The organism is Lysinibacillus sp. Bpr_S20 (genome assembly GCF_023337835.1).
GTDB lineage: Bacteria > Bacillota > Bacilli > Bacillales_A > Planococcaceae > Lysinibacillus.
Map to the genome: position 1 here is coordinate 173,015 of NZ_JALNLQ010000004.1, position 57,671 is coordinate 230,685.

Consider the following 57,671-nt stretch of genomic DNA (forward strand, 5'->3'; position numbering starts at 1 on the left):
ATGTCAGGTGCTGTTTCAGGTTTACAACGTGTACGTGGGATGACTTTAAACGATGCACATCTCTTTGTTCGTCCAGACCAAATTAAAGTGGAATTCCAAAAAGTAGTTCAGCTAATTTTAGAAGTGTACAAAGACTTCGATTTAAATGATTACTCATTCCGTTTATCTTACCGTGACCCAGCTGATACTGAGAAATACTTCGACGACGATGCAATGTGGGAAAAAGCACAAAGTATGTTAAAAGAAGCAATGGATGAACTTGGCTTAGATTACTTCGAGGCAGAAGGTGAAGCTGCATTCTACGGTCCTAAACTTGACGTACAAGTAAAAACTGCAATTGGTAAAGAAGAAACTCTATCAACAGTACAGCTTGACTTCTTATTACCAGAGCGCTTTGACTTAACTTATGTAGGAGAAGATGGTAAACCACATCGTCCAGTTGTTATTCACCGTGGTGTCGTATCAACAATGGAACGCTTCGTTGCCTTCTTAATCGAAGAGTACAAAGGTGCATTCCCAACATGGTTAGCACCAGTACAAGTTGAAGTTATTCCAGTTTCAAACGAAGCACACTTCGATTATGCAAAACAAATTGAAGAGCAATTGACAGCAGCGGGCTTACGTGTTGAAATGGATGACCGTGAAGAAAAACTAGGCTACAAAATCCGTGAAGCACAAATGAAAAAAATCCCGTATATGCTTGTTATCGGAGACAAAGAAGTAGAGGCTGGTGGCGTAAACGTACGTCGCTACGGCTCAAAAGATTCAGAAACAATCAGCTTCCAAGACTTCTTAGCTAACATCAAAGCAGAAATTACAAAATAATTTTAACTTCTAATGTTGGGAAGGTACTTGTTAATACGAATACCATTTATATAAATTGATTGAAGTGAAGGCTGGACGCCCCAGGAAGCTCTGCTCTGCGGCCCAGCCGAAACGGAAATCAACGACGTTATAATGGTTAAATTAAAACTTTTTAGGTTACTTTATTAATAATAAGCTAAAAAAACATTTGACAGCTTATAAAAGTACATGCTAATATAGTTAAGGTTAATGAATACAAAGTTTGTGGTTGAAGTAGAGGCTGCCCGCTTCTCACCTGATACAACGCTCTTAGGCTGTGAACAGGTATGACACGTTGAATTGTTTTGCGCAGACTTGCGCATGCACATATAGCGGGCGGACATCTTCAAAAGTGTCCGTCCTTTTTTTATGGACATGACAAGAGGATGTACCGTTCAACCGGGCAAGGCTTTGCCCAAACCATGTATTCGCGACAACTACTTGGAGGTGGATTACTATTAGCAAAGACATGTATGTAAACGAAGGCATTCGCGCACGTGAACTTCGATTAATCGATCACAATGGTGACCAGCTTGGTGTAAAGACACGTAACGAAGCGCTAGAAATCGCCGCTCGTGTAAACTTGGATCTTGTCCTTGTGGCCCCTCAAGCCAAGCCGCCAGTCGCTCGTATCATGGACTATGGTAAATTTAAGTTTGAACAGCAAAAGAAAGACCGCGAAATTCGTAAAAATCAAAAGGTCATCGTAATGAAAGAGGTTCGTTTGAGCCCAACAATCGATGAGCATGATTTCCAAACGAAGCTACGTAATGCGATTAAATTCCTTGAAAAAGGCGATAAAGTTAAATGTAGCTTACGTTTCAAAGGTCGTGCGATTACACACAAAGACATTGGTCAACGTGTTTTAGATCGTTTTGCTGAAGCTTGTGCTGAAGTATCGACGGTTGAACAAAAACCGAAGATGGAAGGCCGAAGCATGTTCTTAGTTCTTCAACCAAAGAACGAGAAATAATATTAGACGAACAGTTTAGGAGGAATTCGACATGCCAAAAATGAAAACTCACCGTGGAGCTGCGAAACGTTTCAAAAAAACGGGTTCAGGTAAATTAAAATATGACCGTGCTTATGGAAGCCACTTATTCGCAAACAAATCTACGAAACAAAAACGTCACCTACGTAAAGCAAACATCGTATCATCTGGTGACTTCAAACGCATCAAATCATTACTTGTTTACATGAAATAATTTGACTACACAAAATACTAACATTCATTTTTAAATGAAAAGCAGGAGGTAATTCATATGCCACGCGTAAAAGGCGGAACAGTGACGCGCAAACGTCGTAAAAAAGTTTTAAAATTAGCTAAAGGTTACTTTGGTTCTAAACATACATTATATAAAGTTGCTAACCAAGCAGTGATGAAGTCAGGTCAATATGCATACCGTGACCGTCGTCAGAAAAAACGTGATTTCCGTAAATTATGGATCACTCGTATCAACGCAGCTGCTCGCATGAACGGTCTTTCATACAGCCGTTTAATGCACGGTTTAAAAGTTGCTGGTATCGAAGTTAACCGTAAAATGTTAGCTGACCTAGCTGTAACTGATGCAGCAGCATTCACTCAATTAGCTGAATCTGCTAAAAAAGCTGTTGCTAAATAATAAAGCAAAATAATGCTTTCAAAGGACTGATGGATTTATCCGTCAGTCTTTTTTGTGTTAGAGTAGTAGTAAATAAAACATATTAAGGAGTACGCAATGGGACAAGCAATATTAGCTTATATGGCGATAGTTTCTATAGTCTTGCTCATTATGATGGGCATGGATAAATCAAAAGCAAAAAAGCATGAATGGCGTATTGCAGAACGTACGTTATTTACACTAGCAATTGCTGGAGGTGCAGCGGGTGGCGTGCTAGGAATGTATTTATTCCGTCATAAAACACGCCATAATAGCTTTGCATTTGGCTTCCCACTGCTAGCAGCTATTCAAATTTTTATCTTAGTACAATTATGGCGATAAAATTAGAAAACATTCCGATAAAATTAAAAAATGTTCCGATATATAAAAACACATCCTCATTCTGAGGATGTGTTGCGCATAAGCTTTTCAATGGGCTGCTTCCAATTTATTTTTGCGCTCGGATAGTTCAACAGGATTTCTTGCTGTAGGTATTCAAAGTCTCTTTTCGTAAAACCTTGTAGTGTGGCGGCGTCACGGGCACCAACAAAAATCGTCACAACTTCGAAGGCATCTTCAGTCGTGCCAAGGTATTTTTCACCTTCGAAAAGAGCACCCTTATAAGAGATAAAGAAATTTTTTCGGACATTTTTGACGTCATCATAAAAATAATATTGGCCTTTTTCATAGGCTTCATCAAGTTTTCGCTTAGGATCGGTTATATAACGAATCGCTTTATAAAATACATAGATAATAAGCGCAATAACAGCAAGACGAATAAGTAACGGCAACATTTTTAATTTCCCCCTTGAAGAAAGGTTATTCCTTCCTATACGATTGTAAGGGACAATTAGTTTCACTTTTAACAAATATTTTTAAGAAATTTAGGAGAAAAAAATGAATTTACAACAATTGTTTAAAATGCAAAAAGAGCTTGATGATTTCATCGAGAAAACACAAAATATAGAACATGATGTATTTAAGGAAAAAGGTTTAGCTTTAATGGTAGAGTTAGCAGAACTAGCAAATGAGACACGTTGCTTCAAGTTTTGGAGCACAAAGGGAGCTTCAGATCGTGATGTGATTTTAGAGGAATATGTGGATTCGATTCATTTTATTTTATCACTTGGCCTATTAAAAGGTTATACAGCGATAGAAAAATGGCCCGTGATTGAAGAAAAGAGAAATTTAACAGAGACATTTTTAATGACACAAGACTATATTTTAAGTTTTATTAGTCAACCAACAGAGGATAGATATTTAGCAATCTGGCAATGCTATGGATTACTTGCGTTCAATTTAGGCTTTTCATTTGAGGATGTTGTTGCAGCATATATAGAGAAAAATGAAGAAAATTATAATCGTCAGCGTTCAGGGTATTAAAGTGAGAAATACACCAATTTTCTGACGATTTAGCTAGGAATATTTCGGTAAACGAAGTATAATAGAGGAGATACAAGAGTCAGGAGGCAAAAAAATGACACAGCTAGATCCAACATTACAAATGTTTAAAGATTTAACAGATGCGAATGGTATTGCAGGTAATGAACGTGCACCACGCGAGGTCATGAAAAAATACATTGGACCATACGCAGACTTAGTTGAAACAGATAATTTAGGTAGCGTCATTGCTAAAAAAGTTGGCGATGAAAACGGTCCAAAAATCATGGTTGCAGGCCACTTAGATGAAGTAGGCTTCATGGTTACTCAAATCGATGACAAAGGGTTCATCAAATTCCAAACTGTAGGTGGCTGGTGGAGCCAAGTTATGCTTGCGCAGCGTGTCACAATTACAACACGTAAAGGCGATGAAATTATTGGGGTTATTGGTTCAAAGCCACCTCATATTTTACCAGCAGATGTGCGCAACAAAGTGGTAGACATTAAAGATATGTTTATCGACGTTGGTGCGGCTTCAAAAGATGAAGTACTTGAATGGGGCGTACGTCCTGGCGATATGGTAACACCATATTTCGAATTTAATGTGATGAAAAATGAAAAATACTTATTAGCAAAAGCATGGGATAACCGTATTGGTTGTGCAATTGCCATTGATGTGATGAAAGCATTGCAACATGAAAAGCATCCTAACATCCTTTATTCTGTAGGGAATGTTCAAGAGGAAGTAGGGCTTCGTGGTGCGAAAACGGCTACGCATAAAATCCAACCTGATATTGGCTTTGCTGTCGATGTAGGTGTAGCAGGAGACACACCAGGGGTAACTGCAAAAGAATCAACTAGTAAAATGGGTGCTGGTCCACAAATTGTTGTGTACGATGCATCAATGGTGTCACACCGTGGTTTACGTGAATTCGTATTAGATGTGGCTGATGAGCACAATATTCCATATCAATTCGAGGCAATGGCTGGTGGTGGTACAGACGCTGGCTCTATCCACGTAACGGCAAACGGTATACCAGCACTATCAATCGGTATCGCAACACGCTACATCCACTCACATGCAGGTATTTTACATCGTGATGATTATGATAACGCTGTAAAATTAATGGTGGAAGTTATAAAAAAATTAGACCGTGATGCAGTCAATAAAATTATTTTTGACTAAGCATATTATAATTGAAACAGCCCTCAAACTAATGCTTGAGGGCTGTTTATTTCTTTGTCGATAAATTTAAAAAGTTAGGCGATAAATTCAAAATTTACATCGATAATTTAATAATACTATAAAGTATCTATCTAACCTGTAAAAGCTGCAATATATCCTTCCCAATTTGCCCAGGGTTTGCCGCCAATATTGGAGAGCGATAATTTGATAAAACAACGACACCTGTTTGTTGTGTTTTATCGAATCCTAGATAACTAGAGAAAGCTTTTGTCGAACCGTTATGCCAGATGATATTGTCCTCAAGAAGCCATCCTAGACCAATCCCTATATTGTCTGAAAAGGTTTCAGTAGCTTGATGTGTTAATGTATAACCTGGATTTTCATCACGTAAATGTACTTTCATAAATTTTAACAGATCATTGACAGTTGAACGGACTGCGCCTGCTGCCATAAAGTCATTCATTTGGAGCGGTGGCTTTTTATGTCCAAGAATCGTGTATCCTTGCAAGACGGCCTGTGCTTGATCAGAAGGGATAGAGATAAATGTATTTGGCATATCTAAAGGATCTGTTAATCTTTGTTTGATAGCTGTTTCATAATCAGTGTGAAGTGTTTCGGCTAAAATATATCCTAAAAGCCCCATCCCTACATTAGAATATCTGAATTTAACCTTTGGCTCGTCTGTGTGCGTTTTAAAGTAATGTATAGTCTCATTCAGTGAATATTGACAAAAAGGATCACGAGGTGTTTGTGCATCAAAAAGATTGTAAATGTTCTTTAGCACACCTATTCCCGGTAGTCCAGATGTATGGTTTGCTAAACGTTTGAGTGTGACAGGGTGATTATCAGAAATGGCTGTAAAGTATTTACCGATCGAATCCTCTACATGGACTTGTCCTTCCTGAATCATCTCGCCTAATATGGACGTAGTAAAAACTTTAGAAATCGATCCAATTTCATATATATAAGATTTTTCTTCCTGCCTAAAATTCGAGCCACCAAAAGTAAAAGTAGCTTGTTGATCTTGATGCATGATACCGATGGATAAAGCAACATTAGGACGAGTTTTTATATAGGGATAAGCAATTTTAAATATGTCCTTTTTTAAAGCGTGTAAATCCACAATAATTCCTCCATTAAGAACGCTTATTTTTTTTCTGCTCTTCTAAAACAATAGAATGTAATTTCGAAAGTATGTCCTTTAATTGGGACAAGTCCTCTCTATTGAGCCTTGTATAATATTTATAAATAATAGCAAGTTCAATTTCCTCTTGCTTTTGAAAATAAAGATATCCTCGTTCATCTAACTCTATAATAACTTCTCTACGATCCTTTTTACTCATTGTTCTTTTTATATAACTTTCTTGCTCCAGTCTATTGACTAATTGACTAACTGCACTCGCAGATGTCCCCATTAACTTGGCTAATTCATAAGTTTGAAGGGGACCTTTCGAATGAAGAAGATTTAAAAATACTGTTTGTTTCGCAGTTAACGTCTCGTCGAACACCGATGAAAATTCTTCGGTTAACATTAAATTGGTTTCATATTCAACTTGATTAATCTCCTTAATAAGATGTACCAATTCCTTATCCATATATTTTACCACCTAAATAATTAATATATATTAATTATAAATATGTATTAATAATAATGCAATTTTCTTAACTATGCGATTGTCGTTAAAATATGCATAAATATTCGAATGTTCGAATATTAGACACATCGGATGGAAAAATTCTGATTTTTAAAAATAAACATAAAAATTCAGTTGATTTTATATTTATACATTTGGTATACTAATCCCAACAGCAACGAAACAAGGAGTGAAGGTTATGAAATTGCTCGAAGAAGTACAGTTAAAGTTAGTAACTAGCTTAAAAGATAAGGACTTATTAACCTTGTTAGACTATACAAGTGAAGAGGTTCAGCAGTTAGTTGAGTTAGCGGCACAGCTCAAAATGATTACGAAAGAAGGAAAGTGTCCGAAGTTATTAGAAGGTAAGACACTCGGCATGATTTTTGAAAAACATTCAACTCGTACTCGTATTTCATTTGAGGTCGGTATGAACCAATTGGGCGGAAAAGGTATGTTTATGCATGCACGTGATTTACAGATTGGTCGCGGTGAATCTGTTTATGATACAGCACATGTGTTATCGGGCTATTTAGATGGCATTATGATTCGAGCGAATTCTCATGCAATGGTGAAGGAGCTTGCAGAGCATGCATCTATACCAGTTATAAATGGACTAACGGATATCTATCACCCATGCCAAGCTTTAGCGGATTTAGAAACAATCTTTGAAAATAAAGGTGAACTAAAAGGACTAAAAATTGCTTATGTTGGAGATGGCAACAACGTAGCGCACTCATTAGTAGTCGCTTCTGCTCATGTAGGAATGAATGTGGCAGTGGCAACTCCAGTTGGCTATGAATGTGATACAGAAGTGATCGAAAAAGCACAGGCTATCGCAGCAGCAAATGGCAGCACAATTATCATCACAAATGATCCTATAGAAGCGGTGTTAAACGCGGACGTAGTATACGCTGATGTATGGACGTCTATGGGGCAAGAAGAGGAAACTGCAAAACGTTTACAAGATTTTGCCGGTTATCAAATTAATGATGAGCTTGTTGCATATGCAAAACCAAATTATATGTTCCTGCACTGTTTACCAGCTCATCGTGAAGAAGAAGTCGCGTCATCTGTTATAGATGGCCCAAATTCCTATATCTTTGAGCAAGCAGAAAACAGACTTCATGCACAAAAAGCAGTGCTAGCTTCAATTCTAGCTTAAGCATACGAAAATAGACACCAAGCTTTATGCTTCTTTAGTTTGTGAGAAACGATAGAGAGAGTTCATATTGGCAACAGGGGGTGTCAATATGAATACCATAACAGTGGTTGCAGACAGAGGGATGTAAACCACGCGTGATGTCTGTTATCAGGATGGATAACCGCATCGCTACATAATCAAGTAACCTGGGGGACGCTAGGTTACTTTTTTCTTGTTGCACTGCCTTTTGTGGGTATTATTTTTATTCACATACATTCCATTTCAACGGATTATGGCGTAGGGCTACCCCTTAATCTGTACTTAGAATCTAAAGAATTTTATAAGGGAGATAAACTTGTAAAAAGTTTCCGCTATGATTTATAAAAATAAACCCGTTGATATCGGACATCAACGGGTTTTCTATGTTTGAAGGTTTACATGGTGAAAATTTTCCCTGGATTCATAATATTAAGTGGATCAAGTGCTGCCTTTATGCTCTTCATTACTAATAGAGATGTTCCATGCTCTGTAGACTGATATTTCATTTTTCCAATACCTACTCCATGTTCACCAGTACAAGTGCCACCACGCAGTAAAGCAAATTGCACAATATGTTCATTGAAGCGATTAGCTTTTGCTTGCTCCTCGGCATCGTTTGGATCTAACATTAACAAGGCATGGAAGTTACCGTCTCCGACATGACCTACAATTCCGCCAGCAAGACCAACATCCTCAAGCTGTTCACGAGCATATAAAACGGATTCAGCAAGCATAGATATCGGGACACAAACATCAGTAGACATCAGTTTTTTGCCCGGATAGGCATGGATATATGCATAGGCTAATGAATGGCGTGCTTCCCAGAGCTTATTACGTGCCGCAGTGTCTTGTTCAAATTCAACAGAAAGACAGCTAAAGTCCTCAAAAATTGTTCTAGCAAATTCTATATCGGCATGCATACCTGCTTCATTTCCGTGAAATTCTAAAAATAGTGTTGGCTTTTCATCATAGGATGCTTCATTATAAATATTTGCTTGTTTGATAGAGGCTTCATCGACCAGTTCAACACGGCCAATTGAAATGCCCGCTTGCAGCAAAGCGGTTACTGCACTGACAGCATCGCCAACTGTCGCAAAAACTGCACGTCCCGCCGTTACAAATTCGGGTATACCATAGACCTGTAAAGTTAATTCTGTAAAGCAACCTAGTGTACCCTCAGAGCCAATGAAAAGTCCATTCAAGTGATAACCAGAAGAAGACTTTGCTGCTAAATTACCGGTGTGAATGACCGAACCGTCTGCGAGTACAACCTCTAAATCTCGTACTTGATCGCGCATAACACCATAGCGCACTGCAGTTGTCCCGCTGGCATTAGTCGCTGCCATTCCACCAAGTGTAGCATCAGCACCAGGGTCAACTGTGAATTGAAGTCCATGTTTTTTTAACTCTTTATTCAATTGGGCACGTGTAACACCTGGTTGTACTTTCACAAGCAGGTCTTCTGGTCGAATTTCTAAAATAGTATTCATTTCAGAGAAATCGATAGAAATGCCATTTGCAATGGGAATTGCATTTCCTTCCAAGCTTGAGCCAACACCAAAAGGTACGACTGGTACGCGTTCCGCATGCGCAATTTTCAAGATGGCACTGACATCGGCCGTGGAACGAGGAAAGGCAACGATATCTGGTAAGCTCATTGTATGATGAGATTCGTCTCTTCCATGTAGCTGTCGCACCGTTTCGTTTGTTGACACCTGTTCTTCAGATAAAACTCTTTTTAGTTGATTTACTATTAATTCTACAGCAACAGTCATTCCAATTCCTCCTAATTTTCTGATAAATTAAACTTTATCATGCATTAATTGGAAATGGAATGAATTGACTATAAAAAATTAGTGCGCAAAGGCTTGTTCAAGCTTTTGTACAAATGCATCCTGCTCAGTAGGACTAGATTGCTGCCACCATTTTTCGAAAAACACACCAAGCCCTGGTAGTAAATGCTCTTCACCACGACTAATTGCATCCTCGACAATATCCTTAAATTCAGCCGCTGATTGACCATGTACGTTTGTCGTAATCGCATCTCTTATTTGAAAATTCATCTATTTCGCCTCCTTAGTAGTAATTTGTCCAACCTTTTAAGAAATATGTATAGAATGACAGTCAAAACATATGATTTTTAAAATGTCATACTGTTGTAATGTATAAATATAAAAAAAGGCTTATAAAAAATTTCTCATCATATAGACAAAAGGTCTGTTCGACAGCCTCAAAGTATCAATACTAAGATAGAGGCACCTAGGAATAACGGACTGTGCACAGTCGATAGGACAATAGCATGGATAGTAAACTAAAGTTATCACCTGAACAACCATTTGACGAAGTTTTAGAATTAGTCCAGCCGATGATCACATCAATTATAGTAAAGTGCCACATTTATAAGGATTTTGAGTATTATCGTCATATCGCATCCATAGCTGTGTGGGAGGCTTGGTGTAAAGCTGATCAAACAAAAGGGCAGTTTTCTGCTTATATTTATACAACCGTTAAAGGGAAAATTTTAAAAGAGCTCTCAAAGGAAAAGAGCTTTGAAAATAATAATACGCCTATGGATAATGACGCGATCAATTATATTCGAGAACATGAAATGAGTGAAAGAACTCCAGTTCTTACAGCATGTATTATGTCTTATTTAAAAGTTGAAGAAAGAAAAATATTATTACTTTTTTATGTAGAAGGTTATAGTTACTTGGAAATTGCAAAAGAACTAGGTTTATCTGTGGACGCAGTTAAAAAAAGACGCACAAGAATAATGAATAAGCTTCGCCACTTGTTAAATTCGAACGACGAATAGTGCTAACAAGATCAAAGGTATGCTAATATCAAAACCGAATATTGGCATACCTTATCAATTATGACTCGGCATAATTGCGTCCGGGATCGGTTTTTGTGCTTAGGGCTGCGGATGTTTTTTGCGCGAAAGCGAAGCGTCAGCAGCGGATATTTTTTCGCGAAAGCGAAGCGCCAGCAGTACGACGCAGGTCTGTTAGCCGTTATATCGCATGGATGCGATGATCTTAGTCCACCATCCTCTAATAACTCATTTCCGGTTCAGTGACGTCAGCCTTCCTTTTGCGGATGTGGTGGACACCCACTAAAAGAAGTTATAATTGCTTACAAAATCCAATAAAAATGCTATGATTTGTAAGAAGTCAAAGAAAAATACAATTTTTAATTTTATATCTCCTTTAGATAGATAATATTACCTATCTAATTTCGATATATTTTGGTACGGAGGGTTTCTGTTGGAGAATAGGATGAATCAATTAGAGATAGAAAAGAAAGAGATTTTGTATATAGTATTGCCGCTTTTACTAGTGTTGCCACTATTAGGATTAAGCAATTTAATATTTGGTACTTTTAAGGAAGAAAGCTATATTTGTTTGAATTTAATAATACAAGTACTAATTATTGTATTTACAATGGCAATTGCTATTCAATCTTGGCTCGTTTTTTCACACTTATTATCGAATCAAACATTATACATAGGTAATTTATTTTTTATCGTCGCTTTATTCGAAATCGTGAATTTGGTTATCACTCAATATCCAACGGCTGAAACGCAAAATTTGGAAATGTGGTTGCATTTAATCATGCGTTTCTGCTTATCAATCGGTTTTCTCTTTATTATTTTAAAGCCTACAAAGCGCTTAACAATGAATGATCGGATCTATACATATGGCAGTTCCTTATTATTTGTAGTATTGACCCTTGTTCTATTGTATATCTCTTCAAAATATTTTTTCTTTGAAAAACAATTGTTGTTTAAAGCTAGCGCTATTGTTCATTTGCTGTCTGCTGTCTTACAAGGTGTAACGATAGTGGTTTTAAATAAGTATAAAAAAAAGTTGCCCAAACGGGTTATGTGGCTTAATAGTGCAGCCATTTATTTGATTATTAGTGATATTTTATTTGCGGTCATCAAAGACGAGCAATCTATTTGGAGCTTTTCAGCATTAATTTATCAATTTTTAGCCTTCTACTTTTTACTAAAAGCAATTTACTATACAACTGTTGAAAAACCATATCAGCAACTTTTAAAAATAAAGAGTGATCTTGAGCAATCGCAGCAAGAACTTCAGTTTCAAGCTTATCACGATGATATTACAAAGCTTCCAAATGAACACTTATTATTAAAAACTTTAAAAGAGGAATTACATGACAATAGTCGTCAAAAAGCAATCATTGCAATTGAAATTGATCGCCTTACTGCGATTCGTTCATCTATCGGTATTAGCTATTCTAATACAATGATGAAGCTCGTAGCTGATAGAATTCAAGCTATATTACCACCTCATTATTTTGCGACAAAGCTACATGAGGGGCAGTTCATTATTTATATTAATCATGTGAAGACAAGAGAAGAGTTGCTACAGTTTTGTTTGAATTTGAAGTGTGCTATGAAAAAGCCATTACAAGTACAACTTTTTTCTCTCAACGGGAATCTGAATATTGGTGTTGCCCTGCATGAAGAAGATTGCTCAGGTGAAGAGCTTTTAATGCATGCTCAGTTAGCGATGAGGGAAGCGAGTCAAATCCCTCAAAGAGTTCTTTTTTATAAGCCATATATGTCAAATGGCATTGCTGATCGTATATTGATTGAGCAAGAGCTCCATAAAGCGTTAGCCAATGAAGAATTTTATTTGGATTTTCAGCCTCAAGTAAATTTAAAAACGGGTAAAATTGAATCGGTAGAAGCGCTAGTGCGTTGGCGTCATCCAACCCGTGGATTTGTCTCACCTGAGTTGTTTATCCCGATTGCTGAAGAATCAGGTCTTATTATTCCTTTAGGGAAATGGATCTTAGAGACGGCGTGCTCACAAGCAAAGACATGGAAGGAGCAAGGTTTACCTCCAATGAAGGTTGCCGTCAATTTATCAATTGGACAACTATTCCAGCAAGATTTAGTCCAGATGGTCAAAGAGATCCTACAACGTACAAATTTAGAACCAAAATATTTACAATTAGAAATTACGGAAAGTATGACGATGAACATTGATCAAATCACACAGCTACTTCATGAATTAAAGGAAATTGGTATCCAAATTGCTGTTGATGACTTTGGGACAGGGTATTCGTCGATTTCATATTTGAAAGATTTTCCGATTGATTGTTTAAAAATTGACCGGGCGTTCGTCCGAAATATACAGCATAATTCAAATGATGAAGCGCTAGTTTCTATGATTTTATCCATGGCGAAGCATTTAAGATTAAAGGTTGTTGCCGAAGGAATTGAAGAAGTGGAGCAGCTAGCTTTCCTTATTGAGGGTGATTGCGATTATATTCAGGGTTATTTATTTAGCAAACCGATTTCTGCTGAAGAGATTTCCAATACCTTTAACGAGTTAAACAATAGAGCAAGAGATATTTTAAAAGAGATTAAATATGAAGAGGATTTTATTATTTAATAAGGCAAAAGAGACGGATAGAAGAGCCGAAGCGACGGATAGAAAAGCCGAAGCGACGGAAAGAAGGGTCAAAATCGTGGATAGAGCAGCTGAAATCGCGGATAGAACCGAAATCGTGGATAGAGCAGGCAAAATCGTGGATAGAACAGTCGAAATCGTGGATAAAGCAGTCGAAATCATGGATAGAGCAGCCAAAATCATGAATAGAACCATCAAAGTGACTCGTTTTGCAGAAGCGATTTAATATGTCCGCCATAATAGTTAAAATCTGCTTACTTCATCACTGAAATAAGCAGATTTTTGTTTGATGATAAAATTGGGATAATTCCCGTTTTAATGTACGAGGTACTCTTCTTTTAATTCTCCTATGTCCACCTCGGATCGTTCTTCTAAAGAACGACGTAAATGGACAGTTGCTGTTTTACCATCTTCATGAAGTTTGTCAATCCAAATAGATACGCCATTATAACTTACTTCATATTCTTTTGGTGAGGCGACAATTTCTTGTGCACGTGTATAATCCACTTGAAGGCCCCCTTATTTTTTTGTTTTGCCTTCTTTAGTGACTGAATTAATCATGTTCATAAACTCTTGAGAAAATTCTTCACTAACTTTGTCAGGCGCAATTTTTTGGTTTTTTGGTGTTTGTGGCAATGACCCTTTGTTGGCGCTTTGACCTTGCTTATTGTCTCTTCCCATGTTTAGCGTCTCCTTTCGTTTTGATATTACTTAATATGGCTTTGAATTGATTTTTTATCATGGGAAAAACTAGGGAAAGGTAAGAATATATTGTAGAAATGTTTAGAACTTTTTGGGTTAATAGATCAGTCTTAAATGCGCATACTAAACAGACCTTTTATAATGAAACCTTTTTAATGGAAAAATCATTATTTAATAGTGCCCAGTTTTGTGGGAAAGGAAAACCTAACGCCCAATAGCTAATACCTCGGAGTTTATATTCCTTTGTCATATCAAACTTAGCTTGTGCACTTCTCGCATCTTCAAACCATACCTCATGATTTCTACCTTTTTCATCGACATAACGGAAATACGGTGACTGTGCGGTCCTATCATATTGAATGGTTGCGCCATATTTTATTGCTCGGTTAAGGGCTTCTTGAGAGCTGAATGTTTCTGCCTCCTGACCTTTAACATGCGGTAGCAGCCAATCGCGAGCATAAATTTCAAAGCCTAAAAATATTTTGTTAGCTGGCATAACAGATAATGCATATTCCACAACTTTTCTCATTTCGTTAATGGGTGAAATGGCTTGTGGTGGACCAAGTCGGTATCCCCATTCATATGTCATTAAAATGACAAAGTCTGCAATTCTTCCGTGCGCTTCATAATCATGTGCCTCATATAGAGTTCCTACCTGCGTTGAGCTCGTTTTTGGCGCAAGTGCCGTTGATACTAGGAATCCTTTTGGATGTAGACGATCAACAGCTAATTGGAGGAATGTGTTGTAATTCTCCCGATCTGCTGGAAGAACATTTTCAAAATCCACGTTTAGAACTTTATAGCCCTTTTCCTGCATCACTTGTAAAGTGTTGTTGATCACCTTTTCCCGTAATTCTGCACTAGATAAAATAACATGTGATAAGTTGGAACCTGCTTCTGTGGAAGAGAAGTTCGTAAGGGTCAACATAGGAGTAATGTTTTTGGCAACAGCTGCATCGATCATTTCTTTATCCTTTATTGGCTGAAGTGTTCCGTCCTCCTTCACCATATAAGCAAAGGGGCTAAAATAAGTTAATAGATGACCAATCGCTTTAATGGACGCCACGGCTTCTTTAGGTTCTTGATACGTATAAGCATTTACTTCAATGGAAGGCTTTGCTCTCGGAATAATCAAATGTGTACCAACATAAATCATATTTGGATTTGGAATTTCATTTTCTACAACAATTGCTTGCACAGTCGTTCCATATTGCGTGGCAATTTGCGATAGAGTTTCTCCTGGTAGCACAATATGTGTGGTTGGTGGAATAATTAGTTTAGTTCCAGGTGTTAAAACATCTGGATTTGTTAAATGGTTTTCTGTAATAATCGATTGCATAGTCACCCCGTATTGCTGGGAGATCGACCATAAGGTGTCACCCCCTTTTACAATATGAGTTGTGTAAGGAGAAGGAATAACGATGGATTGTCCGATTACTAATTGATCTGGATTAGATAATGCATTTAACTGGATGATGGAATTGATAGGAATAGAATAGCTGTTTGCAATTTGCCAAAGCGTTTCACCAGCGCTCACCACATGAATAATCATTAGGACACCTCCTTAGTGGTTTCAATATAGCATCATATGTATGAATAAAGAGAATGAGCATTTATCTTTCATTTTTTACATGATAAAAATTTCAATCTTCATATTCTTTCCAAGTGATCTGCATAGGATAAAACATATGCAATGCATCATTTGAGAGAGGAGCTGTAAATTGAAGAAAGTTAAGCTCACAGGAAGAATTGTTACCCCTAAAGATCCGGACTATGAGCAAGCGAGAACAAATAATAACTTACATGATCCAAAATTTCCGAGTATCATTGTATTTTGTCGACATACGAAAGACGTTATCAATGCATTAAGATGGGCGAGAGAAAATAATGAACCATTTCGAATCAGAAGTGGGAGACATAACTATGAAAATTATTCATTATTAAATGAAGGGCTTGTGATAGATGTTAGCGAAATGAATGAAATAACAATTAATCTGAAAGATAGGACAGCGAGAATTGAAGCAGGTGCTAATTTAGGAAAAGTATATCGGGTATTATGGGAAAATGGATTTACAATCCCTGCCGGAACTGAAGGCAGTGTAGGGGTTGTTGGTCTAACGCTTGGTGGAGGAATTGGAATGTTATCGCGTCCATTTGGACTAACATGTGACAGTCTACTAGAAGTTGAAATGGTTGTTGCAAGTGGCCATGAAGGTGCTGAGGTAATCCAAGCTAACAAGCAAAAAAATAGTGACTTATTTTGGGCAAGTTGTGGCGGGGGCGGAGGGAATTTTGGCATCGTTACAGCTTTTACATTTAAACTGCATCCTATTTCTAACGTATCGATTTTTTCCATTACATGGGGATGGGAAGATTTTGAACGAGCCTTTGATGTGTGGCAAAAATGGGCACCATACACAGATGAACGTTTGACTTCTCAGATCGAGCTTAAATCTAAGGAAGTTGGAGAGGTTGTTGCTCAAGGTGAGTTTATAGGTACAGCATCTGAACTAAAGAAACTACTCCGTCCTTTAAGGAAAACAGGTTCCCCAACGAATATATGGATAAAGGAAGTACCTTATATTAAAGCTGTAGAATTTTTTGACTTACCGAGTGGCAACAAACCTGCCCTTCGTAAAAGGTCAGGGTCCTTTGTTGAAAGACCATTCCCTCATGCTGCCATTGTAAAAATGAAAGAATTTTTAACGAATGCTCCAAATAGAGATGCGACCATTTGGCAGCAATCTCTTAGAGGGGCGGTAAGTCAAATTGCTTCAAGCCAAACAGCTTATTATTATAGAAATGCTTTAATTGCCCAGGAGTATAATACTTCGTGGAAAAAACCTAAAGATGCAGAAAAAAATATTCAGTGGGTGGAGAATTTAAGAAGGGCTTTATCACCATTCACTGCTGGTGATTATGTAAATTTCCCAGATCGTTTTATTAAAGATTGGCCAACTACCTACTACGGTCGTAATCTTAGAATGCTTCGAGAAGTAAAGGGAAAATACGATCCATTGAATGTGTTTCATTTTCCTCAAAGTATTCCGCCAAATAAAAAATGGCTTTAACTGAGGGACAAAGAAAAAAGAGCAGGCACTGCAGAGGGCAAACTGCTCTTTTCTTCTGCATTCACTGCTCATAGACTATTTTTCTGCAAGTATTTTATGGATCGCGGGAATATCAGCGGGAGCAAAATGAAGATTTAGCAGTTCATGTCGCGGAACCCATCTAATTTCAGTATGTTCTAGCAGGACCGGATCTCCCTCTACAATGGAAGCCTTAAATGTTTCTAAGCGTACTATAAATTTTTCGTATTCATAAATAGTATCCTCAACCTTTTCTCCAACGTCTATAGCGCAATTAAATTCCTCTAATATTTCACGTGATAAAGCTTGTTCAGGCGATTCGTCGTCCTCGATTTTACCACCAGGGAATTCCCAATAATTTGCTAGTACCATATTAGGATTTCTTAACGCACAAAAAATTTCATCTTTATCATTTTCGATAATTGCACCTACTACATGTACATTTTTTTTCATTCATTTTTCACCCTTTTTGTGCATTCTTAAAATATTGAAAATTATAACATATACTGATTTCCCCCGTTATCTAGTAGGGAATAATTTTGCTCATTTCCATAGTGTGGGGTTGATTTCCGTTCCAGCTGTGCGCTTTGTTGTTGCTGTCACTTCGCTTTCGCACAGATAATACATTTGCTGTCGCTACGCTTTCGCACAGAGCAAAGCTTCCTGGGGGCGTCCGATGAGCCGCTTTTGTTGCTGCCGCTGCGTTAGCACTACGCTTTCGCACAGAAAACATCCGCTACGCTCCAGGGTCTCGGGCCAACAGATGTTTATTGCGCGAAAGCGAAGCGGCAGCAAAGGGTTTTGTTTGTGCGAAAGCGCAGCGACAGCAACAGCACCGAGGTTGGTCACGAAGGCGTTATCACAGGACGTGATGCCTTTAGCCTTCGTTCCCCTAACTCTAATCCCCAAGGAGTCGCCCAGCCTTCACTCCAATCAACTTAATCCCATGGTATCGTTTTAACAAAATGTCATCCCGAAATTCCGAGGATGACAAAATTTTTTTGTATGGGTGGCTCATCATCATAGCGTGAAGGTAATTTACATTCCGTTTAGGAGCTATCTTGCCAATGATTGGTCAACAGAAAAATAATAATAAAACTGTTTTTTACATGACTATGTCATTTATCGTTTTCTACTGTATAATAATGAACATTATATAGGAAAAAGGCGGTACGAGGTACGATGAAAAGAATAGAATCTACGCAAAATGCGTTAGTGAAATACTGGAAGAAGCTTGCGACAACACGAAAAGAGCGTGAAAGATCTGGAGAATTCATAGTAGAGGGATTCCATTTGGTAGAGGAAGCATTAAAAAATAATGAACAAGTACAGCAACTAATTGTACGTGAAGGTGTAGAATTACCAATGCTTTGGCCGATTGATAGTGTATCTATCGTTGAAGTAACAGCGGCTGTTGCCAAGGAGTTTGCTGAAACGGAGACTTCTCAAGGTGTATTTGCAGTTTGTAAGCAACCTTTGTTAGATGATGATGTAATGGCTTCGTGGCGCAAGGTGCTACTTATCGATGCAGTCCAAGATCCAGGAAATATTGGAACAATGATTCGTACTGCGGATGCAGCAGGTTTAGATGCAGTTATACTTGGCAAAGGCTGCGCGGATTTATATAATCCTAAAACACTTCGTTCTGCACAAGGCTCACATTTCCATATTCCTGTCCTTCGTGGTGATTTAGAAGAATGGATTGAACAGCTTCAGGATAATGGTGTACCAGTATTTGGGACGGCTTTAGATGAGGATGCAGTTATCTATAGTGATATTGAACATACTGGTGCATTTGCGATCATGATGGGGAATGAAGGTAGTGGTATTCATCCACAATTACTTTCGATGACAGATCAAAATATTATTATTCCGATTTTAGGGCAAGCGGAGTCTCTAAATGTAGCAGTAGCAACAGGAATCGTTTTATATGGATTTGTTAAGTAGGTAATTAATTAAGGATATATTAAAATTGAGCTCATCACTAATCGTTATAGATAGCATTTTAAATATATGCACTGTATATTAGTTGATTGGAGTGGAGGCTGAGCGACTCCTTGGGGATTAGCGGTAGGGGAACGAAGGCTAAGAACATCACATCCTGTGGTAACGCCTTCGTGACCAACCTCGGTGCTGTTGCTGTCGCTGCGCTTTCGCACAAACAAAACCCTTTGCTGCCGCTTCGCTTTCGCGCAATAAACATCTGTTGGCCCGAGACCCTGCAGCGCAGCGGATGTTTTCTGTGCGAAAGCGTAGTGCTAACGCAGCGGCAGCAACAAAAGCGGCTCATCGGACGCCCCCAGGAAGCTCTGCTTTGCGCGAAAGCGAAGCGTCAGCGGCAAATGTTTTCTGTAGCGAAAGCAAAGCGGCAGCTACAAAGCGCTCAGCCGGAACGGAAATCAACTACACATTTTGGTGGTGAGCCTAAAATTGCCGATAGAACCATCAATATCGCTGGTAATGGGCACATGACTCTTGATTTGAATTGGTATTGTATTGTATAATCACTGTTAAAATGTAAACTTAAATGCTTTGACCGGGAAGTAGTAAAAATGGTGAATGGGCGACAGGGAGCACAGGCCGAAGATTGAGAGCCAGTGCCGTACCAATGCAATTTTGAATTCATCCCGCGAGCAGCTACCGGGACCAGCGAATGCTGTAAAGGTATGCCGGCTTTAATCTAGTCGTTATGTCAATGAAGTGATTGCTAGGGGTTTACCTTGCAATAACTAGGGTGGTACCGCGAAAATGTCCTCGTCCCTTTTTTAGGGGCGAGTTTTTTTATGCCATCAAAGAAGGCAATTATCTTCATTCAGTAGAAGACTCCCACCTTCGAAGGTGGTGAGATCAATACGGAAATGGTTCCTTTTCATCGGTGTCCAAAACATGCAGGATGAAGATAAAGTCTCTGGCGGATGTCACGGATTATTATCAAAGGAATGAATTGTGCTGGCATAATTCAAAATCCGGACGCATTGTTTATCTGCGCGGCAGCAGCAATGTTTGGATCTGTAGCGACAGCTACAATTACGCTAAGGCAAAATTGATTTAATCAAGGAGGGTTTATACATGGAAGAGCAATTAAAGCAATTAGAGCAAGAAGCACTTGCTAAAATTGAAGCGGCGGCAAATTTAAAAGAATTAAATGATGTGCGAGTAGCGTATCTAGGGAAAAAAGGACCTATCACTGATTTATTAAAGGGTATGGGGAAATTATCAGCAGAGGAACGCCCGAAAATGGGTGCTTTAGTCAATACGGTTCGTGAAAATGTAACGGCTGTATTAGAGGCAAAGGCGGCTGTACTAGAAGAAGCAGCAATTGCTGAAAAATTAGCGAGTGAGTCGATTGATGTCACTTTACCTGGCCGTGAAATTAAAGTGGGGAATCGTCATCCATTAACACGCGTTATTGAAGAAATTGAAGATTTGTTTATCGGTATGGGCTATGAAATTGCAGAAGGTCCAGAAGTGGAAAAGGATTATTATAACTTCGAGGCATTGAACTTACCAAAGGGACACCCTGCTCGTGATATGCAGGATTCGTTCTATATTTCCGAGGAAATATTATTACGTACGCATACTTCTCCTGTGCAAGCTCGCACAATGGAAGAGAAGAAAGGTGAATCCATTCGCATTATTTGTCCAGGGAAAGTATTCCGTCGTGACAACGATGATGCAACACATTCTCACCAATTCATGCAAATCGAAGGGTTAGTGATTGGTGAAAATATTCGCATGAGTGACCTTAAAGGGACGCTTGATACATTAGCGAAAAAAATGTTCGGTGCAGACCGCGAAATTCGACTTCGCCCAAGTTTCTTCCCATTCACAGAACCATCTGTTGAAATGGATATTTCTTGCTTCAAATGTGGTGGATCGGGCTGTAACGTATGTAAAGGTACAGGCTGGATTGAAATTTTAGGAGCTGGTATGGTGCATCCAAATGTACTTGAAATGGCTGGTTATGATCCGAAGAAAGTGTCAGGCTTTGCATTTGGTATTGGTGCTGAACGTATCGCAATGTTGAAATATGGTGTCGACGATATTCGTCATTTCTATACAAGTGACACACGTTTCTTATCACAATTCGAGCGAACAGAGGCGTAAGGGGGATAAAAAATGTTAGTATCATTAGAATGGTTAAAAGATTATGTAAATACACAGGATTTAGCGCCTGAGGAGTTAGCTGAAAAAATTACGCGCTCGGGAATTGAAGTAGATGCAGTAATTGACCGTGCTAACGCAATGGATAAAATTGTAGTCGGCTATATCGTATCAAAAGAGAAGCATCCTGAAGCGGATAAATTAAATATTTGCCAAGTGGATGTTGGTGAAGCTGAGCCACAACAAATTATTTGTGGTGCTCCAAACGTTGATGCTGGTCAAAAAGTTATTGTCGCACGTCCAGGTGCACATTTACCAGGCGGCATTAAAATAAAAAAAGCAAAACTTCGTGGACATGAATCAAACGGTATGATTTGCTCATTACAAGAGTTAGGAATCGAAGGGAAACTAGTTCCTAAAGCATATTCTGAAGGTATTTATGTGCTTCCTGAGAGTGCTGAGGTCGGCTCGGATGCCCTTGCTATTTTAGGTTTACGTGACACGGTATTAGAGCTTGGTTTAACACCAAATCGCTCGGACGCACTGTCAATGCTAGGTGTGGCGTATGAAGTTGGCGCAATTCTATCTGAAGAAGTGAAGTATCCAGAAATCGCCTACAGCACATCTTCTGAAAAAGCAGAAGACATGTTAAAGCTTCGAGTAGAAGATTCACAAGCAAACCCAATGTATGTAGCAAAAGTTGTGAAAAACGTAAAAATCGCGGAATCACCGATGTGGCTACAAAATCGCTTAATGGCAGCAGGCGTACGCCCACATAATAATGTTGTCGATGTAACGAACTACATTTTAATGGAATACGGTCAACCGCTTCATGCCTTTGACTACGATAGTCTTGCAACAGGTGAAATCGTAGTGCGTAAAGCAACAGAAGGCGAAAAAATTACTACTTTAGATGACCAAGAGCGTACATTAAAAGCAACGGATTTAGTCATTACAAATGGCAAGGAGCCAGTAGCAATCGCAGGTGTAATGGGTGGTGCAAACTCAGAAGTACATGATACTACAACAACGGTTGTCATCGAATCTGCTTACTTCGATGGTTTAACTGTACGTCAAACATCACGTCATCTTGGACTTCGCTCAGATGCTTCTGCTCGCTTTGAAAAGGGCGTTGACCCTAACCGTGTATTACCAGCTGCAGAACGTGCTGCAGCACTACTAGCTGAACTAGCTGGTGGTGAAGTGTTAGAGGGAACATGTATCGTGGATGAACTAGATAAATCACCAGCACGTGTTGTCGTTTCTCCAGATTTTATTAATGAACGTTTAGGTATGAAAATTTCGTTAGAAGAAATGTTGACTATTTTAGAGCGTCTTAAATTTGGTGTAGAAGCAGCAAATGGTTTACTAATCGTTGATGCACCAACACGTCGTCAAGATATTAAAATTGAAGAAGATATTGTAGAAGAAATTGCTCGTTTACACGGTTATGATGAAATCCCGATGACTTTACCAGAGGGAGCAAACCAAGTAGGACGTTTAACGCCCTATCAGGCAAAACGTCGTGTAGTTCGCAACTACATGGAAGGGGCAGGCCTTTACCAAGCTGTAACGTACTCATTAACTTCAGATGCATTGTCACAACGCTTTGCATTGAAAGCTGAGCCAGTAACACGTTTACTCATGCCGATGAGTGAGGACCGTTCAACACTACGTCAAAGTCTTATCCCTCATTTAATTGAAGCTGCTGCGTATAATATTGCACGTAAAGCTGATAATGTAGCATTGTATGAAATCGGTTCAGTATTCCTTGGTCAATCAGAAGAGGGGCTACCATATGAGGAAGAGCACGTGGCGGCAGTAGTAACAGGGAAATGGCTTGACCATGCTTGGCAAGGGGAGAAAAAGTCAGTAGATTTCTTCGTCTTAAAAGGCATTGTAGAAGGTGTTGTCGGTAAGCTTGGTTTAGAGGACCGTATTTCATTTGTGAAAGCTGAAGTAGATGGATTACACCCAGGACGTACTGCTAGCATTCTTTTAGACGGTGAACAAGTGGGTATTATCGGTGGATTACATCCAGCAGAGCAAAAAGCATGGGGTGTAAAAGACACATATGTAATGGAAATGAATCTAGTCACATTATTAAACGCTAATGCAAAAGAAGCGCCTCTTGGTTATTCACCAGTGCCTCGCTTCCCAGCAATGTCTCGTGATATTGCCCTGATCATGGACCGTACAACAACAGCTGGAGAGGTTATTGCTGCGATTCGCTCAGCAAGCGTGAAATTATTGAAAGATGTTCGTGTATTCGATGTATATGAAGGTGAAAAAATGGAGGCTGGTAAGAAATCAGTGGCATTCTCCCTAACATACTTCGATCCAGAACGTACTTTAACAGATGAAGAAGTTGTTGCAGCACATAATAAAGTGTTAAAAGCTATTGCAACAATTGAAGGCACGGAAGTACGCTAATTTATGCCAAGATATTTTTGATTACTATTATTTTGTGAGCTGTCTCGTAATGAGGCAGCTTTTTTAGTTGAAAAGTGCCATCGAGCAATTTGTATTTTTAATATTTCGAAATAATAAAAAATACATTCTAGGTATCTATTATGTGTATAGTGGAAATTGGATAGAAAAAAATAACAAGAGGAGATCATGATCTTGAAAGAACGAAAACGAAAAAGTTTATCTGTGCGTGCTCGGTTAATCTGGGCGTTGACAATGACGCTTTTAATTCCAAGTATTGCCATAGGTGCATTTTCATATATGAAGTCAGATGATCTATATTATAAAGAATTAAATGATAAATCACGTGAGAATGTCGATCTAATCAATTCGTTAGTGACAAAAGAAATTTCACCAATCATAAGTGATGCAGAATATTTGGCAGGCTATTTTAATAAGGATTGGCAAGATGAAAATGCATTAAAGGAATTAGATAAATACAATGCTTTACATAATAGTGTTTCAGTAGTTGCTTTAACATTAGAAGGTCATGGTTTTTTACGTAATCCATACCATAAAATGCCGTCTGATTATAATCCGTTTTTACGTCCATGGTATTTAGAGGCTATAGAGTCGCCAGGTAAAGGGGTCATGATAGATCCTTATAAATCAAATATCTCAGGGGATTTAACGTTAACTGTAGCGGCAGGATTACGTGACAAATCCGGGGTTGTTTCCATAGACTTGGATCTTACCGAAATTGCGGAGCTCGTTAATGCCGTAAAGATTGGGAAAAGTGGCTATGCTTCATTAGTGAATGCCAATAATCTTACAATAGCGGATCCGAATGTTGAAGTGGGAACTAAACTAAAAGACGCGTATATAGAAAAGATGCAAGGTAAAGAAGCAGGTAGCTTTAAAATTAAGGAAGATGGCAAGGAACATCAAATATTTTTCGCTACTAATAAACTTACTGGATGGAAAATTATCGGTATTATGGATGAATCAGATGTAACAGCTGTCACAGCCCCAATTTTAAAGTCAACAATAGCCGTCATTGTTATTGCTTTAATGATTTGTGGGATTATCGGTGGCATGATCATTGCCTCAATCACTCGCCCATTGAAAGAGCTATCTACAGTTGCTGAACAAGTAGGTGAAGGTGATTTACGTAACTTTATCGACATAAGAAGAAATGATGAGATCGGGAAACTAGCAAATATTTTTAATAAAATGATTTCCTCTTTACGTGAGGTAGTTGGTAATATAGGCGAGAAATCAAATTTATTGGCCAATTCTTCAGAGGAACTAACGGCAAGTACTGCAGAAAATAAGCGAGCAACATCGCAAATTGTTACTTCCATTCAAAGATTTGCTGAGACGGTTGATGTGCAGGCGGAAACCGTTAATGATGGTAATCGTGCTGTCCTTGAAATGTCATCATCTATTCAGCGTATTTCATCGAAAGCAGATGCAGTAAGTGGAATGTCCAATAAAGCTTTGAGCGCTGTTATGAGCGGTGATAAGACTATTCAAACAGCTGTTCAACAAATGACCATGATTCAAAATACTGTACAAACTCTGGAAAATACAGTGCAAACATTAGACAAGCGTTCTCACGAAATTGAGCATATTGTGGAAGCCATAACCCAAATTGCTGATCAAACGAACCTATTAGCTTTAAACGCAGCAATTGAAGCTGCCCGTGCAGGTGAACATGGAAAAGGCTTTGCGGTTGTAGCAGATGAGGTACGAAAGTTAGCTGAACAATCTGCACAATCCACGCTGCAAATTAAGGATATTATTTCACAAATTCAAGCTGATACACAACTAGCTGTTGTATCTATGGCTGCTGGTTCAACTGAGGTTGTGAAGGGGATTGATATAACAAATATGGCAGGGAATTCATTTGAAGAGATTCGTACGAATGTACAAAGTGTTACTTATGAAATAGGACAAATTTCAGAGGCATCAAAAGTTATTTCTCAAAACGCAAATGAAGTGGCGATGGGGATTGAAAGTGTGCTTGAACAAACCAATGAAAATACAGCAAGTGCACAAAATATTTCCGCTGCAACCGAAGAACAGCTTGCTTCTATGGAAGAAATTGCTGCGTCGGCAGCAGCTCTTGCCAGTATGTCTGAAAATCTTCAACAAACGATCCGACAGTTCAAATATTAAGTTGGAAGAAAATTTGTCTATATGATAAGTTTTTGATATAAAGAATTTCGCTAACTACAGTAAAGAGCAAGTTATGAACTGGAGTATAGCGAAATTTTTTTGTCGTCAATAAGACCAATTTTATTTCAATTTTTTAGCTTTTTCAGTATTCGCAAAATGCCATTTCGTAATGGAACGTAAAAATTCCTCCCCTTGTTTTCGCCAAATGCGTGCTGCTAACGCATCTACTTTCGCTGAAGCGCCCTTCAACAATTCTATCCCAGCAATCTCACTCAGGCGGTCCATTTCTTTTAAAAATGCAGCACGAGCTAATATCGATGCAGTTGCTACTGAGACATGTAATTGTTCAGCTTTCGTAGAAAATAGCACATCATCTCGAACAATATCTCGTTCATTTTTTAAGTAATTGTAATACACGCCACGTTCCGCAAACTGATCTATCAATATATGCTCTGGTTTTTCGGGAGCCATTTTTGACAGTGCTTTGTTAAGTGCCCTATTGTGCATCATAGCTTTCATCTTACCTTGTGAGTATCCTCGTGACTGTAATTCGTTATATTTTTCGTTGCGAAGTACCAGTACACTATGAACACAAGCTGCACGTAAATCTGGCGCTATTTTACGCATGTAGTCATCCGTTAGCATTTTTGAATCTTTGACACCAAGCTCGTTGATAAGTGCAATTTTTGATGAAGGGACATATACGGCCGCAACTGTTATTGGACCGAAATAATCACCAGTACCAGTTTCGTCTGAGCCTAACACCGACATCGTGGCAAAACCTTCTGGCAGAACGTCGCCCTTTGCTCCTATCGAGGATGTTTTCTGTGTATTTGTTACTTCTACATTTCCCCAACGTGCTGCTTCTCGTTCTGCTCCTCCCCCTTGGAACATTAATTTACCCGATTTGTACATTGTAATTGCTGTATCTGGAAGCTTTGCGGCAAAGATTACACCAGGGGCTTTACGTTCTACAAAATGGTTTGCATAGTAAGACATTACTTCTTTTTGTATAGTTGTTGATATGGAAAGTACAATATTTGACATTTACTCGTTCCTTTCTATCCTCGTTGTTCACAATTTTATACCTTTCATGGTATGATAATAAATAGCTTTTTTGTGTAAGTTGCTCATCATCGAAAAATTCGTGAGCGTAAAAATTATAAAGGAGGGTGCGACTATGGAAAATCAAGAAAAGAATAAAATTTCTGTGGAAATCTACGGTCATACATATAAAATGGTCGGCTCTGAATCCATTGGACATATGCGACTTGTCGCTTCGATTGTTGATGACCGTATGCGCGAAATGAATGTACATAATCCCTCTCTTGATAGCACAAAGCTTGCAGTTCTTACAGCAGTAAATACTGTTCACGATTATTTACTATTAAAAGAACAAATGGAGCAATTAGAAGAAGAATTGAAAAAATTAAAGGGTTGAAGTGAATGTTAGATTTAATCATATTAGTGGTGCTATTAGCCGGGATCATCGTCGGAGGAAAACGCGGTTTCATTGTACAGATGATGCATATCGTTAGCTTTATAGTCGCCCTAATTGTTGCGTATATCTATTATAAACCATTAGCGCAAAAATTTGTGTTTTGGGTGCCGTATCCAGGTGTAACCGATTCAGGTAGTCTTGGAGTAGTTATTGATAGCCTGGATTTAGACCGCACCTTTTACCGTGTCATTGCCTTTGCTGTTATTTTCTTTGCGGTGAAAATTACATTGCAAATTGTAGCATCGATTTTTGATTTTATAGCGTATTTACCTGTGTTAGGTACAGTGAATCGTTGGCTTGGAGCATTGTTTGGCATGATTGAAAACTATTTAATTATGTTTATTTTGTTATACATTCTTGCTTTATTGCCAGTTGATTCTATCCAAAGTTTAATGTCGAAGTCGTTGTTAAGTGGTCTCATTTTGGAGCATACCCCAATTATTACAAGTATGTTCCAAAACTGGTGGTATATTTATATGCAATAGCAAACTATGCACTTCTCTCGGTTTTGAGGGAAGTGTTTTTACGATAGGAGGAATTCCGAATGAACAAAAAAACAATTATTCGCACACTTGAAAAAATTGCCTTGTATATGGAATTACAAGGGGAAAATCCCTTCAAAGTGTCTGCCTTTCGAAAAGCTGCCGCTGCACTTGAGGGGGACGAGCGCTCATTAAGTGAGATGGAGGATGTTACAAAGCTAAAAGGTATAGGTAAAGGTACAGCTGCTGTTATTGAGGATTTAATGACAAATGGTGAATCAAGCTTATTAAAAGAATTAGAAGAAATTGTACCAAAAGGATTACTCCCATTATTAAAACTTCCAGGCTTAGGCGGTAAAAAAATTGCTAAGCTTCATCAAGAGTTAGGGGTTGATTCTGCGGAAAGTTTAAAGGCTGCTTGCGAGGCATGTAAAGTTCGTGAGCTGGCAGGCTTTGCAGCAAAAACTGAAGAGAAAATTTTAAAGGAACTTGAAAATTTAGCCAATCGATCGGAACGTTTACCAATTTGGCAGCTAGAGCCTGTTGTTTTACAAATTGAAGCTCTACTAGGTAGTATGGAAGAAGTGGAACGTTTTTCTGTTGCAGGAAGTTTCCGTCGTGCCGCTGAAACAAGTAAAGATATTGATTTTATTGTTGTAACTGAAGCAGTTGAAACTGTACGTGAAAAGCTATTGAATGAGCTCTCTATCCAAGAGGTAGTAGCGGCAGGTGATACGAAAATTTCAGTTATTTTAGATTTAGAGGAGCCTGTAAGTGTAGATTTCCGATTAGTGAGAGATGCTGAATATGCAACGGCCTTGCATCATTTCACAGGCTCAAAAGACCACAATGTTCGCATGCGACAAATTGCTAAAGCACGTGGTGAAAAGATTAGCGAATATGGCGTAGAGCAGGCTGATGGCACCGTATTAACGTTTAAAGATGAAAAAGAATTTTTTGCGTATTTTGATTTACCATTTATCCCGCCTAGTTTGCGTACAGGAACAACGGAATTTAACCAAACGGATGACATTAATAGTTTAGTAAAATTAGAAGATGTTAAAGCGGATTTGCATATGCATACGACATGGTCTGATGGTGCGTATTCTGTAGCTGAAATGGGCGCCGCATTAATGGCGCGTGGCTATCAATATAGCGTTATTACTGACCATTCACAATTTTTAAAAGTGGCGAATGGTCTTACGCCAGAACGCTTAACAAAGCAACGTGCTGAGATTAAGGCATTTAATGAAGCACATCCAGATTTCCATTTATATGCGGGGACAGAAATGGATATTCTGCCGGATGGTTCTCTTGATTTTGCAGATGATGTGCTTAGAGAGTTAGATTTCGTCATAGCCTCTATTCACTCTAGCTTTACGCAATCGCAAGACAAAATTATGTCGCGTTTACTAACGGCGATGCAAAATCCATATGTTCATATGATTGCTCATCCAACTGGTCGCATTATTGAGGATCGTAATGGCTATAATCCTGATATGGGGCAATTAATTGCTTGGGCAAAGGAGTATGGTAAAATTTTAGAGTTAAATGCGAATCCATATCGTCTTGATTTATGTGTGGAGCATTTAGAAATGGCTGTGGCAGCTGGTGTGCCTGTAGCGATCAATACAGATGCTCATGATATTGCTCATTTACGCTTTATGGATATTGGAGTGCGCTATGCAAACAGAGCATGGTTGAAAAAGGATATGATTGTGAATACATGGACGCGAGAACAATTTGAAGCGTTTATTCGACGAAATAAATAGGTTGAGGAGGTGTTCTCAGTGATCGCAGAACGCGCATTGAAAACACTAGAATATGATAAAGTACGTCAGCAAGTGGCTACATACTGTACTTCTTCAATCGGTAAATCAGCGGTTGATGAGCTTGTACCACAGACTGATTATGAAAAAGTTGTGCAATTATTAGAAGAAATGGATGAAGGACTATCCATTTTACGTGTTAAAGGCAATGTGCCAATGGGTGGAATTTTTGATGTGCGACCAGCTGCAAGGCGTGCACAAATCGGTGGCATGCTGTCAGCGATGGAACTAATGGAAGTTTCAAGTACAATTCGAGCTAGTAGAATTCTTCGCAATTTTATTGAAGATATAGAATCAGAAGAAGTGATTGAAATTCCCCATTTCATCGACAAAAAGGAGGCAATGCCTGTTTTGACAGGCTTGCAGCATGAAATTAATAACTGTATTGATGACAATGGCTCAGTGCTAGACTCTGCAAGCCAAACATTGCGTTCGATTCGCCAATCTTTGCGCGCAGAAGAGGCCAAAGTACGTTCGAAGCTGGAAAGCCTTATACGGGGAAGTAATGCTTCAAAAATGCTATCAGATACACTTGTAACGATTCGTAATGATCGTTTTGTTATCCCCGTTAAACAAGAGTATCGTCATCATTATGGTGGAATTGTGCATGACCAATCATCTTCTGGCCAAACATTATTTATCGAGCCAGATTCAATTGTACAAGCAAATAATGAAATTCATCGATTAAAAATGAAGGAGCAAGCTGAAATTGAACGTATCTTACTAGCCTTAAGTGCAATGGTAGAGGAAGTAGCTCCGGATTTGTTTAACTTAGTAAAAGTACTAGGTGAGATTGACGTCATTTTAGCCAAAGGTAAGTACGGTCAGGCGAACAAATGTACAATGCCTAAAATGAATAACGACGGCTATATTAGACTTGTGCGTGCACGTCATCCACTGTTACCAATTGAAACGGCAGTTCCTAACGATATTGAATTTGGGAAAGACATTACGGCTATTGTTATTACAGGACCAAACACTGGTGGTAAAACCGTCACTTTAAAAACAGTTGGACTGTGTACATTAATGGCGCAGGCGGGGTTACCAGTGCCTGCACTTGATGGTTCAGAGCTAGCTGTTTTCAAGCAGCTTTTTGCGGATATTGGAGATGAACAGTCCATTGAGCAATCACTGTCAACATTCTCCTCTCATATGGTCAACATAGTAGACATCTTACAAAAGTTTGATGACGAGTCACTCGTTCTATTTGACGAATTAGGTGCTGGGACGGATCCTCAGGAAGGAGCAGCTCTGGCCATCTCCATTTTAGATGAAGTACATGGTCGTGGTGCTCGCGTTATGGCAACGACGCACTATCCTGAGCTAAAAGCATATGGCTATAATCGTCCAGGAGTTGCCAATGCAAGTGTAGAGTTTGATATTGAGACATTGAGCCCAACATATCGCCTACTTATCGGTGTGCCAGGTCGCTCCAATGCATTTGAAATTTCAAATCGCCTAGGCTTACCAGAGTCGATTATTGACCGTGCGAAAAGCTTTACAGGTACAGATCGCCATGAGGTGGAGTCAATGATTGCTTCATTGGAAGAGACTCGTCGTAAATCCGAAGATGATGCAGAACGCTCGCATGATTTACTAATGGAGTCTGAGGAACTGCGTAAAGAGCTACAAGGAAAGTTACAAGCTTACGAGGAACGTAAAGAAGCACTCGATAAAAAAGCGAAAGAAAAGGCTCGTAAAATTGTTGATGAAGCAAAAAGAGAAGCAGAATCCATCATTGCGGAGCTTCGAGAAATGCGTAAAAATGCAGACCAGGTTGTCAAGGAGCATGAGCTCATCGAAGCTCGTAAACGATTGGAAGAAGCTACACCGCTTGACAACAATAAAGTGCTGAAAAAAGCGGCACAAGTAAAAGCCCGTGCACAAAACTTAGTTGTCGGAGACGAGGTAAAGGTGTTAAGCTATGGACAACGGGGTACATTGCTTGAAAAAGTATCGAATTCCGAATGGGTTGTCCAAATGGGTATTTTGAAAATGAAAATCGCGGATAGTGATCTAGAGTACATTAAACCAGAAAAAGAACCTGTACAACGTATTGCTGGTGTAAAAAATCGTACTAGCCATGTGAAATTAGAATTAGATTTACGTGGTGAACGATATGAAGATGCCATCATACGTACGGAAAAATATATTGATGATGCCTTACTTGCTAACTATGGACGTGTATCAATTATTCATGGTGTCGGTACAGGTGCATTACGTCAAGGAATTCAAAGCTATTTGAAAAAGCATAAGCGTGTAAAATCCTTCCGTTTCGGTGAAGCCGGCGAGGGAGGCTTAGGCGTCACGGTTGTGGAATTGAAATAAGCAGTAAAGGGGACGGAGAAAATGCTGAATTCTAGCTTTTGGCGATATCCAATTATCGAAACGGCAGGATATTTTAGTGTTGTTGTGTTATGTTTAGTCGTCTCGATGGCATTGTTCGAAGTCGTTACGAAATATAAAAATTGGGAAGAAATTAAAAATGGTAATATCGCTGTGGCACTCGCGACAGGCGGGAAAATACTAGGGATTTGTAATATTTTTCGTTTCTCCATCGCACGCCATAGTACGTTAAGTGAAATGATTGGCTGGGGTCTTTTTGGTTTTACATTACTGATTGTAGCGTATTTCTTATTTGAATTTATGACACCACGTTTTAATGTCGATCAAGAAATCGCAAATGATAATCGCTCAGTCGGCTTTATTTCCTTTACTATTTCAGTCGGTCTATCGTTTGTTATTGGGGCAAGTATTGCATAGGAGTGTAATGACATGGAAAAATTAGCAAAAATACTAATCGTTGTCTGCATCGCATTTTTGGCAGTCGGTGTCTATTATATGATGACCCTTTAAACTTAGAAACGCATCCTTTTGTGGGGATGCGTTTTTTTATATTAAGGGGTAAAGAGAAGAAGGAAAGAAAAGCTAAAGTGACGGAAAGGAGAGTCAGAGCGACGGAAAGAAGAGCCGAAGCGACGGAAAGAAGAGCCGAAGTGACGGAAAGCAGGCAGGGCGACGGAAAGAAGAGTCAAAGCGACGGAAAGAAGAGTCGAAGTGACGGAAAGAAGGCAGGGCGACGGAAAGAAGAGCCGAAGCGACGGAAAGGAGAGTCAGAGCGACGGAAAGAAAGGCCGAAGCGATGGAAAGGAGAGTTAGAGTGACGGAAAGAAGAGCCGAAGCGACGCAAAGAAGCCAAAGAGACGGTAAAGAGTAAAAAACTGTTCTTGCCTGGAGAGAGCGTTCAGGTTGAGAATGTAATCGCCCCAACCCCAATAGATAAAAAACTTCAATTCCCTCGAAAATATCTTAAGTTACACCATTCTCCTATCAACCACATCTAAAAAAACTACTAAATTCTATTAATATTCCTTCATCTATCTAAAAAGTTATTATTAATAAATATTTTTCGAATATAGAATTATTAACTCAATATTTTGATTGAAAAAAGAAAGAATGAATTAGTATTCATCGGATATATGGTTTGGAATCCAAGGAAATACAGTACTATAAATGTTGCAGAATGCATAATAATTAATCGAAAATACATTTATTTTCTATTTTGTGTTTGAAAGAGTATTCCTTTTTCATTATAATTAAAATTAGAGTTTACAAAGTTTGGAACAAAGGGGAGAGGACGTATGACAACAAAACCATGGCTAAAAAATTATCCTGAAGAAGTACCATCGTCTTTAACGTTTGAGGAAATTCCAGTGCAAGAATTTTTGACCCGCGCCTATAAAAAGAATCCGTCTAAAGTTGCGATTCATTTTATGGGAAAGGATTTAACGTATGCCGAGCTATATGAGTCAGCGCTAAAGTTCGCAAACTATTTACAAACACTTGGGGTAGAAAAGGGAGATCGAGTAGCTATTATGCTTCCGAACTCACCACAAAGTGTAATCGCTTACTACGGGGCAATGTATGCCGGGGCGATTGTCGTACAAACGAATCCACTTTATACTGAGCGTGAACTTCAATATCAAATGGCTGATTCAGGTGCAAAAGTTATTTTATTAATGGATATTTTGTATCCACGTGTCATGAAAATCATAAAAGAAACTGCACTTGAAAATGTAATTGTCACGGCGATTAAAGATTATTTACCGTTCCCTAAAAATTTAGTGTATCCCTATATTCAAAAAAAGCAGTACGGTTTTAGTGTCAAGGTTGAACATAGTGGTCAAAATCATTTGTTTACAGAAATTATGCGCTCTGCGCCCATCAAAATGATTGATATTCCATTTGATTTTGAAGAGGATATCGCACTGCTTCAATATACAGGTGGAACGACGGGGTTCCCTAAGGGTGTGATGCTGACCCATAAAAATTTAATTGCTAATACAACAATGTGTGATGCATGGATGTATAAATGTGTACATGGTGAGGAAACCATTATGGGCATACTGCCATTCTTCCATGTTTATGGTATGACTGCTGTTATTTTATTATCCGTATTCACGCAAAATAAGATGGTGTTATTACCAAAGTTTGATGCAGAGACGGCGTTGAAAACGATTGATAAGCAAAAACCAACACTATTCCCGGGTGCACCGACTTTATATATTGGTTTATTAAATCATCCGGATATTGCAAAGTACGACTTATCGTCCATAAAAGCATGTATAAGTGGATCCGCTTCATTACCAGTAGAAGTGCAGGAGAAATTTGAAGCGGTAACAGGGGGGAAACTTGTAGAAGGATATGGATTAACAGAAACTTCTCCTGTCACACATTCTACACCTATTTGGGGGAAACGTGTCATGGGCTCGATTGGTTTACCTTGGCCAAATACGGATTCAATCATTTTGCGTACAGGGGATACAGAGGCGCTTCCAGTCGGTGAGGTTGGTGAAATAGCTGTAAAGGGTCCACAGGTTATGAAAGGCTATTGGAATCGCCCTGAGGATACAGCAGCAACGTTCGTAGATGGTTGGTTTTTAACAGGCGATTTGGGCTATATGGACGAAGAAGGCTATTTCTATGTAGTGGATCGTAAAAAAGATATAATTATCGCAGGTGGTTTTAATATTTACCCTCGTGAGGTAGAGGAAGTACTATATGAGCGAGAGGAAATTCAAGAATGTGTAGTTGCGGGCATACCCGATCCGTATCGGGGAGAAACAGTAAAAGCTTATATTGTTTTAAAAGAAGGATATTCGGTTACAGAAGACGAATTAAATAAATATTGCCGTCAAAACTTGGCTGCTTTCAAGGTTCCCCGCTATTATGAGTTTAGAGATGAACTACCGAAAACAGCTGTTGGGAAAATTTTGCGTCGCTCGTTAGTAGACGAAGAAAAAACAAAATTGGCGAATAAAGAAGCAAAATAAATACGTGGTAAAGTATTGACAAGCAAAGATGTAAATTATAATATGAAAATATGAATGAATGACCATTCATATTTTCATATTTTTTTAGGTTCCCACGTCACATCTTTAAAATAATCAGCTTAAGATTGCTGGTCATTTTGGGATGACATTTGGTAAATCATGAATGTAGACGTGTGCAAGTTTTTTTTAGGTGGTGATGTAAAGGTGAAACGTGATAAGCCAAAATATAAGCAAATTATTGATGCAGCTGTCATCGTTATTGCAGAAAATGGGTATCACCAAGCACAGGTATCGAAGATTGCTAAACAGGCAGGGGTGGCCGATGGAACAATCTATTTATATTTTAAAAATAAAGAAGATATATTAATTTCTGTCTTTAATGAAAAAATGGCTGTTTTTGTAGAGTCATTACAAGATATAATAGAAAATGGAAGTACGTCAAAGGACAAACTTTCACGAATGATAGAAAATCATTTTAATGTTCTAGCGACAGATCGATACCTAGCAACCGTCACACAATTGGAACTACGACAATCGAATAAAGATTTACGACTAAAGATTAATTCGGTGTTAAGAGAGTATTTACAATTACTAGATCAAATTTTGATCGAAGGTATGCTATCAGGGGAGTTCAATCAAACGATGGATGTACGCTTGGCACGTCAAATGGTATTTGGAACTATTGACGAAACTATTACGTCTTGGGTTATGAATGAATATCGATATGATTTGATAGAACAGGTTCCAAAAGTTCAGGCATTAATTCTGAACGGCATTAAAGCTTAAAAGGATGTGGAGAAATGGAGTTTCTAAGTTGGAAAGTAGAGGATGGAGTAGCGATTATTACAATTGCACGCCCGCCAGCAAACGCATTATCTCGCGGTATTATTGCCGAAGTAAATGCTGTGCTAGATGAAGTCGAGCATGATGACACTGTTCGTGTTCTTGTCATTCATGGCGATGGTCGTTTCTTCTCAGCAGGTGCAGACATAAAAGAGTTTACAGAGGTTGAGTCTGGTAATGAATTTTCAAAGCTAGCGAGCAATGGTCAGCAAGTTTTTGAGCGAGTTGAATCGTTCTCGAAACCTATCATTGCTGCAATTCATGGCGCTGCACTTGGTGGGGGCCTTGAGCTTGCGATGAGTTGTCATCTGCGCTTTGTGACGGAATCTGCGAAATTAGGACTACCGGAATTACAATTAGGTCTTATCCCAGGTTTCGGGGGTACACAACGTCTACCACGATATGTAGGGGTTGCCAAAGCTGCAGAAATGATGTTTACAAGTGAGCCGATTTCTGGTACAGAGGCTGTACAATGGGGTTTAGCGAATCGTGCATTTACAGATGAAGCATTACTAGAAGAAACGCTAAAGGTAGCGAAGAAAATTGCGAAGAAGAGCCCAGTTGCTTTAAAAGCAGCTATTCAAACATTGCAATATGCAAAACATGCTTCATTCTATGAAGGTATTGAGGTAGAAGCAAAATCCTTTGGTACCGTATTCATTTCGGAAGATGCAAAAGAAGGAATTCAAGCATTTATTGAAAAACGCGAGCCTGTGTTTACTGGTAAATAATATTCCATCAGTGTCGATAGCGACTTGAAAGAGTGTTATCGACGTTATCGACACTGAAAATATATAATATTTATAAGTTTACTTAGAAATTAAAAACGTTCCAGGAGGTATGGATATATGAATATTTTTGCATTAATTAAACGTACGTTTGATACAGAAGAAAAAATCGTCGTGTCAGGTGGTAAAATTCAAGAGGATGGCGCAGAATTCATCATCAATCCTTACGATGAATATGCCATTGAAGAAGCAATCCAAGTACGTGACGCTGCTGGCGGTAAAGTAACGGTTGTTTCAATCGGTGGCGAAGATACAGAGAAGCAATTACGCACAGCTCTTGCAATGGGAGCGGATGAGGCGGTTCTTATTAACACAGAAGACGATCTAGATGAACTAGATCAAAATGCAGCAGCTTATATTTTAGCTGAATATTTAAAAGATAAAGAAGCAGATTTAATTTTAACAGGAAACGTTGCAATAGATGGAGGCTCTGGTCAAGTAGGACCTCGTGTAGCAGATTTACTAGGTATTAACTATGTTACAACAATTACAAAGCTTGAAATTGATGGGACATCTGCAAAAATTGTACGCGATATTGAGGGTGACTCAGAAGTGATCGAGACATCTTTACCACTTTTAGTAACAGCTCAGCAAGGGTTAAATGAGCCACGTTACCCATCTTTACCAGGGATCATGAAAGCGAAGAAGAAACCGCTTGCGGAACTGGAGTTAGATGATTTAGATATCGATGAAGATGATGTGGAAGTGAAGGTAGAAACAGTTGATATTTACTTACCGGCTCAAAAGGCAGCAGGTCGTATTCTTGAAGGCGAACTTTCTGCTCAAGTAAAAGAGCTAGTAAACCTACTTCATACAGAGGCAAAAGTAGTTTAAGTCATCTGATGACACAAATCGAATCTTAAAGGGTAACGGAGGGAATATACTATGACAAAAAAAGTATTAGTATTAGGTGAAGTTCGTGAAGGAAGCTTACGTAACGTTTCTTTCGAAGCAATTGCAGCTGCAAAGCAAATCGCAGATGGTGGTGAGGTTGTTGGTGTTCTTTTAGGGGATGCCGTAGCAGGCTTAACAGGTCCATTATTTGAATATGGTGCTGACCGTGTTGTAACGGTGGAGCATCCACATTTAAAACAATATACATCTGATGGTTATGGTCAAGCATTATTAGCAGTAATTGAGGAAGAAAAACCAACTGGTATTGTATTTGGTCATACTGCAAATGGTAAAGATTTATCACCAAAAATTGCAAGTAAATTACAAGCAGGTCTTGTATCTGATGTAACGGCTATTGAAGGTTCTGGCGATGATGTTGTATTCATCCGTCCAATTTACTCTGGTAAAGCTTTTGAAAAAGTTAAAGTAAAAGACGGCTTAGTTTTAGCTTCAGTCCGTCCAAACAATATTGCGCCATTAGAAAAAGTAGCGGGCAAATCAGGTGATATCACTTCTATTTCTGTGGATATTACGAACCTTCGTACAATCATTAAAGAAGTTGTCCGTAAATCTTCTGAGGGTGTAGATCTTTCAGAGGCAAAAGTAGTTGTAGCAGGTGGTCGTGGCGTAAAATCGGAGGACGGCTTTGAACCATTAAAAGAACTAGCGGATTTACTTGGCGGTGCAGTTGGTGCTTCACGTGGTGCATGTGATGCTGAATATTGTGATTACTCACTTCAAATCGGTCAAACAGGTAAAGTAGTAACACCAGACCTTTACATTGCAGCGGGTATTTCTGGAGCAATTCAACACTTAGCAGGTATGTCGAACTCAAAAGTAATCGTTGCGATTAATAAAGATCCAGAAGCAAATATTTTCAAAGTTGCGGACTATGGTATCGTAGGTGACTTATTTGAGGTGGTACCTCTTCTAATCGAAGAATTTAAAGCGTTAAAAGTGAATGCCTAATAAATGAGCGGGGAGAATGTGTCTTCCCCGCTTTTTTTTGTTCAAATTTTTTGATTTTTAAAAGTTATTGCAAAATAAAATGTTGACATAATTAATTTTAGAACGTATAGTGATGAATATTAATTTAACTTCTTGCAGCGGATCAAATATCTGTACCTGTTGCTACGCTTTGGGTACAAAAAACATCCGCTGAAATAGAGTTGGCTAAAAGCCTCAGAACGCAATATAATTGATTATTTAATAGTGTTTTAAACGCAAAGATTAGGAGTAGTAAAAGCTCATTATTTGGTGAAGAGAGCTGCGGGTTGGTGCAACGCAGTCCAATAAGACTTTGAACTTGCCTAGGAGCGGTAAGATAAATAGAAATTACAGAATATTCTATTTGTTGGACGGTTAACCTTCGTTATTAGGTTTTTAAGCAGGGTTCTTAAAGAACCAATTAGAGTGGTACCGCGGTTTGCTTATGGCATATCGTCTCTTCTTTCATCTGATCATGAAGGAACAGACGATATGCCTTTTTTGCGTCTAGGCTAAAGCGCTACATCCTCGAGGTCGCTTCGATCCCTCGGGCGAAAGTAGAGGAGCGCTTAAGCGCATTTGTTCATTTTAGGAGGTAAGGAAATGGAAAACGACAATCAGAAATTAAAGAGAACGATGACCTCACGGCATATTACGATGATGGCTTTAGGTGGAGCTATTGGTGCAGGGTTGTTTAAAGGAAGCAGTACAGCCATTGATATGGCAGGACCATCAGTGCTTTTTGCGTACTTAATTGGTGGTATTATTTTGTTATTTGTTATGCAAGGTTTAGCAGAAATGGCAGTCCGTAATAGCGAAGCCAGAACATTTAGAGATTTAGTGGAGGCTATTTTAGGGAAGTACCCAGCGTATTTCCTTGATTGGATCTATTGGAAAATGTGGGTGTTAAATATTGCGGCAGAATCTATCGTGGCAGCAATTTTTATTCAATATTGGTTGCCAGATTATCCAATTTGGATACTTGCGTTATCTGTTTCGATTTTAGTTACAGCCATTAACTTGCTATCAGTGAAAGTTTTTGCTGAAACTGAATATTGGCTAGCGTTAATTAAAATTACGGTTATTGTGGTGTTCATCATAGCGGGATTAATCTTATTGCTAGTTACTTTTGGTAATCATACAGCTGTTGGTTTTTCTAATTTAACGGAGCATGGTGGTTTCTTCCCGAATGGATCAATGGGGTTGATTGCTGCAATGCTTGTAGTTATTTACTCTTATGGAGGCACTGAAATTATTGGTATTACATTAGCTGAAACGAAAAATCCTGAGAAAGTAGTGCCAAAAGCTGTTCGCAGTACATTAGTACGAATTGTGACTTTTTATTTAGTGCCTTTCTTTATTATCGTCAGCTTGATTCCTTGGAATGAAGTAAATGGGGTGCCGGAAAGTCCGTTTGTAATGGTTTTTAAAATGGTTGGGATTCCTGGCGCTGATCATATTATGAATGCTGTTGTTTTACTTGCCATTATTTCATCAATGAACTCAGGACTATACGGTTCATCCCGCGTTTTGTATACACAAGCTGTGGACGGTCGTGTTCCTAAAATCTTTGCCCATTTATCGAAAAGAAAAGTTCCGGTATATGCCATATTAATGTGTACTTTAGCTTTATATATGGCCGTAATATTTTCTTTATTTGCAGGAAGTAAAACCTTTGATTTCCTAATGGGCTCACTTGGTTATACCGTGTTATTTATTTGGTTAATTATCGCGATTGCGCATCTGAAATCGCGTAAAAAACAGCCGGAAAAAACAAGTACCTATGCAGTAAAATGGTACCCTTATACGACTTGGATAGCTATTATTGCGTTAAGTGCCATACTGATTGGGATAATTTTTACAACATCTATTATCGTAACAGGTATTACACTAGCCATTTATCTCTTTATTACGTTAACTTATGTCTATAAAGGTCGTTCTCAAGAAAATGAAGCTAAATAATAAAACAACTTGTTGCCTTTTTCGACCTTATTTTTCATAAATTTTGCATACTAGGCAGATTGTTCGCTCAACAGAATTTATCCATGCTATACTACAAGCATAGTAAGTTTAAGGAGGATTTCAAATGGCAATTGTACATGCAACAGATGCAACTTTCCAAGACGATATTAAAGAAGGGTTAGTACTAGTTGACTTTTGGGCAGCTTGGTGCGGACCTTGTAAAATGATTGGACCAGTTCTTGAAGAAATGGATGCTGCTGGTAGCGCAGCTAAAATTGTAAAAGTAGATGTAGATAACAACCAAGGTACTGCAGCGCAATACCAAATTATGTCTATTCCATCATTACTATTATTTAAAGATGGTGAATTAGTAGACAAAACTGTTGGTTTCCAACCAAAAGAAGCGTTAGAAGCATTTATCGCAAAACATGCTTAACTTCTTTCAATAGAAGTCTCCCACCTCTACATATGGTGAGATGAATGCGAATTTAAGTTACTTTTCAGGGGTCCAAAAACTCGCTGAAAGAAGTTAAAGCCTCCGGCGGATGTCACAGAATCGGAAAGGAGTGCTTTGTTTAGCATAAAGCCGATTCCGGACGCAATTATGCCGAGGCATAATTGATTCTGTAAGAAAAAAAGAGTCAAGCCATCAATATGATGTGCTTGGCTTTTTTTCGTTATATAATAAAAGAAAAAGGAGGCAGGTAGGCGATGAATGATTTAATGAAACGAAAGCTTGAAATTTTACCAGATCAGCCTGGCTGCTATTTGATGAAAGATCGACAAGGAACAATTATTTATGTCGGGAAAGCAAAAGTGCTGAAAAATCGAGTACGCTCTTATTTTACGGGTACGCATGAAGGGAAAACACAGAGACTTGTAGGCGAAATTGAAGATTTTGAGTACATTGTGACATCCTCCAATATTGAAGCTTTAATTTTAGAGCTTAATCTAATAAAACTACATGATCCGAAGTACAATATTATGCTGACGGATGATAAAACGTATCCGTATTTAAAAATTACAAATGAAAAACACCCACGACTTATTACAACACGAAAAGTGAAAAAGGATAAGGCAAAATATTTTGGCCCGTATCCAAACGCGTATGCAGCAAGTGAGACGAAAAAGTTGCTAGATCGTTTATATCCTCTACGAAAATGTGTACAACTTCCTTCAAAGGTTTGTTTGTATTATCACATGGGGCAATGTCTAGCTCCTTGTGTGAAAGAGATTGATGTTGAAACTTACAACGATATGATTGAGGATATGACAAAATTTTTAAATGGTGGGGTTGAGGAAGTTAAAAAAGAGCTAGAGGTAAAAATGCTAGCGGCCGCGGAAAACTTAGAGTTTGAGCGTGCAAAGGAATTTCGTGATCAAATTGCATATATCGATACGGTCATGCAAAAGCAAAAAATCGTATCAAGTGATACAACTAACCGCGATGTATTTGGCTATGCAGTCGAGAAGGGCTGGATGTGTGTTCAAGTTTTCTTTGTCCGTCAAGGAAAGCTCATTGAGCGAGATGTCTCGATTTTCCCGATTTATCAAGAGGCAGAAGAGGAGTTTTTAACGTTCGTTGGACGATTTTATGACAAGCTTGAGCACATTAAGCCTAAAGAAATCTTTATCCCACAATCTATTGATGCGGAGATTTTAACGGAACTATTAGAAGTGAAAGTACTGACACCAAAACGTGGGCAAAAAAAAGAGCTAGTTGAATTAGCAACAAAAAATGCTGAAATTGCTGTAGCAGCGAAGTTCCAGCTTATTGAACGTCAGGAAGAACGGACAATAGGAGCATGTGAGGCGCTCGGTGAAGCTATGGGTATTTCTGCGCCTTTACGGATTGAAGCTTTCGATAACAGTCATATGCATGGGACAGATGCTGTTTCTGCAATGGTTGTATTTATTGATGGAAAACCTGCTAAGAAGGAGTATCGAAAATATAAAACACGCACAGCTGCCAAGCACGATGATTATGGGGCAATGCAGGAAGTTATCCGTCGTCGTTACACACGCGTATTAAAGGAAGGTCTACCTTTACCAGATTTAGTACTAATTGATGGTGGGAAGGGGCAAATGGAGGTCGCGCGTGAAGTATTAGAAGATGAGCTCGGTCTTGTCATTCCAATTGCCGGATTAGCAAAAGATGACAAGCATAATACGTCACAGCTCCTTTTTGGTGATCCACCTGAAGTAATTGCGTTAAAGCGCACAAGCGATGGATTCTATTTACTACAACGAATTCAGGATGAAGTACACCGCTTTGCGATCACCTTCTTACGACAGCAACACGAAAAGCATGCTATACAGTCTGTCCTTGATCAGATAGAGGGCGTTGGTCCAAAGCGAAAACAGCAATTGCTCAAGCATTTTGGCTCTGTCAAAAAAATACGTGAGGCAAGCATACAGGCATTAGAAGAAGCAGGGATACCTACTAATCTAGCTAACAATATCTATGCTTACTTTCATTCAGCAGATAGTTCTTTGTAGCAAAAATGAAGCTGTAGCTACAAAGAATTACTGAAATAAAGCAAAGCGATAGTGTCAATTACGCGAAGGAAAAAATTTCAATAAGAGACATTGTCAAAGGATTAGACATATGCTAAGGTTGTATATAACATTGATTTAGCAATGTTATATACAACACCTTAGTTTTTTAGTTACTTCTATATATAAAATGGGAATTTTTCCACTAAGGTTCAATTAAATACGTTCACTATTTAGTGATGATAGAGGTGCAAGGTTCAAGAGTAGTGCATTAGAGGACGGACAAGTCCATTGAAAATGTATAAAAGGGGAGCTTGCCGAAGTAGAGCATCGTTGTTTCCGATGCTGTGCTGGTTTTACATTTAAGAGATGTAAGACTGTCGATTCTAAACCGTTTCGGAGGGCTATCACACATGCGCAAGTTACTTTTATTGTACATGTTATAAGCAGCTTTCACGTTATGTGAGGGTTGCTTTTTTTAGTTTTCTAGAGACAACTTTTCGTACTGTTAAGGAATGATGCCGGAAGATTTCCCTTATTATCAAGGCACTATATTGGGCTTATAGAAGTAGCGTCAATGCCAAAGATCCATACTAAAATCTGTTCTTGATAATAAGGGACGGAAGTATTAGGAACTGAGAAATGTGAGTGCTCATGATGCTTTGCTTTTACAGTGCTATTTTTGTGAAGATCCGCAAAGGTCTAGCTACTTTAAACGCAATGAAATGATGGATGACAAAGGAGAATGATACAGATGGTGAGAATTGTGATGAAATTTGGAGGTGCGGCATTCGCTTCAACAGAGCACATTCAAAATGTTGTGAAAAAGGCGATTGCAGAAAAGGAAAAAGGTTTCGATGTTGTCGTTGTTACGTCAACAATGAGGAGTGTGGCTGAAGAAATAGCGAAAATGGTCCGTAATCTATCGGACAATGCTTCTAAACGTGAACTAGACGCACTATTTTCAACAAGCGCTCAATTGGCAAGTTCGTTAGTGGCACTTGCTTTGCAGGAAGAAGGATATAATGCAGTGTCATTAACAGGCTGGCAGGCTGGTATTCAAACCGATGCTCTGTATGGTCATGCACGTATTGATGAGATTGATGTTAGTCGACTAGAAGAGCATTTTGCACAGGGACAAATCGTCATCGTAGCTGGGGAACAGGGGATCGATAATTTACGGAATATTACGACGCTTGGTAAAGGTGGAGCGGAAACGGCGGCTATAGCGATAGCAGCAAAATTGAAGGCAGAGCGCGTAGATATTTACACGAATGTGGACGGAGTCTATACTGCTGATCCAAGTCATGTCGCTGGGGCGCAAAAGTTAAAAGAAATTTCCTATGATGAGATGCTGGAGCTTTCAAACTTAGGGTCACAAATTATGCACCCACGAGCTGTAGAGTTAGCAAAGAAGTTTCAAATCCCAGTTATCATTCGGGCGAGCGAGAGAGATACAGTAGGTACTTTATTGAAGGAGGAAGTTGAAATGGAGAAAAATTTAATGGTACGTGGTGTTGCCTATGAGTCAGACGTTATTCGCTTAACGGTTGGTTATGATGCTTATTCCAATGCTTCGTTAGCAGATATGTTCACAAAACTTGCTGAAAATCACATAAATGTTGATATAATCGTACAAGCAATAATTGATGGCTTAAAGCCGACTGTATCATTTACGATTTTGAAAGAGGAGTTTGCAGAAGCTTTACGTGTCCTAGAAGATAGCAAATTATCGCTAGGGTTCAGTTTTGCTGATTTTGAAATCGGTTTGGCAAAAGTCTCTATTATTGGTTCGGGGATGGCATCTAATCCAGGGGTGGCTGCGCGCATGTTTGATCGTCTACGTCGAGAAAATATCCCTGTAAAAATGGTAAGTACATCGGAAATAAAAGTGTCTGTAGTTGTACCCCAGGACGACATGATTCGTGCAGCAAATGCATTACATGATGAATTTAACCTCTTTCAGGAGATGCTTTTGTAGCGAATTTCAACCAATGTTTTATGTACCGAAAGCCCCACCACTATGGCGTTTTACATAATATTGAAGAGGGTGTGTCAGTAAATGGCACATTCTTTTTTTGTTCACATCAAATTTACTATTTTATGCAATTCTATTGTTATATAATAAAATGTGACATGTTTTACCAAGGGGAAGGTGGGAGTTTGTATGGTATTATTCGGTTTATTTCAAAAGTCAGTGGATGAAAGCGTTGAAACAAACAATGATTTAGAAATACAAATATTAAAAAAGCGAATTCTAGAATTGGAACTTGAACAGGAAAGTATTGATGTGAAAAATGCGATTTTAGACTTTGTTCTAGCACATATGGAGTTAATTAATTTTCAAACGGCTTTAAAGGTTCAGAATGTTTCAATGAGTGTAGGGGAAATTTCAGCAATGAGTGAAGAAATGTCGTCAAATACAGAAGAGATGCTTTCGTCTGAGCAAAATGTAAATGCAAACATTCAAGAAATAAAACAGCATTCGTTATTACTTGTAGAAGAAATGGAATCGTCCATTACTAAAGGTGAAATGGTTCAGGAGTTGCTGACTAAAGGAACTCATTCAACAGAGCAGTTGTATGATGAAATGACCAAAATGGATGATATCGGTAAAAGTGTAACTGGGATTGCTGATCAAACACAACTTCTATCGTTAAATGCATCTATTGAAGCCGCACGTGCTGGTGAACATGGTAAGGGCTTTAATGTTGTCGCGATGGAGGTAGGAAAGTTAGCAAGCAGCTCGAAAGGTTCATTGCATGAAATGACGAAGATTAGGTCAGTCATTGATAAGAAACTACATAATACAATAACCAATATCAAACAAGTCGAACATTATTTAACTGACTTTTTAAGTATTATGAAGGACAATATTGCTAACTTGACTGTCACAAGTCAAAATATTGAGGAAGCTGCAGATGGCATCCATCAAATAACAGCCGCATCAGAAGAAAATGTAATTGCTGTAGGCCGATTAGCGGAAACAACGACGGAATTATTACATACTAGTGATTTCTCAGAAATCATACAAAATCAAGTATCTGAAATGTTAAGAGCTATTGCACCAACAATCCGAAAGCCTTCAGAGCAAACGGTAGTTAGCCAATTGGCAGCAAGGTTAATGGATCATGCTAGCTTTTTACGTAATGCTATTCAAAAGGCTGGTCATAAAGAAACAATAAAAACGCATCATCAGTGTCTATTTGGGAAATGGTATTATGGTCATTTTGAGGAATTTCAACATTTACCGGAATATCGGCATATAGAGCAACCTCATGAATTAGTACACATGGCCGCACAAAAATTAGTGAATGAACTATCAATCATTAACTTAGAGGAAATGATTCAACACTCGTTAAATATTTTAGAAGCATTTATTTCGTTAATAGATGTGCTTTTAAAAGAAAGACATGCACAACTATGAATAGAAAAAAGGATTGTCATCCACGATTTGGAATGACAATCCTTTTTGTTTTATTCTGCGGGAACGGTGTTCATGATTCGTTCTTTGACGTCCCATTTTACTGTAAACATAACGTTTTGGTGCTTTTCACGTTTTTCATCATAGCATTCTGTTAAATAACCTTTTGCTTGCTGGATTTGTTCAGCTATAAATCCTGCTTCAAGTCTAAAACTACGAAGACCGATTTGTAACAGGTCTGGATCATTTGTTAGCTGGAATATACGTCCATCCTTCGATTCTTTGATGAGCTCTAAATTACCCCAACAGGCATCTGCGAAAAATGCGATAAGCTCTTCTTGATTTTTACAAGGGAACTTCCGAGCAAGGTCTTTTCCTGCCCAATAAAGGACATCTCCTTCATGCTTACCAAGAATGGAAGATAAAATATAATCGCGAATTATCTCATAGCCAAATGCTGAGATTGTAGGAGATGAAGTGTTTAACATTGAAATCCTTCTTTCTTAGAATTTTCTTGAAATTTGACACTGATAAAGTAAAGATAGATTTTTCGAGAAAAAACGACGCGTCATGTACTAGAATGTTACTTTAATAAGGAATATGAAAAACTCTAAGTTGCCTTGACGCTCGTAGATCTTGAGAGTACAATAAACATGTCATAATATTGTACCATGATGAAATACACAGTCAATGAAGTATCAGTTACAAAATGATGACTTCTTTTGTTGTGCTATTTTAAGTACTAAGGGGGGTAACAGTCTTGTCGAAAGATCGAGAGTTTTTATGGCGTCGCTTACATTCTCTACTTGGTATCATTCCAGTAGGTCTGTTTTTAACGATGCACCTGTTAATTAACTTTACAGCAACAGGCGGAGCAGAAAATTATAACGCAGCTACCGCAAATATGGAAAAGATTCCATTCCTTATCCTAGTTGAATGGATTGTCATCTATATTCCATTAATGTTCCACGCATTCTATGGTGTCTACATTGCATTCACTGCTACACCAAATACAGGACGTTTCAGCACATACCGTAACTGGATGTACTCATTACAACGTTTCACAGGTGTATTCCTAGTGATCTTCATTGCATGGCATATTTTCCAAACTCGTATTCAAAAAGCACTTGGTACAGAAGTTGATTACGACATGATGGCGAATATTGTTTCTAATCCATTCATGCTTGGATTCTACATTGTTGGTATTATATCAGCAACTTTCCACTTATCAAACGGTTTATGGGCATTCCTAGTAAGCTGGGGTATTACACAATCTCCTCAGTCTCAAAAGATTGCTACTTATGTAACAAACATTATTTTCGTAATTCTAAGTGTAGTTGGTGTGGCTGCTATTTTAGCTTTCGTTTAATGTAATAGAAGCTACTATAGAGCACATGACAATCATTGCAATTTTTTAAGAGGAGTGAGAAATAATCATGGCGAAAAGCAAAATAATTGTTGTCGGCGGCGGTCTAGCTGGTCTGATGGCAACGATTAAAGCAGCTGAAGTTGGTACTGAAGTTGATTTATTCTCATTAGTTCCTGTAAAACGCTCACACTCTGTATGTGCGCAGGGCGGAATTAATGGTGCAGTAAATACTAAAGGTGAAGGGGATTCTCCTTGGATCCACTTTGACGATACAGTATACGGTGGGGACTTCTTAGCGAACCAACCACCAGTTAAGGGTATGTGTGATGCAGCCCCTGGTATTATTCATTTAATGGACCGTATGGGTGTAATGTTCAACCGTACTCCAGAAGGTCTTCTTGATTTCCGTCGTTTTGGTGGTACATTACACCACCGTACAGCATTTTCTGGTGCTACAACTGGTCAACAATTACTATACGCACTAGACGAGCAAGTTCGTTCTCACGAAGTAGCTGGTTTAGTTAACAAATATGAGCACTGGGAATTCCTTGGTGCAGTAGTCGATCCTGACGGCGTTTGTCGTGGTATCGTAGCGCAAGATATGCGTACAGAAGAAATTAAATCATTCCGTGCAGACGCTGTTATTATGGCGACTGGTGGCCCTGGTATTATCTTCGGTAAAACAACAAACTCTGTTATTAATACAGGTTCTGCTGCTTCTATCGTTTATCAACAAGGTGCTTCATACGCGAATGGTGAGTTCATTCAAATTCACCCAACAGCTATTCCTGGAGATGACAAAAACCGTCTAATGTCAGAATCAGCTCGTGGTGAAGGTGGCCGTATTTGGACTTATAAAGATGGTAAGCCTTGGTACTTCTTAGAAGAAAAATACCCAGCTTACGGTAACTTAGTACCACGTGATATTGCAACACGTGAAATTTTCGATGTTTGTGTGAACCAAAAACTAGGTATCAACGGTGAAAACATGGTATACCTAGATCTTTCTCATAAAGATCCACATGAATTAGATGTAAAACTTGGTGGTATTATTGAAATCTACGAAAAATTCGTAGGTGATGATCCACGTAAATTACCAATGAAAATTTTCCCAGCAGTTCACTACTCAATGGGTGGATTATGGGTTGACTACAACCAAATGACTGAAATTCCTGGTTTATTTGCAGCAGGTGAGTGTGATTACTCTCAACATGGTGCAAACCGACTTGGAGCAAACTCATTATTATCTGCTATTTATGGTGGTATGGTTGCTGGTCCAAACGCAGTAGATTATGTTAAACATCTTAAAAAGCATGCTGAAGATCTTCCACAAGAAATCTTTGATGCTCGCGTTAAAGAAGAACAAGCTAAGTGGGATGCTATCATGAAAATGGATGGCACAGAAAACGCTTACTTACTTCATAAAGAGCTTGGTGAAATGATGACTGCTACTATGACTGTAGTACGTTACAACGACCAACTTGAAGATACATTAAACAAACTTGATGAATTCCAAAAACGTTGGGAAAACATTAACATCAACGATACACAAAAATGGAGTAACCAAGGTGCTCACTTTACACGTCAGTTGAAAAATATGATTTACCTTGCGAAAGTGATGACAAAAGGTGCATTATTACGTAACGAATCTCGTGGTGCTCACTATAAACCAGACTTCCCGAACCGTGATGATGAGAACTTCTTAAAAACAACAATGGCGAAGTTTGACCCAACTACTGGTAATCCAATCATTACGTACCAAGAAGTTGACGTTTCATTAATTCCACCACGTAAACGCGACTACTCTGCGAAAGGAGACTAAAAGTTATGATCGCAGCTAATACTGGAAGAATGGTTAAAGTGGAAATTTTACGTCAAGATACAAAAGGCGGCAATAGCTACTGGCAAAAATTCCAAGTACCTTACCGCCATGGTATGAACGTAATTTCTATTTTAATGGAAATTCAAAAAAATCCTGTTACTGAAAATGGTGAAAACACTACTCCAGTAACGTGGGATATGAACTGTCTTGAAGAAGTTTGTGGTGCATGTTCAATGGTTATCAATGGTCGCCCACGTCAATCATGTTCAACACTTGTTGACCAATTGACTGAGCCAATTAAACTTGAGCCTATGAAAACTTTCCCAGTTATTCGTGACTTACAAGTTGACCGTGAACGTATGTTCAACGCTCTTAAAAAAGTTAAAGCATGGGTTCCGATCGATGGTACTTATGATTTAGGTGAAGGTCCACGTATGCCAGAAGGTAAACGTCAATGGGCTTATGAATTATCTAAATGTATGACTTGTGGTGTATGTATGGAAGCATGTCCAAACGTGTCTGAAAAAGCTTCATTCATCGGACCAGCTCCACTATCACAAGTACGTCTATTCAACACTCACCCAACTGGTGCAATGATTAAAGACGAACGTTTAAATGCAATTATGGGTGATGGAGGCCTTGCAAACTGCGGTAACTCACAAAACTGTGTAGCGGCTTGTCCAAAAGGTATTCCTTTAACAACATCTATCGCATCATTAAACCGTGCAACGACAGTGCAAATGTTCCGTAACTTCTTCGGTTCTGACCACTACGTTGACTAATAGTACAAGCTTTACTCCCAACTCCCTTACACTTAATGTGTGAGGGGTTTTTTTCTATGAAAAATATTAAATAATATTGTAGAATAACTGCTCGTAAATACCTGATTGATTCTACTCGCTTGTTTAATGTTTCGCATTATTGGGGGTTCGGATAGGAGCATTTTCAAGGAAGTGTAATAAACTAAATATGATGACTTTAAAACAAATAGACTTGATTACGTAAGAACATGACAGGGATTACCTTTAAATCGATAGAAAAGAAGTTTTAAAGAGTAAAAAAGTGAATTTTCTATGATAATATAGCGTTTTCCTTTATAATGAATGTATATTCATTTATGACTGCTAATTCCATTTGTTGTTTTTGGAAAAAGCGAATAATCAGGGGGATGGCTAAGATGAAAGCAAATTATATCGGAGATTTTCAGGAATGGGCAAAGGATTTTGAATTTTTTATAGAGGTCCGTGTACGTTTTTCAGAAACGGATATGTACGGTCATATGAACAATACAGTTAGCTTTACATATTTTGAACAGGCACGAATCGATTATTTTCATCATCTCGGTGTTCTAATGCCATCAGCAATTGATGAACATGTAGAGGGGATTCCGATTGTTGCCGACTTACAGTGTGATTACGTGAAGCAGGTATTCTTTGATGATGTGCTAAAAATTTATACAAAGGTAGCGACAGTGGGGAACTCGTCAATGGATATTCATTATTTAGCGAAAAATCAGCATGATGAGGTTTGCTTTACGGGTCGTGGAACAGTAGTGCAAATGGACCCTCGAACTGGAAAGAGTGTACCTATATCTGAAGAAGCAAAAACGCAGTTAGCAAGATTGGCGTTCGTATAGTATGGAGACTGGCTACCGCTTCGCTCCAATGTCACAGATGTGGCCATGGAGCAAAGGAAAGGGAAGCGGGAAGAGGAACGAAGGCTAAGAGCATCACGTCCTGTGATAACGCCTTCGTGACCAACATCCTGCTGTCGCTGCGCTTTCGCACAAACAAAACCCTCTGCTGACGCTTCGTTAGCACTACGCTTTCGCGCAAAAGACATCTGTTGCCCCGACGGTCACAGGTAGCTCTGCTCTGCGCGAAAGCGAAGCGTCAGCAACAAATGTTTTCTGTAGCGAAAGTGAAGCGACAGCAACAAATGTTTTATCTGTGCGAAAGCGAAGCGACAGCAACAAATGTTTTCTGTAGCGAAAGCAAAAGCGTCAGCTATAAAGCGGCTAGTTGGAATGAAATCAACCGCTTGTTAGATCCACTTTTACATAAAATCCAATTAATAGTGGAAGTTGCTAATTTTTTTAGGAAACAAGAGATATTCATGAAAATAGCCGTCACCGCTCCTCATTCCTTAACATAAGTTACAATACGTGCGGGGGAGGAGGGTGTAACTGAAAATGAATGGCTCTCATCATCGTTCTCTATTAACAAACCGAGAACGTGAAATATTTGCGCTTTTATTAGCTGAAAAAACAACGAGGGATATTGCAGAGCAACTTGGTATTAGTGAAAAAACAGTGCGAAATCACATTTCCAATACAATTCAAAAGTTAGGTGTAACGAATCGATCTCAGGCGTTAATTGAGCTGTTACGCTTAGAAGAATTTAAATTAGACTAAATGGACACTTGCTATTTCAGAAAAAAAACGACAAAATAGAACTATTCAACGTATTTTTAGGAGTGAAATAGTTATATGTCGGATGAAGTAACAAAACACTCACCTGAAACCGTTGCAACGGTTGAAAAGGAATTACGCTATATAGCGGCGATTGTGAAGCAAAAGGGAAGAGAGATTGTTTCACAATATGCAATTACGCCGCCACAATTTGTTGCATTACAGTGGTTAGAAGAGCTTGGAGATATAACAATTGGCGACCTGTCAAATCGATTATACTTAGCTTTTAGTACAACAACAGATTTAGTGGATCGAATGGAGAAAAATGAACTAGTCAAGCGAGTACGTGACGAAAATGATCGCCGTGTCGTTGTTGTTCATCTTCTCGAAAAGGGCGAACGTATTATTCAAGAGGTTATTGAAAAAAGACAGCAATATTTGCAAGAGAAGCTTGTTGGTTTTAACGAACAAGAAGTCGCGCAATTATCAAGCTATTTAGAAAAACTACATGTACACATGAAACAGGATTGAGGCGGAAAGTATGAATGCCCCGATAGGCGTTATTGATTCAGGAGTAGGCGGTTTAACCGTAGCAAAAGAAATTATGAAGCTATTACCAAACGAAACGATTTATTATATTGGTGATACAGCAAGATGTCCGTATGGTCCCAGAAGTCGTCAAGAAGTACGAAATTTCACTTGGCAAATGGCAAAAGCACTAGAAAAAATGAATATCAAAATGCTCGTCATTGCTTGTAATACAGCGACTGCAGTAGCACTCGAAAGTTTACAAAGAAATATGCCTTTTCCGGTACTAGGCGTTATTAATGCTGGCGCACGTGCAGCTGTAAAGAAAACGAAGCGACATGAAGTCGTTGTGCTTGCAACAGAAGGAACAATTAAAAGTGGGGCGTATGAGGAAGCCTTACTATCACTAAATACGTCAACTCATATAATTCCGTTGGCTTGTCCAACATTTGTACCACTTGTAGAGAGTGGTGAATATAAAGGTGAATTTGCAAATAAATTAATTGCGGAAGGCTTAAAGCCGTTGAAAAATGAACAATTTGATACGGTTATACTAGGGTGTACGCACTATCCAATTTTACAAAAACAAATTGAAGGTGTTGTAGGAGAAGAAGTTTTTGTATTATCTTCCGCAGAGGAAACAGCAAAGGATGTTCAAGAAATGCTTGCGTATAATGGCACTTTAGCTGACCCAGATGCTGTGCCTGCTCATAAATTTTATGCAACTGGTTCTGTTCCAATTTTCCGTTCAATTGCTGAAAATTGGCTTGAGCAAGGTACTCTCCAAATAAAACGTATTACATTAAAATAAAAAATCAGCTTAGCTAGGGGCTAGGCTGATTTTTGCCTTTTTGAGCATTGTACATAAGGGACCGAGCACTTTTTTGAAGGTGAAAATTATGTTAAGATGAGTGCGCGAAAGATTTTAGGAGGAACGAAAAATATGACAAGATTTGATGGAAGAAATATTGATGCACTGCGTCCTGTGAAAATAGATAGTGAGTATCTATTGCACCCCGAAGGCTCAGTATTAATTCAAGTAGGCAATACAAAAGTAATTTGCACAGCAACGATTGAGGATAAGGTTCCTGGTTTTTTACGTGGACAAGGCAAAGGATGGATTACAGCAGAATATTCAATGTTACCTCGTGCAACAGCACAGCGTACAGCACGTGAATCTTCTCGTGGCAAAGTCAATGGCCGCACAATGGAAATCCAACGATTAATCGGTCGTGCATTACGTGCTGTCGTTGATTTAGAAGCTCTTGGTGAGCGTACTGTGTGGATTGACTGCGACGTCATTCAAGCAGACGGAGGGACACGTACAGCTTCCATTACAGGAGCGTTTGTATCGATGACACAGGCAATTGCTAAGCTTGCAGAAGAGAAGCAATTAGCAAAATTCCCGGTGACAGACTATTTAGCTGCAACGAGTGTTGGTATTGTTGAGGATCACGGGGCAATTTTAGACTTAAACTATGTTGAAGATGTCGCTGCTGCTGTAGATATGAATATTGTCATGACAGGCGCAGGACGATTTGTTGAGCTGCAAGGGACAGGTGAAGAAGCAACCTTTTCTCGTGAAGAGTTAAATGAACTACTGGGCTTAGGTGAAGAAGGTATTCAACAATTGATTGCCCTTCAAAAAGAGGCACTAGGTGAATTGGCTAACAAAGTGGGAGGAAATGAATAACATGAAACAAGTAGTCATTGCAACGAAAAATAAAGGAAAAGCAAAAGATTTCGAAGCGTTATTTGGTCCACTTGGCTATGAAGTAGTCACGATGTTTGATGTTGCCCCAGAGATGGAAATAGAAGAAACAGGCACTACTTTTAAGGAAAATGCAATCTTAAAGGCAGAGGCCTTGGCAAAAGAGTTAAACTCAATTGTTATTGCTGATGATAGTGGCTTAGCTGTTGATGCATTAAATGGTGAACCTGGTGTTTATTCCGCACGCTATGCTGGTGACCATGATGATGAAGCAAACATGGTGAAGTTATTAGAAAACCTGAAAAATGTCGAGGATGAAAAGCGTACAGCACGCTTCTGCTGTTGCATTGCAATTGCAGGGCCTGATTTTGAAACGACAACAGTTTTTGGTACTTGTGAAGGTGTTATTGCTCACGAAAAACGTGGTACAAACGGATTTGGGTATGATCCAATCTTCTTTGTCCCAAGTTTAAACCGTATGATGGCAGAGCTAACAGCCGATGAAAAGGGGGAAATTTCCCACCGCGGGAATGCTATTCGTAAGTTGAAGGAACAATTACCTAATCTTATAAAATAAGAGGTGATATCCATGCAAATACTGGTCATGAGTGATACACATGGCGATAGTAATGTGATTGAAAAAGTTCGTAGCTTTTACCCTAATGCTGATGCTTTCATTCATTGTGGAGATAGTGAGCTTCCTTTCTCCCATAAAGCATTGGATGGTATGAAGAAAGTTCGAGGAAATTGTGATATCGATAAAGCTTTTCCGAATGAAGAGGTATTCGATTTAGCGGACATCACAGTCTTTGTAACACATGGTCATTTATTCAATGTGAAAACCTCGATCTTGTCATTATCCTATCGCGCCAAAGAGGTAGACGCACAAATTGCTTGCTTTGGTCACTCTCATATTCTTGGGGCCGAAATGATTGATGATGTGTTATTTTTAAATCCGGGAAGCTTATTAAAACCGCGTGGTCGTATAGAAAAAAGCTTTGCCCTTGTAGAGACTAAAGACACGTATTTTGAAGTTAAGTTCTTTACGGATGATAATAGCCCTATTTCAACCCATAAGTTTATGCGAAAATGATAAAACAAAAACGCTTAAGTTTTAAAAACTCTAAGCGTTTTTTGTTTTTCTAGCGTAATCGGTGAAGAGTAAATGGTAAAAATGGCTATGAATTGTTTAGGATGAAGGAGAAAAAATAAATATAAACGTTACAAAGGAGAAAACATGGAACATACAATAGGATGGAATTTTGATAATAGCTATACCCACCTACCAAACATTTTTTACACATCAATTCAGTTAAACCCAGTTCGTTCGCCAAAGTTAATCATATTAAATGAATCAGTTGCAAAGTCACTTGGATTAAACAGTAATGCTCTGAAAAGCGAGGAAGCGGTAGCAATTTTTGCGGGAAACAACACCCCAACTGGTGGTAAACCCATTGCACAAGCTTATGCAGGGCATCAATTTGGTCATTTTAATATGCTAGGAGACGGCAGAGCATTATTGTTAGGTGAACAACTAACACCAAATCATGAACGTTTTGACATCGCGCTTAAAGGCTCAGGAAGAACGCCGTATTCTCGCGGCGGAGATGGCAGAGCAACACTTGGTCCAATGCTACGTGAATATATTATTAGCGAAGCTATGTACGCACTTGGCATTCCAACTACACGAAGTTTAGCTGTAGTGACTACAGGCGAAACGATCCTCCGTGAAACAGAGCTCCCTGGTGCAGTGTTAACACGTATTGCAAGCAGTCATTTACGAGTAGGAACTTTTCAGTATGCAGCGAACTTTGGATCAGATGAGGAGCTAAAAGCATTGGCGGATTATGCTTTTGAACGTCATTTTACTAATGCTGATGAAGCACAAAATCGTTATGTAACCCTACTACAGGAAGTGATAAAGAAACAAGCATCTCTCATTGCAAAATGGCAGCTAGTTGGTTTTATTCATGGAGTCATGAACACAGATAATATGACGATTAGCGGTGAGACGATTGATTATGGTCCTTGCGCTTTCATGGATACTTATGATCCAGCGACTGTGTTTAGCTCGATTGATCGACAAGGCCGTTATGCATTTGGCAACCAACCTAATATCGGAGGATGGAATTTAACGCGATTTGCTGAATCATTAATACCGTTAATCCATGAAGATCAAGAAGAGGCTATCCACATAGCTCAAGAGACTCTAAAGCAATATCCTCAGCTGTATTATGCAAACTGGCTAGAAGGTATGCGAGCAAAGCTTGGGCTATTTAACGCAGAAGAGCAGGACGGGGAACTCATTGAAGAACTGCTACAGTTAATGCAGCAACATCAAGCAGACTACACGAATACTTTTATCGCATTAACCTTCAATAAATTTGAAGACTCAACGTTCTTTAGTACAAATGAATTTAAAGAATGGCATAAGAATTGGCTTGCAAGATTAGAAAGACAGCAGGAAACAAAAGATATGTCCCAACAATTGATGCGTGACCATAATCCAGCTATTATTCCACGGAATCATCGGGTAGAAGAAGCATTAGAGGCAGCAGTTGAACACGGAGACTATAGCGTAATGGAGCGATTATTAGAAGCTCTTGCTCAACCTTTTGCACATTGTAAGGAGCAGCAGGAATATGCAACATTACCAACACCATCTAACCAACCATATCGAACATTTTGTGGCACATAAGTTAAAAAATATTGTGTCAATGAAATTAATGCGCTAGTATAGCCCTTCAGCAAAAATGAAGGGTTGATTTCCGTTCCGACTGAGCGCTTTGTTGCTGTCGCTTCGCTTTCGCACAGATAAAACATTGCCGCTGACGCTTCGCTTTCGCGCAGAGCAGAGCTTCCTGGGGGCGTCGGGGCAACAGATGTCTTTTGCGCGAAAGCGTAGTGTTAACGCAGCGGCAGCAGAGGGTTTTGCTTGTGCGAAAGCGCAGCGACAGCAACAGCACGATGTTGGTCACGAAGGCGTTATCACAGGACGTGATGCCTTTAGCCTTCGTCCCCCTCCCGCTTCATTCGCGTTGCTCGCTGCAGGGTCTTATCTGTGACGCTAATCCCCAAGGAGTCGCTCAGTCTCCCACTACAATCAACCATTTCACATAGCGTGCATAGGACATTCTCTAATTTATGGCTATAAAAGAAGGAATTTTGGAATAGAGGTTTTTGTGCGAAAGGTAGTTCTAACGTAGTGGCAGCAATTTATATGCGGGAGCAAAGCGTTAGAATTAACAGGTGTACAATTGCGTAATAAGTCTTTTCTGTTGATTATGGAGAGAAGTAATAGGGTTCACTTTTGAAATGTATAAAGTTTATAAAAGTTCTACAGTATTGCTGATTGGAGTGGAAGGCTACTCGACTCCCGTGGGAAAGCGAGACAGGCGAGACCCTGCACGCAGCGTAAGCGTAGGAAGCGGCTCGACGCTCGCCCACAGGAAAGCGAGTAGCCTGGAACGGAAATCACTCTTATTAAAGGAATA

58 protein-coding genes, 1 riboswitch and 1 other annotated feature (1 of these 60 cut by a window edge) are annotated in these 57,671 nt (G+C 38.9%); of the genes, 46 read left to right on the forward strand and 12 right to left on the reverse strand.

The features are described 5' to 3' along the window. The 5 genes from thrS to MWJ95_RS11800 all read left to right on the forward strand — a co-directional run. A protein-coding gene (gene thrS, locus MWJ95_RS11780) for a threonine--tRNA ligase (protein ID WP_249105686.1) crosses the window boundary here: on the forward strand, window positions 1-825 show its 3' end. 1,107 nt of this gene lie to the left of the window's left edge; the window shows 825 of its 1,932 coding nt (coding positions 1,108-1,932); the start codon falls outside the window, past its left edge; the stop codon is at window positions 823-825. 487 nt (window positions 826-1,312) lie between these two features. Beyond that, entirely contained in the window at window positions 1,313-1,816 is a 504-nt protein-coding gene (gene infC, locus MWJ95_RS11785) for a translation initiation factor IF-3 (RefSeq protein ID WP_012295602.1), read from the forward strand. Between the two features lie 31 nt (window positions 1,817-1,847). After that, complete coding sequence (rpmI, locus tag MWJ95_RS11790) at window positions 1,848-2,048, forward strand: 50S ribosomal protein L35 (RefSeq protein WP_004226312.1); 201 nt, start codon at window positions 1,848-1,850, stop codon at window positions 2,046-2,048. A gap of 57 nt (window positions 2,049-2,105) precedes the next feature. Next, a complete protein-coding gene (gene rplT / locus MWJ95_RS11795) occupies window positions 2,106-2,465 on the forward strand; it encodes a 50S ribosomal protein L20 (protein ID WP_249072892.1) in 360 nt (119 codons plus the stop codon). Window positions 2,466-2,561: 96 nt separating this feature from the next. After that, window positions 2,562-2,825, forward strand: a complete 264-nt coding sequence (locus MWJ95_RS11800) for a DUF1294 domain-containing protein (RefSeq protein ID WP_249105688.1) — start codon at window positions 2,562-2,564, stop codon at window positions 2,823-2,825. 56 nt (window positions 2,826-2,881) lie between these two features. Here MWJ95_RS11800 and MWJ95_RS11805 read toward each other — a convergent pair whose 3' ends face one another. Beyond that, complete coding sequence (locus tag MWJ95_RS11805; protein ID WP_100544877.1) at window positions 2,882-3,277, reverse strand: sigma-w pathway protein ysdB; 396 nt, start codon at window positions 3,275-3,277, stop codon at window positions 2,882-2,884. Window positions 3,278-3,380: 103 nt separating this feature from the next. On the opposite strand from MWJ95_RS11805, the gene MWJ95_RS11810 reads away from it, so the two are divergent. Beyond that, the gene (locus MWJ95_RS11810) at window positions 3,381-3,866 is read left to right on the forward strand and encodes a dUTP diphosphatase (protein WP_249072890.1); all 486 of its coding nucleotides are present in this window, start codon (window positions 3,381-3,383) and stop codon (window positions 3,864-3,866) included. A gap of 94 nt (window positions 3,867-3,960) precedes the next feature. Beyond that, window positions 3,961-5,049 (forward strand): M42 family metallopeptidase, encoded by a 1,089-nt coding sequence (locus MWJ95_RS11815; protein WP_249072889.1) that lies wholly within the window; start codon window positions 3,961-3,963, stop codon window positions 5,047-5,049. 127 nt (window positions 5,050-5,176) lie between these two features. Here the strand turns inward: MWJ95_RS11815 and MWJ95_RS11820 are convergent, their stop codons facing one another. Together MWJ95_RS11820 and MWJ95_RS11825 are read right to left on the reverse strand one after the other, a co-directional pair. Next, window positions 5,177-6,172, reverse strand: coding sequence for a serine hydrolase domain-containing protein (locus MWJ95_RS11820; RefSeq protein ID WP_249105690.1), 996 nt, complete (start codon window positions 6,170-6,172; stop codon window positions 5,177-5,179). A gap of 13 nt (window positions 6,173-6,185) precedes the next feature. After that, window positions 6,186-6,644, reverse strand: coding sequence for a MarR family winged helix-turn-helix transcriptional regulator (locus tag MWJ95_RS11825; protein WP_249072887.1), 459 nt, complete (start codon window positions 6,642-6,644; stop codon window positions 6,186-6,188). A gap of 238 nt (window positions 6,645-6,882) precedes the next feature. Here MWJ95_RS11825 and argF point away from each other — a divergent pair, with 238 nt between their 5' ends. Further along, a complete protein-coding gene (gene argF / locus MWJ95_RS11830) occupies window positions 6,883-7,848 on the forward strand; it encodes an ornithine carbamoyltransferase (RefSeq protein ID WP_249072886.1) in 966 nt (321 codons plus the stop codon). Window positions 7,849-8,261: 413 nt separating this feature from the next. Here the strand turns inward: argF and MWJ95_RS11835 are convergent, their stop codons facing one another. After that, the gene (locus MWJ95_RS11835; protein WP_249105693.1) at window positions 8,262-9,641 is read right to left on the reverse strand and encodes an FAD-binding oxidoreductase; all 1,380 of its coding nucleotides are present in this window, start codon (window positions 9,639-9,641) and stop codon (window positions 8,262-8,264) included. A gap of 78 nt (window positions 9,642-9,719) precedes the next feature. Continuing rightward, window positions 9,720-9,929, reverse strand: a complete 210-nt coding sequence (gene sspI / locus MWJ95_RS11840) for a small acid-soluble spore protein SspI (protein ID WP_249072884.1) — start codon at window positions 9,927-9,929, stop codon at window positions 9,720-9,722. A 236-nt stretch (window positions 9,930-10,165) separates the two neighbouring features. Here sspI and MWJ95_RS11845 point away from each other — a divergent pair, with 236 nt between their 5' ends. The 3 genes from MWJ95_RS11845 to MWJ95_RS11855 all read left to right on the forward strand — a co-directional run bounded on the left by MWJ95_RS11845 (window position 10,166) and on the right by MWJ95_RS11855 (window position 13,539). Further along, window positions 10,166-10,681, forward strand: a complete 516-nt coding sequence (locus MWJ95_RS11845; protein WP_249072883.1) for a sigma-70 family RNA polymerase sigma factor — start codon at window positions 10,166-10,168, stop codon at window positions 10,679-10,681. 451 nt (window positions 10,682-11,132) lie between these two features. Then, window positions 11,133-13,295: a bifunctional diguanylate cyclase/phosphodiesterase gene (locus MWJ95_RS11850; RefSeq protein WP_249105695.1), complete on the forward strand. Its 2,163-nt coding sequence runs from the start codon at window positions 11,133-11,135 to the stop codon at window positions 13,293-13,295. Further along, window positions 13,273-13,539, forward strand: a complete 267-nt coding sequence (locus MWJ95_RS11855; RefSeq protein ID WP_249105697.1) for a hypothetical protein — start codon at window positions 13,273-13,275, stop codon at window positions 13,537-13,539. Before MWJ95_RS11850 ends, MWJ95_RS11855 begins: the two co-directional genes overlap by 23 nt. A gap of 89 nt (window positions 13,540-13,628) precedes the next feature. On the opposite strand, the gene MWJ95_RS11860 is transcribed toward MWJ95_RS11855, so the two are convergent. The 3 genes from MWJ95_RS11860 to MWJ95_RS11870 all read right to left on the reverse strand — a co-directional run bounded on the left by MWJ95_RS11860 (window position 13,629) and on the right by MWJ95_RS11870 (window position 15,567). Further along, window positions 13,629-13,820 (reverse strand): small, acid-soluble spore protein, H family, encoded by a 192-nt coding sequence (locus tag MWJ95_RS11860; RefSeq protein ID WP_249072880.1) that lies wholly within the window; start codon window positions 13,818-13,820, stop codon window positions 13,629-13,631. A gap of 12 nt (window positions 13,821-13,832) precedes the next feature. Beyond that, window positions 13,833-13,994: a YfhD family protein gene (locus MWJ95_RS11865; RefSeq protein ID WP_249072879.1), complete on the reverse strand. Its 162-nt coding sequence runs from the start codon at window positions 13,992-13,994 to the stop codon at window positions 13,833-13,835. Window positions 13,995-14,151: 157 nt separating this feature from the next. Then, window positions 14,152-15,567, reverse strand: a complete 1,416-nt coding sequence (locus MWJ95_RS11870; protein WP_249105699.1) for a LysM peptidoglycan-binding domain-containing protein — start codon at window positions 15,565-15,567, stop codon at window positions 14,152-14,154. 169 nt (window positions 15,568-15,736) lie between these two features. Here MWJ95_RS11870 and MWJ95_RS11875 point away from each other — a divergent pair, with 169 nt between their 5' ends. Continuing rightward, window positions 15,737-17,086: an FAD-binding oxidoreductase gene (locus tag MWJ95_RS11875; RefSeq protein WP_249072877.1), complete on the forward strand. Its 1,350-nt coding sequence runs from the start codon at window positions 15,737-15,739 to the stop codon at window positions 17,084-17,086. Window positions 17,087-17,161: 75 nt separating this feature from the next. Here MWJ95_RS11875 and MWJ95_RS11880 read toward each other — a convergent pair whose 3' ends face one another. Both MWJ95_RS11880 and MWJ95_RS11885 read right to left on the reverse strand, forming a co-directional pair. Continuing rightward, the gene (locus MWJ95_RS11880; RefSeq protein WP_249072876.1) at window positions 17,162-17,557 is read right to left on the reverse strand and encodes a (deoxy)nucleoside triphosphate pyrophosphohydrolase; all 396 of its coding nucleotides are present in this window, start codon (window positions 17,555-17,557) and stop codon (window positions 17,162-17,164) included. A gap of 70 nt (window positions 17,558-17,627) precedes the next feature. Continuing rightward, window positions 17,628-17,837, reverse strand: a complete 210-nt coding sequence (locus tag MWJ95_RS11885; RefSeq protein ID WP_249105701.1) for a hypothetical protein — start codon at window positions 17,835-17,837, stop codon at window positions 17,628-17,630. A 74-nt stretch (window positions 17,838-17,911) separates the two neighbouring features. On the opposite strand from MWJ95_RS11885, the gene MWJ95_RS24485 reads away from it, so the two are divergent. The 6 genes from MWJ95_RS24485 to MWJ95_RS11910 all read left to right on the forward strand — a co-directional run bounded on the left by MWJ95_RS24485 (window position 17,912) and on the right by MWJ95_RS11910 (window position 25,798). After that, window positions 17,912-18,046 (forward strand): hypothetical protein, encoded by a 135-nt coding sequence (locus MWJ95_RS24485; RefSeq protein ID WP_283175747.1) that lies wholly within the window; start codon window positions 17,912-17,914, stop codon window positions 18,044-18,046. A 240-nt stretch (window positions 18,047-18,286) separates the two neighbouring features. Beyond that, entirely contained in the window at window positions 18,287-19,051 is a 765-nt protein-coding gene (locus MWJ95_RS11890) for a TrmH family RNA methyltransferase (protein ID WP_249072875.1), read from the forward strand. Between the two features lie 295 nt (window positions 19,052-19,346). Further along, window positions 19,347-19,526: a hypothetical protein gene (locus MWJ95_RS11895; RefSeq protein WP_249105703.1), complete on the forward strand. Its 180-nt coding sequence runs from the start codon at window positions 19,347-19,349 to the stop codon at window positions 19,524-19,526. A gap of 647 nt (window positions 19,527-20,173) precedes the next feature. Next, window positions 20,174-21,211 (forward strand): phenylalanine--tRNA ligase subunit alpha, encoded by a 1,038-nt coding sequence (gene pheS, locus MWJ95_RS11900; RefSeq protein WP_249072873.1) that lies wholly within the window; start codon window positions 20,174-20,176, stop codon window positions 21,209-21,211. Between the two features lie 12 nt (window positions 21,212-21,223). Continuing rightward, the gene (pheT, locus tag MWJ95_RS11905) at window positions 21,224-23,641 is read left to right on the forward strand and encodes a phenylalanine--tRNA ligase subunit beta (RefSeq protein WP_249105705.1); all 2,418 of its coding nucleotides are present in this window, start codon (window positions 21,224-21,226) and stop codon (window positions 23,639-23,641) included. 192 nt (window positions 23,642-23,833) lie between these two features. Further along, complete coding sequence (locus MWJ95_RS11910) at window positions 23,834-25,798, forward strand: methyl-accepting chemotaxis protein (protein WP_249105707.1); 1,965 nt, start codon at window positions 23,834-23,836, stop codon at window positions 25,796-25,798. A gap of 120 nt (window positions 25,799-25,918) precedes the next feature. On the opposite strand, the gene rnhC is transcribed toward MWJ95_RS11910, so the two are convergent. After that, window positions 25,919-26,845, reverse strand: coding sequence for a ribonuclease HIII (rnhC, locus tag MWJ95_RS11915; RefSeq protein ID WP_249072870.1), 927 nt, complete (start codon window positions 26,843-26,845; stop codon window positions 25,919-25,921). A gap of 133 nt (window positions 26,846-26,978) precedes the next feature. Here rnhC and zapA point away from each other — a divergent pair, with 133 nt between their 5' ends. From zapA to MWJ95_RS11990, 15 genes are all read left to right on the forward strand, one after another. Continuing rightward, the gene (gene zapA / locus MWJ95_RS11920) at window positions 26,979-27,239 is read left to right on the forward strand and encodes a cell division protein ZapA (protein ID WP_249072869.1); all 261 of its coding nucleotides are present in this window, start codon (window positions 26,979-26,981) and stop codon (window positions 27,237-27,239) included. A 5-nt stretch (window positions 27,240-27,244) separates the two neighbouring features. After that, window positions 27,245-27,784 (forward strand): CvpA family protein, encoded by a 540-nt coding sequence (locus MWJ95_RS11925; RefSeq protein WP_249105708.1) that lies wholly within the window; start codon window positions 27,245-27,247, stop codon window positions 27,782-27,784. A gap of 59 nt (window positions 27,785-27,843) precedes the next feature. Further along, window positions 27,844-29,553, forward strand: a complete 1,710-nt coding sequence (gene polX / locus MWJ95_RS11930; protein ID WP_249072867.1) for a DNA polymerase/3'-5' exonuclease PolX — start codon at window positions 27,844-27,846, stop codon at window positions 29,551-29,553. Window positions 29,554-29,571: 18 nt separating this feature from the next. Next, entirely contained in the window at window positions 29,572-31,938 is a 2,367-nt protein-coding gene (locus tag MWJ95_RS11935) for an endonuclease MutS2 (RefSeq protein ID WP_249105710.1), read from the forward strand. A 21-nt stretch (window positions 31,939-31,959) separates the two neighbouring features. After that, window positions 31,960-32,373, forward strand: a complete 414-nt coding sequence (locus MWJ95_RS11940) for a DUF350 domain-containing protein (protein ID WP_249072865.1) — start codon at window positions 31,960-31,962, stop codon at window positions 32,371-32,373. Window positions 32,374-33,251: 878 nt separating this feature from the next. After that, the gene (locus MWJ95_RS11945) at window positions 33,252-34,943 is read left to right on the forward strand and encodes an AMP-binding protein (protein WP_249072863.1); all 1,692 of its coding nucleotides are present in this window, start codon (window positions 33,252-33,254) and stop codon (window positions 34,941-34,943) included. A 204-nt stretch (window positions 34,944-35,147) separates the two neighbouring features. Beyond that, entirely contained in the window at window positions 35,148-35,729 is a 582-nt protein-coding gene (locus MWJ95_RS11950) for a TetR/AcrR family transcriptional regulator (protein WP_049667778.1), read from the forward strand. 14 nt (window positions 35,730-35,743) lie between these two features. After that, window positions 35,744-36,517, forward strand: coding sequence for an enoyl-CoA hydratase (locus MWJ95_RS11955; RefSeq protein WP_249105713.1), 774 nt, complete (start codon window positions 35,744-35,746; stop codon window positions 36,515-36,517). 117 nt (window positions 36,518-36,634) lie between these two features. Further along, entirely contained in the window at window positions 36,635-37,408 is a 774-nt protein-coding gene (locus MWJ95_RS11960) for an electron transfer flavoprotein subunit beta/FixA family protein (RefSeq protein ID WP_249105714.1), read from the forward strand. Window positions 37,409-37,459: 51 nt separating this feature from the next. Then, window positions 37,460-38,437 (forward strand): electron transfer flavoprotein subunit alpha/FixB family protein, encoded by a 978-nt coding sequence (locus MWJ95_RS11965; RefSeq protein WP_249105717.1) that lies wholly within the window; start codon window positions 37,460-37,462, stop codon window positions 38,435-38,437. 248 nt (window positions 38,438-38,685) lie between these two features. Further along, window positions 38,686-38,919, forward strand: a binding site (T-box leader). 139 nt (window positions 38,920-39,058) lie between these two features. Beyond that, the gene (locus MWJ95_RS11970; RefSeq protein ID WP_249105719.1) at window positions 39,059-40,417 is read left to right on the forward strand and encodes an amino acid permease; all 1,359 of its coding nucleotides are present in this window, start codon (window positions 39,059-39,061) and stop codon (window positions 40,415-40,417) included. A gap of 124 nt (window positions 40,418-40,541) precedes the next feature. Then, window positions 40,542-40,853 (forward strand): thioredoxin, encoded by a 312-nt coding sequence (gene trxA / locus MWJ95_RS11975; RefSeq protein WP_004226420.1) that lies wholly within the window; start codon window positions 40,542-40,544, stop codon window positions 40,851-40,853. A 275-nt stretch (window positions 40,854-41,128) separates the two neighbouring features. Further along, window positions 41,129-42,916: an excinuclease ABC subunit UvrC gene (uvrC, locus tag MWJ95_RS11980; RefSeq protein ID WP_249072858.1), complete on the forward strand. Its 1,788-nt coding sequence runs from the start codon at window positions 41,129-41,131 to the stop codon at window positions 42,914-42,916. A 232-nt stretch (window positions 42,917-43,148) separates the two neighbouring features. Then, window positions 43,149-43,328, forward strand: a riboswitch (Lysine riboswitch). Window positions 43,329-43,667: 339 nt separating this feature from the next. Next, on the forward strand, window positions 43,668-44,894 hold the full coding sequence (locus MWJ95_RS11985; protein ID WP_249105721.1) for an aspartate kinase: 1,227 nt from the start codon (window positions 43,668-43,670) through the stop codon (window positions 44,892-44,894). A 186-nt stretch (window positions 44,895-45,080) separates the two neighbouring features. Continuing rightward, the gene (locus tag MWJ95_RS11990) at window positions 45,081-46,340 is read left to right on the forward strand and encodes a methyl-accepting chemotaxis protein (protein WP_249072856.1); all 1,260 of its coding nucleotides are present in this window, start codon (window positions 45,081-45,083) and stop codon (window positions 46,338-46,340) included. A 50-nt stretch (window positions 46,341-46,390) separates the two neighbouring features. On the opposite strand, the gene MWJ95_RS11995 is transcribed toward MWJ95_RS11990, so the two are convergent. After that, window positions 46,391-46,825, reverse strand: a complete 435-nt coding sequence (locus MWJ95_RS11995) for a YslB family protein (protein ID WP_249072855.1) — start codon at window positions 46,823-46,825, stop codon at window positions 46,391-46,393. A 272-nt stretch (window positions 46,826-47,097) separates the two neighbouring features. Here MWJ95_RS11995 and MWJ95_RS12000 point away from each other — a divergent pair, with 272 nt between their 5' ends. From MWJ95_RS12000 to MWJ95_RS12060, 13 genes are all read left to right on the forward strand, one after another. Then, window positions 47,098-47,706, forward strand: coding sequence for a succinate dehydrogenase cytochrome b558 subunit (locus MWJ95_RS12000; RefSeq protein ID WP_249072854.1), 609 nt, complete (start codon window positions 47,098-47,100; stop codon window positions 47,704-47,706). Window positions 47,707-47,773: 67 nt separating this feature from the next. Next, window positions 47,774-49,528 carry a succinate dehydrogenase flavoprotein subunit gene (sdhA, locus tag MWJ95_RS12005; RefSeq protein WP_249072853.1) on the forward strand — a complete coding sequence of 585 codons (1,755 nt, stop codon included), beginning with the start codon at window positions 47,774-47,776 and terminating at the stop codon, window positions 49,526-49,528. A 5-nt stretch (window positions 49,529-49,533) separates the two neighbouring features. Next, window positions 49,534-50,310, forward strand: coding sequence for a succinate dehydrogenase iron-sulfur subunit (gene sdhB, locus MWJ95_RS12010; protein WP_249072852.1), 777 nt, complete (start codon window positions 49,534-49,536; stop codon window positions 50,308-50,310). Between the two features lie 395 nt (window positions 50,311-50,705). After that, window positions 50,706-51,164, forward strand: coding sequence for an acyl-CoA thioesterase (locus MWJ95_RS12015; protein WP_249072851.1), 459 nt, complete (start codon window positions 50,706-50,708; stop codon window positions 51,162-51,164). A gap of 209 nt (window positions 51,165-51,373) precedes the next feature. Continuing rightward, window positions 51,374-51,682, forward strand: a complete 309-nt coding sequence (locus MWJ95_RS12020; protein ID WP_249105723.1) for a hypothetical protein — start codon at window positions 51,374-51,376, stop codon at window positions 51,680-51,682. Between the two features lie 37 nt (window positions 51,683-51,719). After that, window positions 51,720-51,941 carry a helix-turn-helix domain-containing protein gene (locus MWJ95_RS12025; RefSeq protein ID WP_004226437.1) on the forward strand — a complete coding sequence of 74 codons (222 nt, stop codon included), beginning with the start codon at window positions 51,720-51,722 and terminating at the stop codon, window positions 51,939-51,941. Window positions 51,942-52,016: 75 nt separating this feature from the next. After that, on the forward strand, window positions 52,017-52,469 hold the full coding sequence (locus MWJ95_RS12030; RefSeq protein ID WP_053484913.1) for a MarR family winged helix-turn-helix transcriptional regulator: 453 nt from the start codon (window positions 52,017-52,019) through the stop codon (window positions 52,467-52,469). A 10-nt stretch (window positions 52,470-52,479) separates the two neighbouring features. Beyond that, window positions 52,480-53,277, forward strand: a complete 798-nt coding sequence (racE, locus tag MWJ95_RS12035; protein WP_249072850.1) for a glutamate racemase — start codon at window positions 52,480-52,482, stop codon at window positions 53,275-53,277. A gap of 132 nt (window positions 53,278-53,409) precedes the next feature. Next, window positions 53,410-54,159: a ribonuclease PH gene (gene rph, locus MWJ95_RS12040; protein ID WP_249105725.1), complete on the forward strand. Its 750-nt coding sequence runs from the start codon at window positions 53,410-53,412 to the stop codon at window positions 54,157-54,159. Window position 54,160: 1 nt separating this feature from the next. After that, window positions 54,161-54,754, forward strand: a complete 594-nt coding sequence (locus tag MWJ95_RS12045) for an XTP/dITP diphosphatase (RefSeq protein ID WP_249105727.1) — start codon at window positions 54,161-54,163, stop codon at window positions 54,752-54,754. A gap of 12 nt (window positions 54,755-54,766) precedes the next feature. Then, window positions 54,767-55,270: a metallophosphoesterase gene (locus tag MWJ95_RS12050; protein ID WP_249105729.1), complete on the forward strand. Its 504-nt coding sequence runs from the start codon at window positions 54,767-54,769 to the stop codon at window positions 55,268-55,270. A gap of 144 nt (window positions 55,271-55,414) precedes the next feature. Continuing rightward, complete coding sequence (locus tag MWJ95_RS12055; RefSeq protein WP_249105731.1) at window positions 55,415-56,875, forward strand: protein adenylyltransferase SelO; 1,461 nt, start codon at window positions 55,415-55,417, stop codon at window positions 56,873-56,875. 184 nt (window positions 56,876-57,059) lie between these two features. Then, the gene (locus tag MWJ95_RS12060; protein WP_249105732.1) at window positions 57,060-57,242 is read left to right on the forward strand and encodes a hypothetical protein; all 183 of its coding nucleotides are present in this window, start codon (window positions 57,060-57,062) and stop codon (window positions 57,240-57,242) included. The last annotated feature ends 429 nt before the right edge of the window (window positions 57,243-57,671 follow it).

Coding starts and splice junctions, on each gene's coding strand:
- infC (WP_012295602.1), top strand. CDS start 1,313: ATGTATGTAAACGAAGGCATTCGCGCACGTGAACTTCGATTAATCGAT.
- rpmI (WP_004226312.1), top strand. CDS start 1,848: ATGCCAAAAATGAAAACTCACCGTGGAGCTGCGAAACGTTTCAAAAAA.
- rplT (WP_249072892.1), top strand. CDS start 2,106: ATGCCACGCGTAAAAGGCGGAACAGTGACGCGCAAACGTCGTAAAAAA.
- MWJ95_RS11800 (WP_249105688.1), top strand. CDS start 2,562: ATGGGACAAGCAATATTAGCTTATATGGCGATAGTTTCTATAGTCTTG.
- MWJ95_RS11805 (WP_100544877.1), bottom strand. CDS start 3,277: ATGTTGCCGTTACTTATTCGTCTTGCTGTTATTGCGCTTATTATCTAT.
- MWJ95_RS11810 (WP_249072890.1), top strand. CDS start 3,381: ATGAATTTACAACAATTGTTTAAAATGCAAAAAGAGCTTGATGATTTC.
- MWJ95_RS11815 (WP_249072889.1), top strand. CDS start 3,961: ATGACACAGCTAGATCCAACATTACAAATGTTTAAAGATTTAACAGAT.
- MWJ95_RS11825 (WP_249072887.1), bottom strand. CDS start 6,644: ATGGATAAGGAATTGGTACATCTTATTAAGGAGATTAATCAAGTTGAA.
- argF (WP_249072886.1), top strand. CDS start 6,883: ATGAAATTGCTCGAAGAAGTACAGTTAAAGTTAGTAACTAGCTTAAAA.
- MWJ95_RS11835 (WP_249105693.1), bottom strand. CDS start 9,641: ATGACTGTTGCTGTAGAATTAATAGTAAATCAACTAAAAAGAGTTTTA.
- sspI (WP_249072884.1), bottom strand. CDS start 9,929: ATGAATTTTCAAATAAGAGATGCGATTACGACAAACGTACATGGTCAA.
- MWJ95_RS11845 (WP_249072883.1), top strand. CDS start 10,166: ATGGATAGTAAACTAAAGTTATCACCTGAACAACCATTTGACGAAGTT.
- MWJ95_RS11855 (WP_249105697.1), top strand. CDS start 13,273: ATGAAGAGGATTTTATTATTTAATAAGGCAAAAGAGACGGATAGAAGA.
- MWJ95_RS11865 (WP_249072879.1), bottom strand. CDS start 13,994: ATGGGAAGAGACAATAAGCAAGGTCAAAGCGCCAACAAAGGGTCATTG.
- MWJ95_RS11870 (WP_249105699.1), bottom strand. CDS start 15,567: ATGATTATTCATGTGGTGAGCGCTGGTGAAACGCTTTGGCAAATTGCA.
- MWJ95_RS11880 (WP_249072876.1), bottom strand. CDS start 17,557: ATGAAAAAAAATGTACATGTAGTAGGTGCAATTATCGAAAATGATAAA.
- MWJ95_RS11885 (WP_249105701.1), bottom strand. CDS start 17,837: ATGTTTTCTGTGCGAAAGCGTAGTGCTAACGCAGCGGCAGCAACAAAA.
- MWJ95_RS11890 (WP_249072875.1), top strand. CDS start 18,287: ATGAAAAGAATAGAATCTACGCAAAATGCGTTAGTGAAATACTGGAAG.
- pheS (WP_249072873.1), top strand. CDS start 20,174: ATGGAAGAGCAATTAAAGCAATTAGAGCAAGAAGCACTTGCTAAAATT.
- pheT (WP_249105705.1), top strand. CDS start 21,224: ATGTTAGTATCATTAGAATGGTTAAAAGATTATGTAAATACACAGGAT.
- rnhC (WP_249072870.1), bottom strand. CDS start 26,845: ATGTCAAATATTGTACTTTCCATATCAACAACTATACAAAAAGAAGTA.
- zapA (WP_249072869.1), top strand. CDS start 26,979: ATGGAAAATCAAGAAAAGAATAAAATTTCTGTGGAAATCTACGGTCAT.
- MWJ95_RS11925 (WP_249105708.1), top strand. CDS start 27,245: ATGTTAGATTTAATCATATTAGTGGTGCTATTAGCCGGGATCATCGTC.
- polX (WP_249072867.1), top strand. CDS start 27,844: ATGAACAAAAAAACAATTATTCGCACACTTGAAAAAATTGCCTTGTAT.
- MWJ95_RS11940 (WP_249072865.1), top strand. CDS start 31,960: ATGCTGAATTCTAGCTTTTGGCGATATCCAATTATCGAAACGGCAGGA.
- MWJ95_RS11945 (WP_249072863.1), top strand. CDS start 33,252: ATGACAACAAAACCATGGCTAAAAAATTATCCTGAAGAAGTACCATCG.
- MWJ95_RS11955 (WP_249105713.1), top strand. CDS start 35,744: ATGGAGTTTCTAAGTTGGAAAGTAGAGGATGGAGTAGCGATTATTACA.
- MWJ95_RS11960 (WP_249105714.1), top strand. CDS start 36,635: ATGAATATTTTTGCATTAATTAAACGTACGTTTGATACAGAAGAAAAA.
- MWJ95_RS11965 (WP_249105717.1), top strand. CDS start 37,460: ATGACAAAAAAAGTATTAGTATTAGGTGAAGTTCGTGAAGGAAGCTTA.
- MWJ95_RS11970 (WP_249105719.1), top strand. CDS start 39,059: ATGGAAAACGACAATCAGAAATTAAAGAGAACGATGACCTCACGGCAT.
- trxA (WP_004226420.1), top strand. CDS start 40,542: ATGGCAATTGTACATGCAACAGATGCAACTTTCCAAGACGATATTAAA.
- uvrC (WP_249072858.1), top strand. CDS start 41,129: ATGAATGATTTAATGAAACGAAAGCTTGAAATTTTACCAGATCAGCCT.
- MWJ95_RS11985 (WP_249105721.1), top strand. CDS start 43,668: ATGGTGAGAATTGTGATGAAATTTGGAGGTGCGGCATTCGCTTCAACA.
- MWJ95_RS11990 (WP_249072856.1), top strand. CDS start 45,081: ATGGTATTATTCGGTTTATTTCAAAAGTCAGTGGATGAAAGCGTTGAA.
- MWJ95_RS11995 (WP_249072855.1), bottom strand. CDS start 46,825: ATGTTAAACACTTCATCTCCTACAATCTCAGCATTTGGCTATGAGATA.
- sdhA (WP_249072853.1), top strand. CDS start 47,774: ATGGCGAAAAGCAAAATAATTGTTGTCGGCGGCGGTCTAGCTGGTCTG.
- sdhB (WP_249072852.1), top strand. CDS start 49,534: ATGATCGCAGCTAATACTGGAAGAATGGTTAAAGTGGAAATTTTACGT.
- MWJ95_RS12015 (WP_249072851.1), top strand. CDS start 50,706: ATGAAAGCAAATTATATCGGAGATTTTCAGGAATGGGCAAAGGATTTT.
- MWJ95_RS12025 (WP_004226437.1), top strand. CDS start 51,720: ATGAATGGCTCTCATCATCGTTCTCTATTAACAAACCGAGAACGTGAA.
- MWJ95_RS12030 (WP_053484913.1), top strand. CDS start 52,017: ATGTCGGATGAAGTAACAAAACACTCACCTGAAACCGTTGCAACGGTT.
- racE (WP_249072850.1), top strand. CDS start 52,480: ATGAATGCCCCGATAGGCGTTATTGATTCAGGAGTAGGCGGTTTAACC.
- rph (WP_249105725.1), top strand. CDS start 53,410: ATGACAAGATTTGATGGAAGAAATATTGATGCACTGCGTCCTGTGAAA.
- MWJ95_RS12045 (WP_249105727.1), top strand. CDS start 54,161: ATGAAACAAGTAGTCATTGCAACGAAAAATAAAGGAAAAGCAAAAGAT.
- MWJ95_RS12050 (WP_249105729.1), top strand. CDS start 54,767: ATGCAAATACTGGTCATGAGTGATACACATGGCGATAGTAATGTGATT.
- MWJ95_RS12055 (WP_249105731.1), top strand. CDS start 55,415: ATGGAACATACAATAGGATGGAATTTTGATAATAGCTATACCCACCTA.
- MWJ95_RS12060 (WP_249105732.1), top strand. CDS start 57,060: ATGTCTTTTGCGCGAAAGCGTAGTGTTAACGCAGCGGCAGCAGAGGGT.